The organism is Propionispora vibrioides (assembly GCF_900110485.1).
In the GTDB taxonomy this organism is placed as follows: Bacteria; Bacillota; Negativicutes; order Propionisporales; family Propionisporaceae; genus Propionispora; species Propionispora vibrioides.
In genome coordinates this window covers 1-57671 of record NZ_FODY01000025.1, presented here as the reverse complement: position 1 = coordinate 57671, position 57671 = coordinate 1, and the positions used below count along the sequence as shown (strand labels likewise).

Genomic DNA, 57671 nt, shown 5'->3' with positions numbered 1-57671 from the left:
GGTGGCGGTCAACCATTTGTCCGGCAGTTTGTCGCAGCAGATTGGCGCTATGCGTCATAAGTTGCTTGCTATGATCGCTCATTTGGAGGCGGCTATTGATTTTCCGGAGGAAGATATTGAAGAATTGGCGGCCAGCGAAGTGGCGGTCCAGGTAGCTGATTTATTGCAAGAAATCGGCAAGCTGTTGTCTACAGCCCACACGGGCCGGATTTTAAGAGACGGGCTGGAAACGGTAATTATTGGCAAACCCAATGTGGGAAAATCCAGTCTGCTTAATGCGCTGATCAAAGAAAACCGGGCTATTGTTACTGATATTCCGGGAACAACCCGCGATGTAATTGAGGAATATGTTAATATCCAGGGAATTCCGCTTAAAATTGTGGATACCGCCGGTATCCGGGAAACCGCCGATTTAGTGGAACAGCTAGGAGTGGAACGGGCCCTTTCCTTTGTAGAGCGGGCTGATCTGATTCTGCTGCTGCTGGACGCATCTCTGCCGTTAACGAAGGAAGATCATGAAGTGCTAGCGATGATGTCTGGCCGCAACGCATTGATTTTGCTGAATAAAACCGATTTACCGGTTTGCCTGGACAGTGAGGCTATCGAAGCCATGGTCAGCGGTGCCGCCGTTTATAAAATATCCGTCCACACCGGTGAAGGCATACCGGAGCTGGAGCAAGCCATTGTCGATGCTGTTTATGGCGGACAGGTAGCTATGGGCGAAGGTATTTTTGTTACCAATGTAAGGCATGAGGCCCTGTTAGATAAGGCTCGCCAAAGCCTGGAGGAAGTCCGCCATACCATTGAGGTCCAAATGCCGCCTGATTGCATTGTCGTTGATTTGCGGGAAGCCTGGGAACGGCTGGGGGAGATTACCGGCGATACCGTTCATGAGGATATCGTAGCGGAAATCTTTAGCCAATTTTGTATTGGCAAGTAAGTGTTAGTAGGAGATGATACTAGATGTATGTAGCAGGAAAATATGATGTAGTGGTCATCGGCGCCGGTCATGCCGGCTGCGAGGCGGCCTTGGCGGCGGCCCGTCTGGGTTGCAGCACGTTGCTGGCCACGTTGAATATGGATAATATCGCACTTATGCCCTGCAATCCGGCCGTTGGTGGTCCGGCTAAAGGTCATTTGGTCAGGGAGATTGACGCCTTAGGCGGCCAAATGGGGCTGAATACCGACCAGACCTGTATTCAGATGCGCATGCTCAATACCGGCAAGGGGCCGGCTGTTCACGCACTGCGGGCCCAGGCCGATAAGGTGTGGTATCAAAATAATATGAAACACACGGTGGAAAATCAAGCCGGTTTGGATGTAAAACAGGTACTGGTGGATAAAATTCTGACTGCCGGCGGCCGGATTAGCGGCATTCAGATTGAGACTGGCGAAGTATACGAGTGCCAGTGTGTTATCCTTGCCACAGGCACTTATCTGCGGGGGAAAATTATTTTGGGTGAGCTCAGCTATACCGGTGGTCCGAACGGCCAGCGGGCGGCCCAGCTGCTTAGTCAGTCGTTGCGTGAGCTTGGTATTGAGTTAATGCGGTTTAAAACAGGGACGCCGGCCCGGGTGGACCGGCGAACACTTGATTTTTCCAAAATGACTATTCAACCAGGTGACGAGCAGATCCATAATTTTTCATTCATGAGTGATGTTACCACCAGGGAGCAGATACCCTGCTGGCTTACTTATACGAATCAAAAAACCCATGAGATTATCCGGGCTAATTTGCACAGGGCCCCGCTATATACAGGCTTAATTGAGGGGACAGGCCCCCGTTATTGCCCTTCCATTGAGGATAAGGTAGTCCGTTTTGCCGAAAAGGAGGCTCATCAGTTATTCATTGAGCCGGAAGGTCTACATACCAATGAAATGTATGTCCAGGGGATGTCGACCAGCCTGCCGATTGATGTGCAATATGCCTTTTTGAGCACGATTGCCGGCTTGGAGAAGCTTAAAATCATGCGGCCTGGCTATGCCATCGAGTATGATTGTGTGGACCCCACTCAACTAAAACCCAGCCTGGAGTTTAAACAGCTGGCCGGATTGTTTTCGGCCGGGCAGGCGAACGGTACGTCCGGTTACGAGGAGGCGGCGGCCCAGGGCTTGATGGCCGGGATCAATGCAGCCCTTGTTGTAAAGAGGGAAGAGCCCTTTATTTTATCCCGTTCCGAAGCCTATATTGGTGTATTAATTGACGATTTGGTTACCAAGGGGACAAATGAGCCTTATCGTATTATGACTTCCCGGGCCGAATATCGCTTGATTTTACGTCAGGATAATGCCGATCTCCGGCTGACCGATAAGGGACGGGCCCTGGGCTTGGTTGGTGATGAACGTTATGCCCGCTTTGCGGCGAAACGCGATGCTATTGCCGACAGCCTGGCCAACTTGAAAGCAACGATGGTTACGCCCAGCAATGAAGTACAGGCTAAATTGAAAGCCATGAATTCCGCCGAATTGCGAACAGGCACTTCCCTGTTTGGTTTATTGCGCCGGACGGAGATTAATTATTCTATGTTATGTAAACATTTTGATTTACCGCCGTTGCCTGCCGCTGTTTGTGAACAGGTGGAGATTGCCGCAAAATATGAGGGATATATCAATAAGCAGATTGAACAGGTAGAGCGGGCTGCTAAACTGGAAGAGAAACGTCTGCCCTCAAACCTTGATTATGAAGCAATCAGCGGTCTGGCTCTGGAGGCCAGACAGAAATTAAATAAAATTAAACCGCTTTCCATTGGTCAGGCTGCCCGGATTTCCGGTGTCTCGCCGGCGGATATTTCGATTTTGATGATTTATTTGGAGCAGCAGCGGCGTAGGGAGGGAATCTGATTGTTTGTTCAGTTATTGCAGCAAGCGGCGGCTGAGTTTGGTATACCGTTGACCGATAAGCAGCTTGCCCACTATGATAGCTATTTTCAATTATTGCTTGTCTGGAATGAAAAAGTGAATCTGACAGCCATCACCGGGCCGCAGGAAGTGGCGGTAAAGCATATGATTGATTCGCTGTCCTGTTATGATGAGCGTTATTTTCCGGCCGGCGCCAGCGTGATTGATGTAGGGACCGGCGCCGGGTTTCCCGGCTTGCCGCTTAAGATATTCCGTCCTGATCTGGCGTTGACTCTGTTGGATTCGCTGCAGAAGCGCCTGGCTTTTTTGCGGGAAGTGGTAGTTGCGCTGGAGCTTCCCGATATAGAGCTGCTTCACTCCCGGGCTGAAGATGCCGGAAGGGGAGGGCAGCGGGAGCGGTATGATGTGGCTCTGTCACGGGCTGTAGCCCGGCTTAATATTTTGTGTGAATTATGCCTGCCTTTTGTAAAAGTCGGCGGTTACTTTATTGCTCTAAAAGGTGCTCAGTACAACCAGGAAGCAGCAGAGAGCAAGCAGGCCTTGCAGGTGCTTGGCGCTGAAATTGCTGAAATCCGGCCGGTGACCTTACCGGGGCTGGACGATGTACGGGCCGTACTTTATATCAAAAAGGTAAAGCCGACGCCGGCAGCGTACCCCCGGCGGGCTGGAACGCCGGAAAAAAAGCCCCTGTAGTCTCCGGCTTTTGAGAGGATTTACTAACAATATGGCGAATATTACCATATCGGATTTGTGCTAAGGCGGTGTATAGATGAAATTATCCAGATTTTTTGGATTGACTCCGGAGAAGGAAGCGGTCAATCCTCATGAGGATTTGCCGGCAGAAAGCGATGAACAGTTGGAAGAGACGGCTGCTGCTGTGGCGGTAGCGCTACCAGATAATAAAAAATCCCATGAAGTGCTTCAGGTGGATACGGCACTCATTGAACCTAATCCTTTTCAGCCACGGAAGACCTTTTATGATGAATCCCTGGCCGAGCTTTCTTCCTCAATTAAGGAGTTTGGTGTGATTCAGCCGTTGTTGGTGCGGCAAAAGACGGATCATAGCTTTGAACTGATTGCCGGTGAACGGCGGCTGCGGGCCTCTAAGCTTGCCGGGCTCGCTCTGGTTCCGGTTATTGTTAAGGAACTTACCGATCAGGAAATGGCTGAACTGGCAATGATTGAAAATCTGCAGCGGGAGGACCTGCACTATCTGGAGGAAGCAGAAGGATTTCAGCAGTTGATTGCCAATTTTGGTTTTACCCAGGAGGAATTGGCGGTCCGCGTTGGGAAGAAACAGTCGACGATTGCTAATAAGATGAGACTGTTAAAATTAGCGGAGGATATCCGGAATACCTTGCGCCAGGAAAACCTGACCGAACGCCATGCCCGGGCGCTACTCAAGCTGGATAATTATGCTTTGCAGCAGCAGGTGTTGACAGCGGTATGTCAAAAAAAGCTGAATGTCCGTGAGACGGAGGCTCTTATTGAGACGACAAATAGCAATATTTCCCGGGAAATGTCAAAAAAAGGACCCAAGCAGAATATTGTTAAAGTAATCAGGGATGTGCGGATTTTCCTAAATACCATTCATAATGTGATCGGTGAAATGAAGAAAACCGGTTTGGATATTAAGGTTGATCAGGAGCAGGATGATGATTCGATTACGATTCATCTGCGTGTTCCCAAAAGACGTTGATTCTCTGAACGGACGGAGTATAAGAAAAACCTTTAAGATGAACAGCATCTTAAAGGTTTTTTATTTGCGGCTAGCAGGCTAACAGTATGGGGTGTCTATATAGGTTTTACTATACGATAGCAGATTACGGTAGTCGAAGTAGTCGTTTGGCTAATTTTACCGCTTCAACGCCGTTCGGCGCATAGGCGTCGGCGCCGGCCTTGGCTGCATAATCGGCAGTCAACACAGCGCCGCCAACGATAGTAGAGGCCGTATTACCGGCTGCTTTTAAGGCCGCAATAGTATTGTCGATTTCCGGCATGGTGGTGGTCATTAAGGCGCAGAGTCCGACAATGTCAGCCTCATGGGCGTTGGCAGCTTCGAGAATGGCGTCCGCTGCGATATCTTTCCCCAGGTCAATTACTTTAAAACCGCTATTTTCTAGTAGGGCGGCCACAATATTTTTCCCCAGATCGTGAATGTCGCCTTTGACCGTAGCCAGTACAACTGTACCCAGGGTATTAATTTGTTGGGCCGGCAGTAACTCTTTAATCGTCTGGAAGGCAGCCCGCATGGTTTCGGCCGATAGCAGCACCTGCGGCAAAAAGCAGCGGCCGGCCCCGAAAGCTTCACCGACTTCGTTCATGGCGGCGGTCAGTCCCTGATCGGTAATTTGCGAGGAGGTGTAAGATTCTTTTAAAGCCTGTTCAACCAGGGGTACAATGGATTCTTTTTCACCGTTGACAACTGTTTGCCGGATAAGGCCCAGTGTATCTTTTGGCTCCTTCGGTGACGCTTGACGGGAGGCTGCTGATGCTGTGTTGACCAGCGCAGCATAGGCGCTGCTGAACTGGTGTCCGTTTGCGTCAAAACCTAGTAAGGCTTTGGCGGCGGCTATAGTTTCCTTCATCCGTTCATCCAGTGGATTCAAAATGGGAACATCCAGACCGCTGGCTAAGGCCATGGAACAAAAGGTTGCATTTAAGAGGTCCCGCTTAGGCAGTCCAAAGGATATATTGCTAAGTCCCATGGTCGCCGGATAGCCAAATTGTTCGCGGTATAGACGCAAGGTTTTAAAGGTTTCGGCCGCGGCTCCAGCATCAGTGGCAACCGTCAGCACCAGGGCATCCAGCACGAAGTCCTGGTGCCGCAGGCCGGCGGCCAGGCAGGCATTTACAATCTGCCGGACAACCGACACCCGCTCCGGTGCCGTAGTAGGAACGCCGGATGGCGCAATCGGCAGGCAGAGGACCGCGGCGCCATACTTCTTGGCTAGGGGGATAAAACTTTCCAGGCGCTCCGGCTCAGCGCTGATCGAATTGATTAACGCCCGGCCGGGATAAGCTTTCAGTCCGGCTTCCAGGGCGGCTGGATCGGTAGTATCAATAACCAGTGGTGCATCGACCAGCATGGATAGTTCCTGAATGGCGGTATGCATGGCGGCGGCCTGGTCGATACCGGGCACACCCATATTAACGTCCAGCAGAGTGGCGCCGTTTTGGATTTGCAGTAAGGCTTCCTTTTTTATGCCGGCGAAGTTTCCCTGGCGCAGATCAGCCTGCAGGGCCTTGCGGCCTGTGGGATTAATCCGTTCGCCAATGATGGCGGTCGGATAGCCGGGGCCAATGTAAACTGTCTTACTGCGGCTTGTTAAAGCTGTAACCGGTGCGATGATGGGCCGTGGTGCCGGGTTGACGGCAAGGGCTGCTTCTTTCATCGCCCGGATATGTGCCGGGGTTGTGCCGCAGCAGCCACCCAGATAGGCGACGCCGGCGGCAGCCAGTTTGGCTGCCCAACTGCCCATTTCTTCCGGACTCATGGGAAAAACAGTTTTTCCCTGGATAAGTTCAGGCATACCGGCATTTGGTTGAATGCTAACCGGCAGGTTGGTTGCCTGGGTCAGTGTTTCGACTACGGCCAGCAGTTGGGCTGGTCCCAGTGAACAATTGGCGCCAATGATGTCGGCTCCCAGGGCCTCCAAGATGATAGCGGCCGTGCGAGGGTCGGTTCCGGTTACCGTACGGCCGTCTGCTTCATAGGTTAGCTGGCAGATAACCGGCTTTTTGGTGACACTTTTGGCTGCCAGCAGGGCAGCGCGCATTTCCTGAATGTCAATAATGGTTTCAATCAAGATCATATCTACGCCGGCGGCATCGAGGGCGCTGATTTGTTCTTGGAAGACCTCATAAGCCTCGTCAAAAGAAAGCTCGCCCAAAGGGGCGATAAATTTTCCGGTTGGTCCTACGGAACCGGCGATTTTGGTATGGACCGTGCAAGCGGCGCGGGCTGCGGCTACGGCAGCCATATTTAACTCTGTTACCCGGCTGCTTAGTCCGTAATGGGACAGTTTAATTCGGTTGGCACCAAAGGAGTTGGTTTCAATAATATCTGCGCCATTCCTGATGTATTCCGCGTGAATGGCGGTGACTTTTTCCGGCTGCTCGATATTCCAGATTTCCGGACATTGTCCCGCTCCTAACCCCGCGTCCTGCAGCATAGTGCCCATGGCACCGTCAAATATGTATAGCATGGAAGAACTCCTTTCGCTGCTGCCGGTTATAAAACTGGCAGCAGTTTGTTATATATTATGGTAGTGTCTCATCCGGCAGAAATCTGCAGCAGACCACTGGCCTTTTTGCCGTCAGTCTTCGTTGTGTCGACTTGCATATAGGCGATATGCGCGCTCCTCCGTCTTGCCTGACGGTAAAAATTCTCGGTGCCATACTACATCTTTCCGCCGGATGAGACACTAGGCTTTTTATTCTTTACGGGACTGGCAGTTAAGCTGTGTGCAGGCGGCACAACTATTGTTTCGCTCTAAGGAGGGCAGGGCCAGCGCTGTTTGATGCGGTGTCAGGCCGATGACGGCTGTAACTGATTTACGCGGGACCAGCATGCAGGTGTCGGTTACCGTCAGGCCGATTCGCTGGGCACGGAGAATGGCGAGTATATCGGGCTGAACACGGATATCCCAGTCGCCGTAGCCGGGACTGAACCGAAAGGTGGTGTCAAGGCCCTGTTTGGCGGCGTGGCGGGCAATGAGAGCGGAAATTTGGTCGGCTGCCGCTTCAACGGCAGTGGTGCCGGCAGCGTCCAGCAATAGCCCTCTGGTATACTCACCTTGCGAGAAAAGATCGCTCACCGCTTTCTCCAAGCCTTCACCGATGGTTATGCCCAGCACGGCTACTTCCGTACAATGCTCCAGGTGTTTTATAATCTTCTCTCCCTTCAGAGAAAGGGGCGGATTTGACAGGATGGTAGCTGTGTCGGCGTCATAGGCGTACATCTCCCATAATCCTTTAGGGTCTGCCAAAATATGAGCCTCTGTGCAAGCCTGTATTAAAAGCTTGTCGGGGAAATCGGCTGCTTTGATTAGTCCGGCATATCGTTTGGTTTCTTTTATATCAATGTGAGTGAGGGTAGCATTATAAACAGGCATGATAAATACCTCCACAGGCTTTTGCATAAATTACCATACTTACGGGAAAGAGTCAAGGAGTTTTTTGGGGGCTGATCCAGCGCTATTGCCATTGTCTTGTAGATTTGATTTCAGTACCTGTTAGCCGGGTTTAGCCGGCCATCAAAAGAGGCTGCGCAAGGTCCGGCTAACTTATCGTGTTCAGCTGTTAATGGGAAGAAGTTTCTTACTTAGCGGATCTTTTCCGTCTGGCTGCGTCAGCAAAACCTTGAAATAGAGACCGCTAGGTTTTACTTCCTTGCCAGCCGAAGAAATCCTTCGCCAGGGCGGCAGGCTTATTAAATCAGCGGCTCCCTAGCTCGCAAGTTGTAGTATCTCCGTTTTAAAGGTGACAAATTTAAATGTTATGTTAATTACTAAATTTCTATCCTGCTTATTTTTGGCAGGAGAATGCCGGGAGGTTGTGGAATGAAATAATTTTAGTTCATGAATATGGGGTGAAGGATGTTGGTTAAGGTAATTGCAATTGCCAATCAAAAGGGCGGTGTCGGAAAAACTACGACCTCTGTCAATTTAAGTGCTTGTTTGGCTGAATTGGGAAAACGGGTATTATTAATTGATATTGATCCACAAGGAAATTCTACCAGCGGACTGGGAATAAATAAAGCTTCCATTAAACGCTGCACCTATGATGCGCTGGTTAATGACGTTCCCCTGGAAGATATTATTTTAGACACGGCAGTTCCCAATCTTAAACTGGTACCGGCCACGATCCAGCTAGCCGGGGCTGAGATTGAACTGGTTTCTATTATGTCCAGGGAGAATAAACTCAAACGGGTACTGGATAAGGTTAAATATTCCTTTGATTATGTGTTAATTGATTGCCCGCCGTCGCTGGGCCTCTTGACGATTAATTCCTTAACGGCGGCTAATTCGGTGCTGGTGCCGATTCAGTGCGAATTTTACGCTTTAGAAGGTTTATCGCAATTGATGAAGACCATATCGTTGGTACAGAAGAATTTGAATCCCGTTCTTGCCTTGGAGGGAGTCGTCCTTACCATGTTTGACGCCCGGACCAATCTCTCCATACAGGTGGTGGATGAGGTGAAAAATCATTTTAGAAGCAAGGTCTACCAAACAATTATCCCCCGCAATGTACGGTTAAGTGAAGCGCCAAGTCATGGTCAGCCTATTATTAAATATGATGCCAGGTCCAAGGGTGCGGAAGTATATATGGATTTGGCCAGAGAGGTGAGTGGCGATGATTAAACAGCAACGAGGCTTAGGCAGAGGGTTGGATGCACTTTTTAAGCAGGCACCGCCGGAGGAACTATCCAATGAAATACCGATTGAGCAGATTATGCCTAATAAGTTCCAGCCGCGCCGGGTTTTTGATGAAGAGGCCTTGAGTGAATTAGCCCAATCTATTCAATTATATGGTGTTCTGCAACCTGTGGTAGTACGGCGCACCTTGGAGGGCTACGAATTGGTAGCCGGAGAACGGCGCTGGCGGGCCTCTCAGAAGGCTGGCCGGCAAACTATTCCGGCCTTGGTCAGAGAATATAGTGACGCTGAAATGACAGAAATTGCCCTCATTGAAAACTTGCAGCGGGAAAATTTGAACCCTATTGAAGAGGCTATGGCTTTTCGTCGTTTAATGGAAGAGTTTGGTTTGACCCAGGAGGAAGTAGCCCGCAAAATTGGCCGAAGCCGTTCTTTAATAGCTAATACGATTCGTATGTTAAATTTACCTGCTGCTATTCAGGAATATGTTTCACGTGGAACATTATCAATGGGACAGGCCAGACCCTTGTTAGGACTGGAATGCGTGGATCTGCAACTGGAAGCGGCGGAAATTATTATTGGTGAAGATTTATCGGCCCGCGATGCAGAAGAACTGGTTAAAAAGCTGAATGCTGCGCCTAAGCAGGAAAAACAAAAAACAGTTGAGCCACCGAAAGAAATTTTTGTGGTAGAAGCGGAAGACCGTTTGAAATTATTATTAGGAACTCAGGTTAAAATAAAACCGGGAAAGATTAAAAGTAAGATTGAAATTGAGTTCTATTCCGCCGATGATCTGGACCGTATTATCGAAACCTTAATGCCGGCACCAGTTGCTGCCGGGACAAAAGTAAGGGGACCCTTTATTATTTGAATTGTTTCACGTGAAACAAGTGTAGAGACAGGTCCTATTTTACTCGGGAATACGGGCTGAATTTTCATCGGTAAGGCGGAAAACTGAGGCGTAGTGGTTCCTATGCCGATTGACAGCAATGCAGCAGGTGGAAATTTGGCTAAGTTATTGGGTGAAATATGAGTTTGCTACTACACTAGAGGAGGACTCCATGCGCTGGGAAAAAGATCTGCTAGGCAGTAAAGAGATTGCTGATGAAGCATACTATGGCATACATACGTTGCGGGCATTGGAAAATTTTCCGATCAGCGGTTATAAGGTTCACCCTAAACTGCTGGAAGCACTGGTGGTAATCAAGAAGGCAGCAGCCGAAGTTAACGGGGAACTGGGTCATATCCCGCAAGAGGTTGCTCAGGCGATTGCCGTTGCCGCTGAAGAAGTGCTGGCCGGTGGTTTGCGGGAAGCCTTTGTTGTAGATGCGCTGCAAGGGGGCGCCGGGACATCAACTAATATGAACGTCAATGAGGTTCTGGCCAATCGGGCCATTGAACTGCTGGGTGGAAAAAAAGGCGACTATGAGCGGGTACATCCGTTAAATCATGTAAATAAGCAACAATCGACCAATGATGTTTATCCTACAGCGCTGCGAATGGCAGCGGTATGGTTGTTAAAGCCTTTAAGCGAGGCCTGTGCCCGGTTGCAGCAGATTTTTCAGGATAAGGAAGCAGAGTTCGCTTCGGTCATTAAAGTCGGCAGAACTGAGCTGCAGGATGCTGTACCCATTATGTTAGGCCAGGAATTCAGCGCCTATGCCCAAGCGGTAGCGAGGGATCGTTGGCGCTTATATAAAGTGGAAGAACGGCTAAGACAGGTGAATCTGGGCGGCACGGCGGTCGGAACCGGCCTGGCGGCTGATTGGCAGTATATTTACCGGGTGAATGACCGGGTTCGTCAGTATGCGAAATTTGGCATGGCCCGGGCGGAGAATATGATAGATATAACGCAAAATGCCGACGTGTTTGTCGAAGTATCCGGACTTTTGAAGGCTTTAGCGGTTAATATCGGTAAAATCGCCAATGATTTACGATTGCTTGCCTCTGGCCCCAGAGCCGGTTTGGCCGAAATTTGTCTGCCCGAACGTCAGGCCGGTTCCTCCCTCATGCCGGGGAAAGTCAATCCGATCATCCCGGAGGCTGTCAATCAGGCATCTTTTCATGTGATTGCTTCCGATACGGCGATTACGCTGGCAGCTCAGGCCGGACAACTGGAACTGAATGCTTTTTTGCCGTTGATTGCCCATCATTTATTGTCAAGTATTGATATTCTGACCCAAAGTGTCACAATTTTTGGTTCGCTTTGTGTGGCCGGTATTAGGGCAAACCAGGCTGTTTGCCGCAATAATTTGGAAAACAGCCTGATTAGTGTCACGGCGCTGGTGCCTTATCTTGGTTATGACACGGCAACCGCCGTTGTCCGGCAAGCGACGGCCAGCGGTCGGCCAGTGGCTGCGGTGGTGCGGGATATGCAATTGTTGGAACCGGAGGAAGTAGATAGAATCCTTGATCCGCATAATATGACTATGCCGTTGCAGCGGCGCTGAGAAGTATTAATATTCAGTTACAGGGTGGAATGAGACATGCAGGATACACCAAAAGGAAATCGTTTGCACATTGCCATGTTTGGCCGGCGCAATGTGGGGAAATCCAGTTTGATCAATGCGCTGACCAGTCAGAGTATTGCTTTGGTATCAGCTGTACCAGGCACAACGGCCGATCCGGTTTATAAGGCGATGGAGATGCTGCCGCTGGGACCGGTGATGATGATTGATACGGCCGGCATTGATGATGAAGGAACCCTGGGCACACTGCGGGTAGAAAAGACGATGCAGGTGCTGACTAAAACGGATCTGGCTATTTTAGTCTTATCGGCAGAAACCGGTGTGTCCACTTATGAGCAGACCATTGCGGCTGCTATCCGGGAACGGGGGATTCCTTTAGTCGGCGTATTGAACAAAGTGGATACGGCGGCATTTAGCCAGAGCAAGCTGGAGGAATGGGGTAAAGCGCTGGCGCTTTACCTGGTTCCGGTAAGTGCTGTAGAGCACATGGGACTTGAACAGGTAAAGCAACAAATTATCAAGCAGGCTCCCGGTGATTGGGACAGCATGCCGGTTATCGGTGATTTACTAAATCCCGGCGACACGGTCGTCTTAGTTGTACCCATTGATCTGGCAGCCCCCAAGGGAAGGCTGATTTTGCCACAAGTTCAAACCATTCGCGATATTCTTGATCATGATGCTTATAGTCTGGTTGTTAAAGAGCGGGAATTAAAAGAGGCCCTGGAAAACTTACGTAAGCCACCCCGGCTTGTAGTAACCGACTCCCAGGAGTTTCTCAAGGTAGATGCCGATACGCCACCGGAGATTATGCTTACTTCTTTCTCCATTTTATTTGCCCGACATAAGGGGGATTTAGAGACCCTGGTGAGTGGCGCCAAGGCCATTGACAGGCTGCAGCCGGGAGATCGGGTAGTAATTGCCGAGGCTTGTACCCATCATCGTCAGGCCGATGATATTGGCAAGGTTAAAATTCCCCGCTGGTTGCGGCAGCGGATAGGCGGTGAGCTGGAATTTAGCTGGGTATCGGGTGGCGAATTTCCGCCGGATCTATCCTCCTATAAGCTGATTGTCCATTGTGGCTCCTGTATGCTGACGCGGCGGGAAATGCTATACCGGCTGTCTGTTGCCCGCCAGGCCAATGTGCCTATTGTCAATTACGGCGTTCTTATTGCCTGGGTTCATGGTATTTTGCCGCGGGCCTTGCGACCGTTTCCCGCAGCCCGGAGCATTTTGGACGACTAATCACTGACGTAGGGAGAGTCTTTAGATTAACCAGCCTGTTTAGCCGCAGGGTAAATGAATATAGGAAATAAGAAGAAATAATTCTTACCGGATAATAATTGCTGGGATAGAGTGGAGAAGAGGCGAAGTGTGTGAAAGGGACATTGGTAAACGTGGCGGCTGTAGTCGCTGGCTCGCTGGTCGGGATGGTCTTGAAAAAAGGCATTCCCGAGCGCTATCAATTGACTGTAACCCATGGTCTGGGGATGGCGGTGGGTCTAATTGGACTACAGATGGCTTTAAAGACGCAAAATATACTGATTGTTATTATTAGTCTGGGCCTCGGCGGCTTAGTGGGAGAAAAGATTGATATTGACCGGTGGCTGAACCGGCTGGGTGCTTGGATCAGCCGTCGGCTGGGCGATCAGTACGGTGATGCCGGGCAGGGCTTTGTTACAGCCAGCCTGGTATTTTGTGTAGGTGCTATGGCGGTTGTCGGCTCGATTCAGGACGGGCTGACGGGAGATGCTTCGACTCTTTATGCGAAATCCATGCTGGATGGTGTTTTTTCCATGGTATTTTCATCGACTATGGGGATTGGGGTGGCGTTATCGGGTGTGTCTATTTTATTGTATCAGGGGAGCATTACCCTACTGGCGGGAATCTGCAGTTCGATCTTGTCGGACGCCATTATTACCGAAATGACGGCGGTAGGCGGCGTGCTCATTGTTGGAATCAGCCTGTTGATGCTTAAGCTTAAGACCGTTAAAGTAGCTAATCTGTTGCCGGCTATTCCGGTAGCTGCCGTTGTTACGGCTTTGTGGTTAAAATAGAAAGAAACGAGAGAGGATTTGATGAGACATGGACTATATTGGAGAGCTTACAGCCTGGATTGCTGCGAATTTGCAGGGTGTGCTGCTGTTTATGACCGCAATGATCTGTTTGGCACTTATTGTTTTTATCAATATTAATATCAAGCTTTCCCGGATGAACAGACGGTATCGTAAATTGATGCAGGGCGTGGAAGGGGCCAATCTGGAAAAGCTTTTACTTACTCATATTGAAGAGGTCCGGGACGCTGTAAAGCGGGTGGACAGTCTGTCGGCTTCCTGCCGCAACCTGGAAGGCATAACCCGCAATTGTGTCCAAAAAGTCGGGATTGTCCGGTTTAACGCTTTTGAAGATACCGGCAGTGACCTTAGCTTTGCTATTGCCCTGCTGGATGCCCAGAATAATGGTGTTGTTATATCCAACATATTTGGGCGCAATGAGTCGCGAACTTATGCTAAACCCATTGCCAACTGCCAGTCTCAGTATTTTTTAACCGAGGAAGAAAAAGCGGCCTTGGAACAGGCATGGAAAAAATAACCTTAATTTTTATTTCTTTGCAGGAATTTGGGGTTTAAGAGAGAATACATTTTTACAATATAGCTTCGGATAGTAAAACCGGATAACCCCGGCTAACGCCACGGCGGCAGTAACGGAGCTAGCCGCCGGGTATATTTATGTCTGTCGGGTTGTTTCCTCTTCTTAACAGAAAAGAAAGGAGTGTGTTTATTGACAAAGCAAGTGAAGAAGCCTGATCGGCGAGAATACACGTTTATGCTTGTACCTCATCATGGACAGGCAGGCGTGCGCAGCATCCATGTGCCCATCCTGGCAATTAAGTGCCTGGCCGCTGCCTTATGCCTGCTGGTTGTTGTAGTGATCGGCGGTGTTGTCAGCTATCGCCACACGACGGTTACGGCCGGTATGGAAAAGGCCGAACTGGAACAGTTAAAGCAAGTGAATGGTTCCCAGGTCAAGCAGATTGAGGATTTAGCCAAGTCGACGGCTGCGTTGGAGCAAGACATGGAAAGACTCAATACGCTTGACGCGGAAATCCGCCATATCGTAAATGAAAATGATAACGGCAGCACTTCCCGCGCCGGCCTAACCCGTATGACACCCGGGTCGGCTCAATATACCGGCCAGGGCGGTCCCAATCCTCCTTCTTTGGAAGAGATGGGACAAACACTGGAAGATCTGAAGAAAAATATGGCGGCCCGGGAGCAAAGCTTGCTGGCACTGAAAGAAGAGCTGCTGGCGAAACAGGCCAGGGCAGCGGTGACGCCATCCATTTGGCCGGCCAACGGTCAGGTGACTTCCCGCTTTGGCTATCGTAGTTCACCCTGGGGCCGGGGCAGTGACTACCATCCGGGGATTGACATTGCCAGCGATTACGGGACGCCGATTGTGGCTACGGCTGACGGTACAGTGGTGCATAGTGATTGGTCAAGCGGCTATGGCAAGCTGGTTGAAGTCGATCACGGCAACGGAATTGTTACCTTGTACGGACATTGTTCACAGCTTCTGGTAAAAAGCGGGGATTACGTGAAAAAGGGCCAGGTGGTTGCCTATATGGGCAGCACCGGCTTAAGTACCGGGACCCATGTGCATTATGAAGTTCGTGTGAACGGCACGGCAGTAAACCCCGATAAATTTTTATAACAGGTGACGTCTTTTGTATACAGACTAAGGACAGGCACAGTGCGGGAGAGATGAACATGTTTGGTAGCAAAAAATCATTAGGAATCGAACAGCAGGTAGAGACAATTATTGGCAGAGAAACTTCGATCAAGGGAACGGTGACTGCTAATGCCGGCATACGGATTGACGGCAGGCTGGAGGGGGATGTGGTTTCCTTTGGCGATGTGGTGATCGGTGAAAACGGCTGCATCACAGGACAAATTAAGGCGCGCAATGCCGTGGTTGCCGGAGCCGTTCAGGGCAATATTGAGATACAGGAGAAGCTGGAGCTGCTGCCCACGGCTAAACTGAATGGTGATATAAAGGTAAGTGTGTTAATGATTGCCGAGGGAGCTACCTTTAAGGGAGCCTGCGAGATGCGCTATGAAAGCCTGCAGGCCCAGGGAGAAGCTGCCGCCACTAGCACTAAGAACGGTAAGAAATAAACAAAAGCACGGTAGCCGCTGAGGGTTACCGTGCTTTTATTTAGCTGTTCTCATATTCGGGCGGCATTTCCGGCGCCCCGGAGCCCGAAGGAAATGCCATAGGCAATCGTGTCGGCCATTTTCATCACCAGACTGAGACGTGTGCTTTGCAGTACCAAATGTTCCATGAAACCACCTACGTTGACGATGCCGGTAATATAGGCATGGCCGACCGGCGGCAGGTCCTTCTTTACGGCGGCGCCCGGTTTTACCGAGCCTTTGCCTAAGGACACATAGCCGACATTTTCGCTTTTACCCAGGCAGGCATCTACGGCAATGATATAGGGGTCGACAAAGCTTGTGGTGATCTGTTGAATGACGTCCTGCAGATTGGTGGCATGAACCGGTTGATCTAAGGTACCGAAAATATGGGGATGTAAATTGAGGGAACGCAGCTTGGTGCCTGTCAAGGGACCGAGCGAGTCACCGGTGGAACGGTCAGTGCCAATGCAAAGAACGATGACATTTTGGTGATTTTCCTGGCTTTCTTGCAACAGGTTGCGGATATTCATTGCAATCGTGTAGGTCGCGGTAGGGTCTTGAACATTGCACTTGCATTCAGTGGAAGGTTGCGGCAATCGAAAAACTTTATTTAGCATAGGCGCTCCTCATTAGGTAATTTGCTATCAGTATATGTATGGTATTTATTTCTTATACAGGAGAAAGGCAATTTATACTAAAATTTATATACATACAGTCTGAAGTAAGAGCGCCGCGTGTTTAAATTAAACTGTATACCGAAAAACAATTCAATACATTGTTAAACTTATTCATACAAAAGTTCATCCGGAAAGTACAAGAATACTATGAAACATGGATATGTGTAAAAGGTGCAAGGAATGACAAGGGATGACAAGGGATGAATAAATATTCATATAACATAAAGACAATAACTCTGCTAAGCCTGGAAACATAGGATTTATCAGAATAAACTTTATTTTAATATGCATATTGACAGTATAACATTTCGTTTTTATAATAAGGATAGCATTATATAGTACTGTGCTGATAATAGACACAGTTTTAAGGAGTGTGCCTAGGGTTCCGCGCGTTAGCGGTCTGGACCGAGCGGCACAGGTGCAGCGTGGCACCTTGCATAAGGGTTAGCGCTGTGCTACACCGTTGGTATAAAAAACCCGGCGGAAGGTCCTGGAAAACAAGTTCCGGTACTTTTCGCAGGGTTTATTTTTTTATGCTTTATTTTTATTTATGGGAGAGGTGGAATACCTATGTGCCGAATTGGTGCTATTAAAAGCAAAGTGCCGTTTCATCCTTCTGACGCATTGTATTTAATGCTGCCCCAACAGGAAGGACATGATAATTCCGGGTTTGCTATGGTGATGCAGGATCTGGACGGAATGTTTGCCAAGTACAAGGATAAGCCCTTATTATCACTGGCCTGTACACAAAAGGGAGCCAAGCTGGTGGAGGACTATATGGAAGCGCACGATTTCCAGCCTGTATTTGAATGGATTCCGCGGGGCAACCGTCAGCCGGGTCTGGATATTAAGGCCATGCCGTATTATATCTTCCGGGCTTATGATTATCCGGAACATTTCAGCGGCGCCAGCCAGAAGGAAAAGGAAGAGCTGCTCTTAGACGTGCGGCTGGCTTTACGCGCTATTTTAGAAAAAGACAATCAGGGCTATGCCTACTCTTTCTGGCCTGATGTATTGACCTTGAAAGAAATCGGCGATCCCCGTGATATTGCCACCTATTTTAAACTGTGGGACAAGAATGACAGCCTGCTGGCTAAGAACATTGTGGTGCAATGTAGACAGAACACCAACTATGATATTGTCCGTTACGCGGCGCATCCGTTCTTTCTGCAGGGCTATACCCTGTGCGCCAATGGTGAGAATACCTTCTATACCAAGAACAAGGAATATCAGAAATCACTGCACCGGGGCTATATCGGTTTTGAATCGGACTCGCAAAACTTCTTATATACGCTGCATTATGTGTTGCATGAACTGAAGTGGCCGATTAAGTACTATAAACATGTCATTACGCCGCTGCCCTTTGACGAAATCGAACAGCGCCCCGATAAAGCGGAGCTAACGGCCATTAGGCAATCATTGGGGCATTTGGAGATAAACGGACCGAATACGATTATTGCCCTGCTGCCAGACGGCAATATGATGACCTGCTGCGATTCCAAAAAATTGCGGCCTGTTGTTGTCGGCGGTGATGATACGACGATGGCGATTGCCTCGGAAGTCTGCGGCTTGAATGTGATTCTGCCCAACCGCAACAAAGAGGCCGATATTTACCCGAATGAACGCGAAGTCGTTGTCATTACGGAAGACTTGGAGGTGCAGCGATGGAAACAGTAAGAACCCAGGACGTAACTGTCAATGATTTGCCCTGGAAAATCGAATACTCCACCGAACGGTGTACCATGTGCGGCAGTTGCGTGGCTGCCTGCACATTTAAGGCGATTGAGGCTACAGTCGAACGCCGCTCGATGACCGTTTCCACGGCGCGGCAGCCGGAGCCGACCCAGCGTCACGCCGCTATTCCGGTGATTAAACAGAAAAACAGTGTGGCCCAGGCTTGCGTGGGTTGCGGCATGTGCGAAAAAGTCTGTCCCAACCGGGCGATCCGGCCGGTGCGCAATGTGGACAGCCGCTTCAACCTGCTGGCCCGCAGCGGCGGCAACTCCATTAAACGGGGTGGACGGACTAATCTGAATGCCGACCGTACGTTAGATAAAATCGTAATCGGCCGTATTTCTCAGATGACCGACCCGTCGCTGGATTCGGAACGTCATACCTTCGATATTCTGGCTCCCTTCGGCCGCGTTCTGCCGGCCAGCCAACTACCCTTTTCGGTAAACAACGGTGAGTTATCTTTTGCCGGTAAAACACCGCCGGTAAACTGGATATTCCCGGTTATCCTGAGTGATATGTCCATCGGAGCGCTGTCTACCCGTGCCTGGGAAGCGGTGTGCATGGCGACGGCTTATCTAAATGAAAAGCATCACCTGCCTGTGCGGATGTGTTCCGGCGAAGGCGGCATGCCTGTTAAGCTGATGGAATCGGAATATTTGAAATATGTGATTTTACAAATCGCGTCCGGTCACTTTGGCTGGAACCGTATTATCAAGGCTATGCCTAAAATGAAAGTCGACCCGGCCGGCATACTGATCAAGATCGGCCAGGGAGCAAAACCGGGCGACGGAGGCCTCTTGCCGGCTGCCAAGGTGGCGGAGCACATTCAGGCGATTCGCGGTGTGCCCAAGGCCGACCTGCTGTCACCGCCTAACCATCAAGGCCTGTATTCCATCGAGGAATCGGTGCAGAAGATGTTTATGTCGATGAACGCGGCCTTCAAATTCCGGGTGCCTGTGGCGATCAAGTGTGCTGCTTCGGCTACTTCGGTTTCGGTATATAACAATCTGCTGCGTGATCCATACCGCATTTGCGGCGGGTTCTTCCTGGACGGCATTCAGGGTGGCACCGGTGCGGCCAACGAAGTGTCGCTGGACCACACGGGCCATCATATTGTATCCAAGCTGCGTGACTGCTATTTGGCAGCTGTCAATCAGGGGCGGCAGGGACAAATTCCGTTGTGGGCCGGTGGCGGTATCGGTCTGACCGGCAATGCGGCGGCCGATGCCTTCAAGATGATCTGTTTGGGCGCCAATGGCGTATTTATGGGAAAAGTCCTGATCCAGCTGTGCGGCTGTATCGGCAATGAACAGGGCCGCTGCAACTCCTGCAGCACCGGTAAATGCCCGACCGGCATTTGTACGCAGGACCCGCGGCTGGTTAAGCGCCTGGATATTGATAAGGCGGCGCAGAATATTGTAGACTACATGCTGGCACTGGACAGCGAAATGAAAAAAATGATGGCGCCTATCGGCAACAGTTCATTACCGGTAGGACGTTCGGATGCTTTGGTGAGCAAAGATGATGCGGTAGCCGAAAAACTGGGCATCCAGTACGTATGCTAGGAGGGGGAGCATTATGTTTAAAATAAGCGCAATTAATGGGAATGACCGTATGTCTACCCAGGACCTCCTACAGGCCATTAACAATGCATTGGCTAACGGAGAAACGGATTTTCAGATAGAAGCGGCCGGTCAGCACGATATTGGCGGGCCCCTATGGCACCCGGAAGGCAAGACGCTGCGGTTTTATGTGACCAATCCGGGGCAGCGGGTAGGCTCAATGTGCCTGGAAGGCACTGAGATCATCGTCGAAGGTTCTGCCTCAGCCGATGTGGGTTGGCTGAACGCCGGCGGCAAGATTGTTGTTAAAGGTGACGGCGGCGACACTACGGCGCACTGTGCGGCAGCCGGCAAGATTTATGTGGGCGGCCGGGCCGGAACCCGTTCCGGCTCGCTAATGAAGCATGACCCCCTGTATGCACCGCCGGAATTTTGGGTTTTGAAAAACTGCGGCAGCTTCTCCTTTGAATTTATGGGCGGCGGTATTGCCGTGGTTTGCGGTTATGACAGCGAAGAGTTCGCTTCGGTGCTGGGCGACCGTTCCTGCATGGGTATGGTCGGCGGTACGTTGTATTTCCGGGGTACGGCCCTGGGCATTTCCCAAAAGGATGTAAAGGTACTGCCGCTGGAAGAAGAGGACATTGCTTACCTGAGCGGTAACATGCAGGACTTCTTAGGTTCCATCGACCGGCCGGAGCTGGAAGCCGAGCTGAGCGTCTGGGATCAGTGGAGCAAAGTAGTCCCCCTGACCTATGATGAGCGGCCGAAAAAAGCCGCCAGCGACACCTATTCCTTCCGCATGGACAAATGGGTGCCAGGCGGTATTTTCAGCGATGTATATAAAGACGATTTCAAAGTAGTCGGTTTGGTGACGACGTCAACCTACCGGCAGCGGGTTCCCGCCTGGGAAAATGGCCGCTATGCCGCGCCTTGCGAGTTCAACTGTCCGGCGTCTATCCCGTCACAGCAGCGGTTTAACCTGTTGCGGGAAGGCAGGATTGAGGAGGCTTACCGGTTGGTGCTGGAGTATACTCCCTTCCCCGGCTCGGTGTGCGGCGCGGTATGTCCCAATCTGTGTATGGATGAATGTACCCGCCGGAATATTGATATTTCGGCGCAAATCGGCAGGCTGGGAACTTACTCGGTCATGACCGACTTAGATAAAACGGCGGAAGAGACCGGCAAAACCATCGGTATTATCGGCGGCGGTGCCGCCGGTTTGACGGCGGCCTGGCAGCTTAGCCGCCTGGGGCATAAAGTGACCGTTTTTGAAGCCGACTCCCATATGGGCGGTAAGATGGAACAGGTTATTCCCCGCGGCCGTCTGCCCCATGAAACGCTGACCAGAGAATTAAAACGGATTGAAGCTATGGGTGTAACCTTTATCACCGACACCAAGGTGGATAAGGCAAAATTCGCCGAGATCAGGGCAAACCATGATGCCGTAGTCGTAGCAACTGGCGGTCATATCGGCAAGGTCGTTCCCTGGCCCGGTCATGAACGGATTATCAAGGGGATTGAATTCCTGAAAACCATTAATAAGGGAAAACATTATAAAGTGGGTAAACGGGTCGTGGTTATTGGCTGCGGTAACTCCGGCATGGACGCGGCTGTCGGCGCCTATCAGATGGGAGCCGAGCAGGTCACCTGTATCGACGTACAGCGGCCGGCCGCCGACGAGAAGGAAATCGCCCATGTGGAAGAAATGGGCGGCATGCTTTTGTGGCCGGTATACACCAAGGAAATCACGGCTGAAGGGATCATCACCCAGGCCGGCGAACTGATCAAGGCTGATACGGTCATCATCAATATCGGCGATGCGCCTGAGCTGGATTTTCTGCCGGAAGGCATCGCCATTGAGCGAGGATGCCTGAAAGTAGGTCCTGACTACAAAATCGCCGAAGGCATATTTACTGCCGGTGATACCGTGAAGCCCGGCCGTCTGGTCGATGCCATCGGCGCGGCGAACCAGGCTGTACAGGCAGTACATGCCTATTTGACGCAAGCTGAATTCAAGCCGCTGCAGAAAAAGGAAAAAGTGCCTGCCGCTAAATTGAGCACGGCTTACTTTGAAAAATGCCATTCCTGCGATTTGCCGGAAGCCAACGAGGACCATAACCGTTGTATTAGCTGCGGTACCTGCCGTGACTGTCATATGTGCGAAAAATCCTGTCCCGAGCGGGCCATCAAACGGGTGGCGCTTTCCGACGGTGGTTTCGAATATGTTTCCGATTCGAAAAAGTGCATCGGCTGTGGTATTTGCGCCGGTATCTGCCCCTGCGGTATTTGGAGCATGTACGAAAATAACGAACCGATTATTCTTTAATAGTGTGACTAGGGAACCGCTGATTTAATGAGTCGGCCAGGCAAGAAAAAGATCCGCCAGGATGGGCGGTGTGAATAAATCAGTGGTTCTTTAAACCGGACTCAGCTTGCTGAGTCCGGTTTTTTTCGTTAAAAAAGGTTTACAAGGCATGTAAAATAAAGGAAGATAGAGAAAAGGGAGGGAAAGTCATGCCTACCGTTAACCTGGGCATCTGCCAGATGCCGGTTGTGGAAGAAAAGAAGGAAAACCTGAAAACAGCGGCAGCCTATGTGGCGGCAGCCGCTGTCCGGGGCTGCCGGATTGTGATACTGCCGGAAATGTTTAACTGCCCTTATCAGACCGAACTGTTCGCCGCCTACGCCGAAAGCTATCCCCATGGTGAAACGCTTCAATTGTTGGGAGCTCTGGCGGCCCGGCACCGTGTTGTGCTGGTGGGCGGCTCGATTCCCGAACGGGACAGCGCGGGAAGGATTTATAACACCTGTTTTGTTTTTGACCGGAATGGCAGTTTACTGGGCAAGCACCGGAAAGTCCATTTGTTTGACATAGCGATTGCTCAGGGGACGCAATTTCAGGAGTCGGCGGTTATCACCGCCGGCAATGCCGGGACAGTCCTGACGGTTGACGGACTGCGCCTGGGGGTGGCTATTTGCTATGATTTACGGTTCCCGGAGTTGGCCCGTGCGATGGTACTGCAGGGAGCGGATATTCTGATATATCCTGCCGCCTTTAGTCCGGTTACCGGACCGGTTCACTGGGAACTGCTGCTCCGGGCACGGGCCGTGGACAATCAAGTGTTTACGGTAGGAGTGTCGCCAGCGGCCACACCGGGTGCCGCCTATCAGCCTTACGGCCACTCCCTGGTGGTGGACCCTTGGGGCGAACCGCTTGGTCAATGCGGCAGCCAGGAAGAGCTGCTTTGTGTTGCGGTTGATTTGACCAGGCTGCAGAAGGTTCGGCAAGAGCTGCCGCTTTTGCAGCACCGGCGGCCCGATTTGTATTAAGTTGCTTTCAATGGCAGTACAGACAATCAAAAAGGCCAGACCACTAGATGAATGTATTTTAAGAAAGGACAAATGTGTATAAATAAAACAAAAAATTGATTGACAGCCGCCTGATGGGGCGAATATAATAATTTTCATAAACAAAGGTTTGTTTAGAGAGTACTCGTTCTGAAAAAAGGCGGTAAATGTGTAAACATTGCTGTCGTCTGCTACATAGTGGAATGCATCGCAGCCGGTTGTTGTGTGCCGGAGGGGAGTGGCGGCAGCTCCATTACTGATATGTGAGTCCTGGTTCGGAGCGGTCCGGGACGGCAGTGAAAGCAGCGGAATGAGTTAGGCAGCGGGTTAGCCAATTTTAGGGGGAGATGAAAAGATGAGAAAAAAATGGATGGGGTTGCTGTTGAGTGCCGTCATGGTAACAGGTTTGGTAGCCGGCTGCGGTTCCTCAACGGGTTCCGATTCAAAGGAAATTAAAATCGGGGCCAATTTTGAGTTAACCGGCGGTGTTGCTAACTTCGGCAAACAGACGGTCAATGGTATTATGCTTGCTTTTAAAGAAGTTAATGAAGCCGGCGGTGTTAACGGTAAGAAATTAGTGCTGGTTCAGGCCGATAATAAATCGGAGCCTTCCGAAGCGGCCAATGCGGTAACCAAGCTGATCACCCAGGACAAAGTATCGGCCGTATTAGGTCCGGTAACCAGTTCTGACGTACTGGCCACGCTGCAAATCGGCCAGGATAACAAAGTGCCGATTATTACCCCGACCGGAACCAATCCTAACATTACGGTAGATAACGGCCAAGTTAGACCCTATGCTTTCCGCGGCTGCTTCATTGATCCTTTCCAGGGCCAGGTTATGGCAAACTTTGCGGCTAAAACACTGAAAGCCAAAACAGCGGTCATCTATATTGACAGCAGCTCCGACTATTCCAAGGGTTTGTCCGAATCTTTTGAAGCCGCTTTCACGAAAAACGGCGGACAGATTATCGGCAAGGAAGCTTTCTTGCAAAAGGACCAGGACTTTAAAGCTACTTTGACTAAAATTAAAGGGATGAATCCTGATGTTGTGTTCATTCCGGCCTATTATGAAGAGGTTGGCAAGATTAACAAACAGGCTCGTGAATTAGGTATTACTGTGCCGCTGCTCGGCACCGACGGTTGGGATGATTCCAAACTGGTGGAAATTGCCGGTGCAGCCGCTTTAAATAACGGTTTCTTCAGCAATCACTATTCACCGGAAGACAAAGATCCCCGTGTTGTGAAATTTGTGGAAGCCTATAAGAAAGAGTACAACGAAGCTCCCAGCGCTTTAGCAGCACTTGGCTATGACACGGCGCTCATGTTGATCGACGCGATCAAACGGGCCGGCAGTGATGATCCGGGCAAAATCAGAGACGCTCTGGAAAAGACCAAAGACCTGCAGGTTGTAACCGGTGTGTTGACGTTGGATGAAAACCATAATCCGGTTAAGAGCGCCGTAGTTATCGAAATGAAAGACGGCAAACAGGTATTTAGAGAAAAGGTAAATCCGTAAGTACTGATATATTAGGCAGCTCCGCTGGGTAAGATCAACCGGCGGGGCTGCTTTTATTTTCTGCTTTGAAATGTTTGTCCCAGGTGTTTACTTTACAGGTATAAGTAGAAAAAAATAAAAATTACAAATACCTTTGTCTTTTTAAGAAGGACAAAAGCCGCATATCTCCAGAAATAATCTATTGACAGCGGATATGGAGGGGCCTATAATAATTCTCATAGACAAACATGTTTGTGTTGTGTACTATCAGAAAACACGATCCGGACAATGTGTAAAGAAAGTTGACAGCGCAGCGGGAGTTATCCCGGCTTAATCAACTGGGGCCGACGCCCAGCAGGGATTTTTTAGAAACCTGTGATGGGGTTTTTTTATTGTTGGCGGCAGCCGGATCAAGACAGAGGAGATGACAGTTATGAAGAAAAAGTGGTTGGGAGTTATGACATCTGCTTTAGTGCTGATGTCGTTGGTAGCAGGTTGCGGAAATAGTGCTACCTCGAATGACAAGGAAATCCGTATCGGTGGCAACTTTGAGCTGACCGGCGGTGTAGCCGACTATGGCAAGCAGTCGTTAAACGGAATCATGCTGGCGATTAAAGAAGCTAATGACGCCGGCGGTGTGCTGGGCAAAAAGATTGTGCTTGTACAGGCTGACAACAAGTCGGAAGCTTCGGAAGCAGCCAATGCAGCAACAAAACTGATTACGCAGGATAAAGTTTCAGCTATGCTAGGACCGATTACCAGTTCGAACGCAATTGCCGCGTTGCAAATTTCTCAGGACAACAAAGTCCCGTTAGTTACTCCTACAGGCACTAATACAAAAATTACCGTAGATGATAATGGACAGGTAAGACCGTATGCTTTCCGTGGCTGCTTTATCGATCCGTTCCAGGGCATCGTAATGGCTAACTTTGCTACCAAGACGCTGCATGCTAAAACGGCAGTCATTTACATCGACAGCAGCTCCGATTATTCCAAGAATCTGGCTGAATCGTTTACGGAAAGCTTTACGAAAAATGGCGGACAGATCATCGGCAAAGAAGCCTTCCTGCAAAAAGATCAGGATTTCAAGGCTACTCTGACTAAAATCAAGAGCCTCAATGCCGATATTATTTTCATTCCGGCCTACTATGAAGAAGTTGGCAAGATTGTAAAACAGGCCCGCGAATTGGGCATCAATGTACCTTTATTGGGTACCGACGGCTGGGATAACGCCAAAATAACTGAAATTGCTGGCACCGGACCGCTGAACAACACGTTCTTCAGCAATCACTATTCAGCCGAAGACAAAGATCCCCGGGTAGTTAAATTTGTGGAAGACTATAAAAAAGAATACAATGAAGCACCCAGTGCTTTCTCCGCGCTCGGCTATGACACCGCGCTCATGTTGATTGACGCAATCAAACGGGCCGGCAGCGATGATCCGGAAAAAATCAGAGAAGCCCTGGAAAAGACCAAAGATTTGCAGGTCGTTACCGGCATACTGACCTTGGATGCTAACCATAATCCGATCAAGAGTGCCGTTGTAGTGGAAATGAAAGACGGCAAGCAAGTGTTTAAAGAAAAAGTTAATCCCTAATTCATCACAGTAAAAAAAGACGGATTCCCGCATTGTTTTCCAGAAAAAAACACAATGTCTACCACACAAGGACTTTTGCTTTAAAGTCCTTGTGTGAAGTATTGACAGCCACCAAGCGCAACCATATAATATACACTGTAAATGATACGAAATCGTGTTATATTCATCCTGGAAAGATACGAAACGGATGGACGGCAGTATCATAGGGATGGATACGGATCTATCAGTAATAAAATAGGGGGAGAAATATGGTTGCGAAAAAGATGGTAAAAGCATTGTTCGGACTTGCCATGTCTGCCGTTTTACTGGCGGGTTGTGGCGGACAGCAAAGCGCAGACGTCATTAAGCTCGGTGCCAATTTGGAAATGACCGGCGGAAATGCTACCTTTGGCGGATCGGCAAGCAATGGCGCCAAACTGGCTATCAAGCAGGTGAATGAAAAGGGCGGCGTGCTGGGCAAAAAACTGGATTTAGTGGTGGCCGATAACAAGAGTGAGGCCGCGGAAGCCGCTAATGCCATGCAAAAACTGATTACTCAGGATAAGGTAGTGGCGGTAATCGCTCCTATCGCATCCTCCAGCGTGATTGCCGGCGCTCAGGTAAACACCGACAACCAGGTTTTGGCGATCAGTCCGACGGCATCCAATCCCAAGGTTACGGTTGATCCGGCCACCGGCAAGGTAAGAGACTTCCTGTTCAGAGCAGCGTTTATTGATCCTTTCCAGGGTTCGGTTATGGCCAATTTTGCCACCAAATCGCTGAAAGGCAAAACAGCGGCTCTGTACATCGACAACTCCAGTGACTATGCCAAAGGGCTGGGCCAGTTCTTTAAGGAAACCTTTGAGAAAAACGGCGGCAAGATTGTAGCCGATGAGGCCTATTTAGCTAAAGACACCGATTTTAAGGCAACGCTTACCAAAATAAAAGCAGCCAATCCGGATGTGCTTTTCGTACCGGGATATTATCAGGAAGTGGGTATGATTATCAAGCAGGCCCGCGAACTTGGTTTAATGATGCCGGTGCTGGGCGGCGACGGCTGGGATTCGGCTAAACTGCCGGAAATTGCCGGCGCCGATGCGCTGAACAATACCTTTTTTGCCAACCATTATTCTCCTGACGACAACAGTCCGGCGATCAAAGACTTTGTTGAGGCTTATAAGAAAGAGTACGGCCAGGTACCGGACGCTTTTGCCGCCTTGTCCTACGATGCTACGATGATGGTCATCGAAGCGATCAAACGGGCTAATTCAACCGATCCGGTTGCGATTAAGGACGCACTGGCTAAGACCAGGGATTATCAGGCTGTATCCGGTCTGATTACCTTGAATGAAACCCATGATGCCGTGAAGAGTGCCGTTATCATTGAGATGAAAGACGGCAAGCAAACTTTTAAGGAGAAAATTAATCCTTAAAGACTGTCCACCGCTGAAATTCGGTGTATAATTAAGTAACTTAGCATAGAGTTGATGCGAAACAGCCGGGTGTGTGCGGTCTGAAAGAGCAGTCTAACAACAGCATAGATAGATCTGCCGCAATCGCTTTGGCAGATCTTCATGGTGGGGCGCCGCAGAAGGGCCAGTACAGACTTCGGGTTACGTGTGTCCAAAAGGGGATAAGGCATCTTAGTCTTATCCCCTTCCTGTTGCAATTGTTTGGCAAGGATTTCCGGCAGGGATCGTTGTAATGAAAAAGAAAGAGTTATGGAGGGAAAATCAACATGGAGGCATCATCCTTTTTTCAACAGTTTATCCAACAGTTGATTAATGGTGTATCCCTGGGCAGTATTTATTCCTTGATTGCCCTTGGTTATACCATGGTTTACGGCATTATCAAACTTATCAATTTTGCTCATGGCGATATTTATATGCTGGGAGCCTATCTTGGCTTTTTTGCCACCACGACACTGAAGATGCCCTTTTTGCCGGCGTTGGTGCTGGCCATGGTGGGAGCCGCTCTGGCAGGTATGATTATTGAACGGCTAGCTTACCGGCCGTTGCGGTCGGCGCCGAAGATTGCCGTATTGATTACGGCAATCGGCGTATCGCTGCTCTTAGAGTATGGCGGGATGCTGATTGTAACGCCGCAGCCGCGGACCTTCCCGAAGGTGTTTGCCGCGGAGCTTTATAATATTGGCGGCATTGTTATCAACAGCCAACAGATTGTCATTCTGGTCGTTGCCTTGCTGCTCATGGTGCTGTTGACTTATGTCGTGCAGAAGACAAAAATCGGTAAAGCCATGCGGGCTGTTTCGTTTGATACCGATGCTGCCCGTTTAATGGGCATCAATGTGGACCGGGTTATTTCCTTTACCTTCGGTATTGGCTCCGGGCTGGCCGCCGCGGCCGGCGTGCTGGTTGGTGTTTACTACAATTCCATTGATCCGCTGATGGGCATTATGCCCGGTCTGAAGGCTTTTGTGGCGGCGGTATTGGGCGGGATCGGCGTAATTCCGGGAGCCATGCTCGGCGGCATTATCATGGGTGTGGTGGAAGCCCTGGTCAGCGGCTTCATTTCCTCGACTTTCCGCGATGCCGCAGCTTTTGGCATATTAATCCTCATTTTGCTGTTCAGGCCGGCCGGCTTGCTTGGCAAAAATGTACGTGAGAAAGTGTAGGTGACCAAGATGAGAGAGGCTACGAAAAAAGATATACTGTCTTTGGGCGCCTGCCTGGTTGTATACGGTATTCTACAAGCGCTCATTATGACGAATATGATTGGTCCTTTCTGGCAGCTGAATCTGGTGCTGATCTGTATTAACATTATCTTGGTAAGCAGCTTGAATTTGATTAACGGTTTTGCCGGACAGTTTTCCATCGGCCATGCCGGCTTTATGGCGGTCGGTGCCTATCTGGGAGCGGTACTGACGGTAAAAATGCACCTTCCTTTTATTGTAGCTATTTTTGGCGGTGCTGTGGCAGCCGGTATGCTTGGCTTTTTGATCGGTCTGCCGACGCTGCGGCTAAACGGTGACTATCTGGCCATTGCTACGTTGGGACTGGGTGAGATTATCCGTATTACCATCCTGAACATTCCTTATGTGGGCGGTGCGTCCGGCTTTATGGGCATCCCCCGCTATACCACCTTCACGTGGGTCTTCTTTTTGACAGTGTTTACTATCTTTTTTATCAAGAACCTAATTAATTCTTCTCATGGACGGGCGATTATTTCCATCAGGGAAAATGAAATCGCTGCCGAGGCCATGGGTGTTGATACAACCAGGTATAAAGTACTGGCCTTTACCATCGGCGCGGCTTTCGCCGGCGTGGCCGGGACGCTGTTTTCCCACTATTTTTACATTGCCCATCCGGCGTCCTTTACCTTTATGAAGTCCTTCGATATTCTGACCATGGTGGTGTTGGGCGGTCTGGGCAGTATTACCGGTTCGATCACTTCTGCCGTCCTCTTAACCTTTGTGTCGGCTGCCTTGGCCAGCTATCCCGAATGGCGCATGGTGATTTACTCGCTAGTGCTGATTGTACTGATGATCTACCGTCCGCAAGGATTATTCGGCAATAAAGAACTTAGCCTGCAGGTATTCAAAAACTGGGGCCGGTTATTTGGAGGTGACAAGCATGACGCTGTTAAAGGCAAGTAATTTATCCAAAGTATTCGGCGGCTTGCGTGCCGTATCGAATTTTGATGTAGAAATCAATGACGGCGAATTGATTGGCTTAATCGGGCCGAACGGCGCGGGCAAGACGACGGCGTTTAACCTCTTAACCGGTGTATATGAACCGACCGATGGCGAAATTACCTTTGACGGGAAAAGTGTAGTCGGTTTGAAACCATTTCAGATCACACAACGCGGAATTGCCCGGACCTTCCAGAATATTCGTCTCTTTTCCAATCTGTCGGTGCTGGATAATGTAAAAATCGCCTATCATTTTCATGTTAAGTATGGCTTGGTCGAGTCGGTGCTCCGGTTTGGCCGCTATCACAATGAAGAGAAGGAAATTGAGGAAAAGGCCACCCGCTTTCTGGAAATCTTTAAACTGGCCGACAAGAAGGATGAAATCGCCAAAAATCTTCCTTATGGTGAACAGCGCCGTCTGGAAATTGCCCGTGCGCTGGCCGCTCAGCCCAAGCTGCTGCTGCTGGACGAACCGGCCGCCGGGATGAATCCGCAGGAAACACATCAATTGATGGAGATGATCCGTTGGATTCGCAAAGAGTTCAATTTGACCATTTTGCTGATTGAGCATGACATGAGTCTGGTCATGAATGTCTGTGAACGGATTTATGTACTGGATTACGGCAGCATTATTGCGCACGGCGTGCCGCAGGAGATCAAGAACAATCCGAAGGTTATTGAAGCTTATCTTGGGGAGGAAGTGCACTAATGCTGACAGTTGATAATATTAATGTATATTATGGTGCCATTCACGCCCTCAAGGGAATCAGCGTGGAAGTAACGGAAGGCGAGATTGTCACCCTGATCGGCGCTAATGGCGCCGGCAAAAGTACCATTTTGCGTACCATTTCCGGTTTGCTCAAGCCCAAAAGCGGCAAAATTGTGTTTGAAGGCAAGGAAATCGGTGGTATGGCAGCGCAAAACATCGTTTCGTTGGGCATTTCCCAGGTACCGGAAGGCCGCCGGGTATTTGCCAATATGAGTGTTATGGAAAATCTGGAGCTGGGTGCCTATATCCGCAGCGATAAGAAGGAAATCCAGCAGGATTTGAATAAAATTTTTGAACGTTTTCCCCGTTTGGCTGAACGCCGTTCGCAGTTGGCCGGTACGCTGAGCGGCGGCGAACAGCAGATGCTGGCCATGGGGCGTGCCCTGATGAGCCGGCCGCGGCTTTTACTTTTGGATGAGCCTTCCATGGGGCTGGCGCCGCTTCTGGTAAAAGAGATATTTTCTATTGTCCAGGAGATCAACTCTACAGGAACTACAGTGCTGCTTGTCGAACAGAATGCACATATGGCATTATCCATTGCCCACAAAGCATATGTATTGGAAACGGGCCGTATTACTTTATCGGGATCAGCCAAGGAACTGGCAGCCAGTGAGGATGTCAGAAAGGCTTATCTCGGCGGGTAATTAACGTCTCCTCTTGCGTCTTAGCCTGCCCGGAAGCCGGCAGTAGACCGGAGTCGCTGCCGGCCCTGATGCGTATGACAGCAGTACCTGGATAGTGTATGATGTTTGGAAGTAAAAACCTGTGTATGGGAGATGAGCTGTATGTTTGTATCAAATCATATGACCCCGAATCCTGTAACAATCACTTCGGGCACGAATATCGCCGATGCCGCGCATGTCATGCGGAAAAACAAGTTCCGTCGCTTGCCGGTGGTGGACGACGGAAAACTGGTAGGGATTATTACCGACCGTGATTTACGGGAAGTTTCCCCGTCTGCCGCTACTTCCTTATCGATTTATGAGATCAATTATCTGCTGGCAAAAATGAAAGTAAAAGATGTCATGAAAAAAGAGTTGATTACCGTACGGGCCGACGCTACCGTGGAAGAGGCCGCGCTTTTAATGTACAACAACAAGATCGGCGGTATTATTGTGGTAGATGAGGCCGGTGCCCCAGTCGGGATTATTACGGAAACAGACATCTTTAAATGCTTTGTTGATGTCATGGGCCTGCCGCAGGGCAAGACCAGAATTACGCTGGATATGGCCGACAAGGTGGGCGCCGTCCATGAGATTACGGCCGTATTTGCCGATTTGGGGATTAATATCGGCAGTATGATTAGCCATAGTCTAGTGGAAGGCAAGGCTGAGATGGTCATTCGGGCGGACATTCCGGATATTGCCGTGCTGTCGGCGCGGCTGCAGGAGAAAGGTTATCCTGTCCGTCATGTAGTCCAGATTGGCTGAGTTTTAACTGAGTCTGGCAAGTCTTTACACCTTTTTAGAGGTATGCTAATATTATAGAACAGGATCAAGTGGCCGGTTAACGGCGACTGGGCAGACATGACGCAGCAGGATATATTGCCTGCGGGATCTAACGATTCCGCAGGCTTTTTTAATAAGTTCACGGGCGTATCTGTCATATTATTTTTCAGGGAGGTCTATGCGGTGCAGGAGAGTCACCCGGAGGGAAATCTAAAAAAAAGGACGGCGTTGTTATCCATTCTGTCCAACTCGCTGCTAGTGGTTTTAAAACTGGCGGTAGGTTTGATTACCGGTACGGTGAGCATCATTTCCGAGGCTGCCCATTCTGCGGTGGATTTAATCGCTTCCCTGGTTGCCTATGTGGCGGTCAGAAAATCCGATCAGCCGCCGGATAAAAATCATGCCTACGGCCACGGCAAGTTCGAAAACCTGTCCGGTGCCGTGGAAGCACTGCTAATCATCGGCGCCGCTTTATGGATTGTTTATGAGGCAGTGGATAAGTTTTACTCCCATAACAAACCGGAGCATCTGGAATACGGCATTCTGCTTATGGTTATTTCTATCGCGCTTAACTATGGGGTTTCCAGCCGTCTGCTGGCCGTAGCCCATCAGACCGAATCCCAGGCGCTGGAGGCCGACGCCTTGCATTTGCGGGCCGATATCTGGACCTCGGTCGGTGTACTGATCGGTCTGGTTTTGATCAAAGTGACGGGTCTGAGCTGGCTGGACCCGCTGATTGCTCTTTCGGTGGCCGGCATTGTTTTTAAAGCCGGTTACGATATGACCAAAAAAAGTGTCCATGAGCTTACTGATATTGCGCTGCCACCGGAAGAGGAAGCGATTATCAGTGAAATTGTCAATCGCCATGTGGAGGTTATTTCTTTTCACCGGCTCCGGACGCGGCGGTCAGGCAGTTACCGGCTGATTGACATGCACCTGATTTTATACAAGGAGATGCATCTGGATAAGGCCCATGCCGTATGCGACCAATTGGAACGGGAAATCGAGGAACGGCTGGGCCTCTGTGATGTGGTCATTCATATTGAACCCTGCGATTATCATGACGGCTTTGGCAGTTGTCCTTTGCCGCCGGCAGACGAAGAAAACGGGCATTGACGGTGACGTCAATGCCCGTTTGGTTGATAAGCTTACAACGAGTCCGGAGCGCTTGGACTCTCGTCCTGTTTGTCCCGGCTGCGGCGTCCGCGCCAGGACGGAATATCGCCGGGTTTAAAGCCGGAGGGGGTACCGCGGCATTTATCCAGAGCCCGCCGCAGCACTTCAAGCTGCAGAATTTGGTCGCCCGTACGGTAAGGAGTATCGGTGACGTCCGTCCGGTTGGTTAGCAGCCGGAATAGATCAATCGGAGCGCAGGTAATGCCGAGGAAGTCACTGCTGTAGCTTATTTTGCAGCAGAGCAGTTCCAGCAGAATATCAATCAGTGTCCCGGTATGGTCGAACCGCTCTACCGAGCGAAAGAAAATGTCTTCCGGTACACCGGGGATACGGTGGATTTCTTCGGCGGAGCCCACAAGCAGACGGTAGGAACTGACCAGCGAAGAAAAATTCGGAATGATGGCATTGACATCGGCAAGAATAGTATTAACAATGGGTTGCGGTGTTGTCGCCATAGCGATCGCCCCTTCGCACGGATTTGTCATACATTATATGAGGCACTGAGTGAACGTGTTACTGACGGCTGGAAAAGAGGAATTTTTCCTGGAAAGTCTAATTATTATACAATTGATGCTTTAAGGAGGTCGCTCTGTGACAGAGTTTTTTGTAAATCCTGATTTTTTGCTGGAGACGGCGCATAAGCTGCTGCGGATTCTGGCCATTTTAGTGGGAGCGGCAGTGGTTTTGAAAATATCCCATACACTGATCGGCCGGTTTTTTATTCCACCCCAAGGTGTAAAAACCTTCTATTTGGAAGAGAAACGGGCCCGGACCTTATATGCCCTGACTGCCAACATTCTCCGCTATATCATATATTTCATCGCAGTCATTATGCTGCTCCAGGAATGCAGCATCGACACCACCTCGCTGATTGCCGGCGCCGGTGTGATCGGGTTGGCCCTTGGCGTAGGCGCCCAGAGTCTGATCAAGGATTTTATCAGCGGCTTCTTTATTATTCTGGAGGACCAGTATTCGGTTGGCGACTATATTGTCAGTGACAATATGGCCGGGACAGTGGAGGAGATCGGTTTCCGTTCCACCAAGCTGCGGGATGCCAATGGCGTGCTGCATTTTATCCCTAACGGCGCTATTACCCGGATCAGTAATTATACCCGGGGTCATATGCAGGCAGTAGTGAATATTCCTGTTGCTTACGAAGCCGACCTGAATCAGGTCGTGGCTTTGCTGGAGGAGGCTTGTGCCGCCGTTGGCGCTGCTATGCCGGAAGTGGTAAGTGGCCCCAAGGTGGTAGGTATTGTAGAATTTCGCAGCACCGATATGCTGCTGCGGCTAGTGGCCGAGACGGTGCCGCTTAAGCAGGGGGCGGTGGAAACCGCTATCCGCCATAAAGTGGCCACTTTGTTTCAGTCGGCAGGCATTGTCATGCCGCCGGCGCTGTTAATAAAAAGCTAGGGGGAAAGTAAGATGGAGCGGATACAGTATAAGATCGGCGACATTGTTAAAATGAAAAAACAGCATCCCTGCGGTTCGGACCGCTGGGAAATTACCCGGACAGGCATCGACTTCGGCATCAAATGCCTGGGCTGCGGCCGCTGGGTGATGGTTCCCCGGCCGAAATTTGAGAAAGCCGTCAAAACCATTGTGGGCCGGACCGACGAGCCGGCGGAGCATTAGTGCTTCATCCGGCAGAAAGCTGTGGCAGATCCCCGGTCTTTTTGCCATCAGCCTTCGTTGTCGTCGGTTTACATATACCCGGTATGCGCACCTCCTCCGTCTTGCCTGATGGCAAAAATCCTCGATGCCATACTACGGCTTCCCGCCGGATGAGGCACTAGTGCCTATTGAATTTCTGGCAGTGATACTCTACAATAGACAAAGATATAAGGAACCGCTAATGTATTCACACTGTGCGTCCTGACGGATCTTTTTCCGTCTGCCTGCGTCAGCCAAACCTTGAAATAGCCCAACTATTCCTGGTTTTAACCTCCTTGCCAGGCGGAAAAATCTCTCGCCAGGCCGACAGGTTCATTACATCAGCGGTTCCTAAGGCAACGAAATTTAAAGTAAGGTGGAAGATACATGAGCACAAATTTAGAAGTAGGCATCGTCGGTTTGCCCAATGTCGGCAAGAGCACCCTGTTTAATGCCATTACCAAGGCGGGCGCTGAAGCGGCCAACTATCCGTTTTGCACCATTGAACCCAATGTAGGGGTGGTGGATGTCCCGGATGAACGCTTGCAGAAGCTGGTCGATATGTATAAATCGAAACGGGTTATTCCGGCGGCTGTCCGCTTTGTCGATATTGCCGGCTTGGTCAAGGGGGCGGCGCAGGGAGAAGGGTTGGGCAATAAATTTCTGGCCCACATTCGCCAGGTTGACGCTATTGCCCAGGTGGTGCGCTGCTTTGCCGATGAGAATATTACCCATGTCGAAGGCGCTCTGGACCCGTTGCGGGATATTGAGATTATCAATACCGAGTTGTGCCTGGCCGACCTGGAAACGGTGGAGAAAAGAATGGAGCGCACCCAGAAGCTGGTGAAGAGCGGCGATAAGAAGGCCCAGACCGAGCTGACTATCCTCAAGCGAATTCAGGAAGCTTTGGGTAATGCCGAACCGGCCCGCCGGGTAGACTTGGAAGCCGATGAAGCGGCGATGATCGCTGACCTCAATCTCCTGACGCTTAAACCGGTCCTGTTTGTCGCCAATGTCAGCGAAGAAGAAGTGACCAGCCCGGAAGACAATCGGTATGTGCAGGCTGTGCTCCAATACGCGCAGCAGGAAAAAGCCGGCGTCGTCGCCGTCTCGGCCAAGGTGGAAGCGGAAATCGCCGAGTTGCCGGAAGCAGACGCCAGGGAGTTCCTGGCCGAACTGGGTTTGAACGAATCAGGTCTGGACAAGCTGATCCGGGCGTCGCATAAACTTTTGGGTTTGATGACTTTTTTGACGGCCGGCGAGCAGGAAGTCAGGGCCTGGACCATTTGCCGGGGCACTAAAGCGCCGCAGGCTGGCGGCAAGATTCATAGTGACATTGAACGCGGCTTTATCCGGGCGGAAATCGTATCCTTTGCCGATCTGATGGCGGCCGGCAGTCAGGCGGCCGCCAGAGAAAAGGGACTGGTCCGGCTGGAAGGCAAAGACTATGTAATGCAGGACGGCGATGTGACCTATTTCCGCTTTAATGTTTAGGGAACCACTGATTTATTCACACCGCACAGCCTGGCGGATCTTTTTCCATCTGGCTGCTTCAGCAAAACTTGAAATAGGAACCGCTATTCCTGCGGTCTTACTTCCTTGCCAGTTGAAAAATCTCTCGCCAGGCTGGCAGGCTCATTAAATCAGCGGTTCCCTTCTTGTGTAAATTTCTTGCAATTGGATATTTTTAATGCTATAATAATTTAGTCTAGGACATTGTCCTGGTTTGTTGGTTTGCAAATTTTATTTGTTAACCTCCCTGCTCCCCATGCGGGAGCCACTAGTCCACAGGAGGAGGTGATTTCGTGAGAAAGTACGAAGTCATATTCATTGTTAAGCCGTTGGAAGAAGAGGCAACAAACGCGGTGCTTGCCAAGTTTGAAAACCTTGTGACTGCAAATGGCGGAAACATTGAGAAGATTGATCGTTGGGGTAAAAAACGCTTGGCCTATGAAGTGAAAGACTTCACCGAGGGTTATTACTGCATCTTCTACTTCACTGGTGAACCGGCTGTTGTTGCCGAGCTTGACCGTGTGATGAAGATTACCGATGAGATCTTGAAACATATGGTTATTAAAGAAGACGAATAAACAGCAGTGCGTAAAAACGCTAAATATTACAGAGGCTGCTCATAAGCAGCAGTCTTTCGGAGGGAATAAACCATGAATAAGGTTATCTTAGTCGGTCGCTTGGCTCGTGATCCTGAGGTGCGCTACACGCAGAACGGTAAAGCGGTGGCTTCCTTTTCTATCGCGGTAAACCGCTTCGGCGGCGGACAAGGCCAAGAACAGACTGACTTTATTCCCATCGTTGCATGGGAAAAACTGGCCGAAATTTGTGGCAATAATCTTACCAAAGGACGCCGTGTGCTGGTAGAGGGACGACTCCAAATCCGCTCCTATGACGGAAACGACGGACAGAAGCGGCGGGTAGCCGAAGTCATTGCCCAGAACATTGAGTTTCTGGACAGCCGTCAGACCGGCGGCAATAGCGGTGGCGGCGGCAGCACCAATTCCTTCAATGATGCCAGCTCTTTTGGTAGTGATGTCTTCCCTGAAGAGGAAATACCATTTTAAAGGGAGGTTCATACGGTGAAACGTGAAAGAGGCAGAAAACCTAAGAAAAAAGTTTGCAGCTTCTGCGTAGATAAAGTGGAAGCCATTGACTATAAAGACGTTCCGAAGTTACGCCGTTATACGACTGAACGCGGTAAAATCCTGCCGCGCCGTATTTCGGGCAACTGCGCCAAACATCAGCGTCAATTGACTATATCCATCAAACGGGCAAGAAACATTGCTTTGTTGCCGTTTACAGCAGAATAAAAAACGAGAGAACCCGCGGGGTTCTCTTTTTTTCTTTTTACAGGTACAAGCAACAGGCACACCGATTCTTTTCGCCTGATTCATGTCTTATTTTGTAGTGCCATAAATAAAATATAAGTAGAGCTTGTTTGTAAAGTAACGAAATGATCTTAAGCGCGGGATAGTTACGTTAGACGCAGCAACATTTTGCCGGAATAGCGGCCCCTATCTCAAAAAATATTAATGAACTATGGCACAAAAATCAGCGTCAACTAGTGGTCTGTAAACTCTAAGCCTATAGAATGAATTGCGAGAGATTTTTCGTCCTGCGAGGCGGAGGAGGCGTGCATATCGGGAATATGTAAGTCGACGACAACAAAACAGGGCGGAAAAGATCTCGTAAGAACACGATAGAACCAGGGTTTACAAAGCACTGACTGTTTCGGATATTTTACAAACAAGCCCTAATAAGCTTTGGGAGGTTCTCCATGAACAGATTGCGCCAAACCCTGCTGGCATCCCTGACGGACAGCGAGTTCCCAGTAAAAAAAATTGCCTTGTGCTATCAGGGAAACAGGGAACTGGCAGAAGCTATCGCCGGTCTTTTACCCTATCCCTGCCTGCTCGTTCATAGCCCTAGCCAGCTATTAACCGGACCGGAGCTGGCTGAAGTCGGCCATGCCCTGGAACTCTATCAGCCGGCCGGACCGGGCTATGAGGGATGTCTGGCGCAGCGTGCCTTGCTGCGGGCTCAGGGCTGCCGGATTTTGACCCTCTACGATTGGAATGAAAGCTATCTGGCCGATGCGTTTTGGGGTGATGTGGAATATCCGGCGTTAGCGGCTCTGCTGGCGCAGACCAGGGCGGAAATAGAGCGGGTGGAGGAGTTTTCAATTACATCCGAGCTGGGTACCGATATCCGCTTTTCAGTCAAGGGTCGGCGTTGGCTGGCCGAGGACGGTATGTGCCGTGGTACGGCCCTGACCCAGTTGCCGGATGGAGAGATCTACACCTGCCCGGTGGAGGAAACCTTTACTGGTGTGCTGGTGGTCGACGGGACGGTAAGCCGTTCCTGGCTGCCTGACGAGCCGCAGCGCCTTGAGTTTGTACAAGGCAGACTGGTGAATTGCTCATCCGCTATGGCGGCTTACCTTGCGCCCAAGGCACCTGATATTTATCAGATCGGCGAATTTGCGCTGGGTTTTAATACCGCCTGCCGGCAGGTGGTTCGTAATATTTCGGTTGATGAAAAAGCGGCAGGGACAGTACATTTCGCCTTGGGAGACAGCTACGGGCTGGGTCAAAGCAAGTCCAGGTATCATGTGGATATGGTCATTCGCCGGCCCAAGGTCCGGACCTGGCCGGCTATACAACTGCCTTATTTTGATTAAGTAACTAATCCTCATCCAGCGGGGTTATGAAGTATGTCACCGGTCTTTTTGCCGCCAGGCTTTGTTATCGTCGCTTTACATATGTCCGATATGCGCAGCTCCTCCATCGCGCCTGACGGCAAAAACTTTCAGCGCTATGCTCTATAACCCCGTCGGACGTACTGCTTCCTTGCTTTTATCGGCTATTTTTCGCACCGGCGGCAGGAAACCGGGCCAAGCTTTCCGAATATATTTACGATCTGTCTGTTTTGCACATCATAAGGAGGGAAACGCCTTGTTTTCTCATGAAACGGAAATCCTGCGCAAAATGCGGTTTATAGAGTGGTTAAAAGCGGAAATCATCGCCAATGTGGGCTATTTATACCAGGCGATGGCCAAGAACAGTGAGCAGGCGATCAAGGAGGGGCTGGCATCCCTGATTATATTGTGCTATATCCTGGCCAGGCGGCTGGGTATTTCCTTCGGGGAACTGGATGAGATTATTATGGGAAAAATTGGGGATAATATACGGCAGGAACATGAGGCGGAACGCTTATTCGGCGATTTTACCGCCTGTCAGCGTTATCTGCAGCAGAGGAGATGAACGGATGCAGCAGACGCGAATTCGGCCGATGACGGAAAGCGGCATTTTATCAGCCGTAGCGATTGTGATGATTATTATGAGTGTATACCTGCCGGTTTTGGGGGTTGTGACCGGAATTATCTGGCCTGTACCGCTTACGCTGCTGGGAGTGCGCCATGGTTATACCTGGAGTTTGCTGGCAGTGGTGATAACCGGCCTAGTGACGGCTATGGTACTGCAGCCACTGACGGCACTGCAGGCGGTGTTGGCTTTTGGCGGCATGGGCGTCGTGCTGGGGCACGCGATTAGGCAAAAATATCACCCGCTGAAAACGTTGCTGGTGACGACCGCCGCCTCGCTGACCGGTGTGCTGGCCGTTCTGGCCCTGGGTTTTCTGGTTATGGGTATCAACCCGTTATCTGATCAACTGGATATGATGACAGAAGCCTTCGGTGAGGTGCAGACGATGTATCGCACCACCGGGCTGTTCAATGAAGAGCAGCTAACCAGTATGGCAGCCATGTCGGCGGCTACGTTGGAGCTTTTAAAACTCCTGCTGCCGGGATTGCTGGTGCTTACGTCGGTGGTGTATGCCTGGGTCAACCTGCTGGCGGCCCGCGTCCTGCTGCGGCGACTGGGGACGGAGGTCCCGACTTTTCCGCCATTTACCGAATGGCATTTGCCGCGTGGCATATTATATGCCGGTGCTGTTGTGGCGGTTATGTTCTATTGGGGTCACTACCGGGATGTACAGCCGCTGGATACGATCAGTGCCAATCTGGGTATGCTGCTCTTAGTGCTCTTCTTTTTACAGGGATTGTCTTTATTTTACTACCTTGCCGATAAATACAATTTGTCAAGGTTGGTAAAGGGTATTATACTGTTCTTAACCTTCACTAACGGCTTTTGTATGGAGCTAACCTTTTTTGCCGGACTGTGGGATGTGGTTTTTGATTACCGGCGGCTGCGGTCCCGCAGTTTGAAGTAGCGTGGTTTAGGCGTGTTTGCAAACTAACGGAATAGTTTACAAGCATGTTCTAAGGCTGACGCTGTGATATGGAGGCGAAATTATGCCACAAGGTCCTTCTTTTTGGTTCGATACACGGGTTTATCTGGCTGTGTCGGCTGCGTTACTTATGATTATCGTTTTTTATAACCGTTATTTTGCCATATTGGGAGTCATCCTGCTATTTGTGCTGTACATGTATGGCAAAGAGCGCTATGCTCAGCAGCAGCGGGCGTTAAACGTGTATTTGAATTCCATGTCCCAGACTATTGACCAGGCGACCTGCTATGCGCTGCAAAATCTGCCGGTAGCTATCGCCATCGTAGACGCCGAAGGACGTCTGCACTGGTTTAATTCCGTCCTGACCGACTGGGGCAAGGGGGAAGTTGAACAGGGGCAAGAACTGACTGACCTATGGCCGGAGCTGACTGTTACGAAAATCTGGGGCAAATCGGGCCATTTTATAAAATCGGTCGGTGACAGGCATTTTCAGGTCATCCATAAAATGCTCAAGGAAGATAAAGCTGAGCAGGAATTTATGATTCTTTACATTTCGGACATTTCCGCCAGCGAGCGGGAACGGGCCCAGTGCAGCATGTCCCTGCCGGTGCTGGCTCATATTCAGATTGATAATTATGATGATGTCCTGTTTGGGTTGAATGAGAAACAGCGCAGCGTCATTTTGGCGGAAGTCAATAACTTACTGGTCGAATGGGTGACCGAGCTGGACGGTTTTTTGAAAAAATACGCCGAGGACATGTACTTCGCTGTCTTTGACCGACAGGCGCTGACGAGAGCTATGCAGGACAAATTCGATATTCTTGACCGCGTCCGGGCAGTTCAGGCCGGCAACCGGATTCCGGTAACCCTAAGTATCGGCGTGGCGGCCGACGAAGCCACCGTAGGCGAACTGGGCCAGCGGGCGCAGAGCGGTCTGGACTTGGCGCTCGGGCGCGGCGGCGATCAGGTTACCGTCCATATTGACGGCAAGGTTCAGTTTTACGGCGGCAAAACCAAGGCGGCCGAGAAAAACACGCGGGTTAAGGCCAGGGTGGTGGCGCAGGCCATCAAGGAAATTTTAGGCGACGCCCAGCGGGTGTTGATCATGGGCCATGCGAACGAGGACTTTGACAGTCTGGGGGCGGCGATTGGTGTTGCCAGGATGTCCCGCTATCTGGAACGGGAAACGCATGTCGTGGTCAGTCAGCCCGGTGTAGCGGTCAATAAGCTGCAGGTGTTGCTGGAGGAATACGACGAGTACCAGAATTTCTTCATTACACCGGAAGAGGCGGCGGAGCAGGGGACGGAAGATACGCTGCTGGTGGTGGTCGACACCCACCGGCCGGAACTGACGGCCGCGCCGGCTTTGTTGGAACGGATTGAGCGGATTATTGTGATTGATCATCACCGGCGCTCCGAGTCGTTTATAGCCAATCCCTTTTTGGTATACCTCGAACCGTCGGCGTCGTCCACCTCGGAATTGATTACCGAGCTGCTCATGTATTTTGACAACAAACTGGACCTGACCCGGATGGAGGCGACGGCTCTGTATGCCGGGATTGTGGTGGATACTAAGAACTTCGCCGTGCAGACCGGGGTAAGAACCTTTGAGGCCGCCTCGTTCCTGCGGCGGGCCGGCGCTGATCCGCGCCTGGTGAAGCATTTGTTCCGCGTCGATTTCGACATTGTCAAGGCGCGAGCTGAGATTATCCGCAATATTGAAATGCTGCCGGGCGGCGTGGTCATTGCCACCTGCCCCTATCATATAAAAAATGCTCAAATGGTTTCGGCCCAGGCCGCCGATGCCATGCTGCGCATCGAGGGAGCCCGGATGAGTTTCGTGCTGTTCCCGCTGGAGGACGGTGTGGGCATCAGTGCCCGTTCCAGCGATGACGTCAATGTCCAGGTCATCATGGAGGAATTTGGCGGCGGTGGCCATCAAACCATGGCCGGGGCGCAGCTTAAACGGGCGGACATCGATGATGTGAAGCAGCGGGTCATTGAACTCAGCGCTAACTATATAAGGGAGAGTGACGAGAATGAAAGTAATCCTACAACAAGAAGTTAAAAAACTCGGCAAAAAAGGGGAAATTCTTGAGGTATCGGAAGGGTACGCCCGCAACTACCTACTGCCGCAAAAATTGGCTATCATAGCTAACAATAGCACCATTAACGAAACCAAGCAGAAAAAAGCCTCGGAAGAACGCAAGCACCAGCAGCAGGTGGATGAGGCCACGGTGCTGGCGGCACAAATTTCCAAGGTGGAAGTGTCGATTGCCGTGAAAACCGGTGAAGGCGGTAAGCTGTTCGGTTCAGTTACCGGTAAGGATGTGGCTGAAGCGTTGGCCGCCCAGCATGGCATTGAGGTTGACAAACGCAAAATCGAGCTGAAGGAGGCCATCAAGGCTTTGGGCACTTATCCGGCGATTATCCGGGTTCATCCGGAAATTACGGCTAAAATCCAGGTCCATATCCGGGCACAATAGCGCGCGAACGGACAATAGATAAAATAGTAGTGGTTCGTTCGGAACATAGAAAGGAAATAACAGCATGAAAGACTTTTTAAATAAGTTTCTGCGAACCGAGTCAATGGAACAAAAAACGTCGTCAGACGAACAATTAAAACGCCAGGTGGCTTCCCTGTACGGCCTTTTCTCCGGCATTATGGGAGCCGAGAAGGTGGTGCTGCGGGCCGGCAAGCTGGACGCGCTGGAATTAATGCGTTCCGAAAGCCTGCCGGAGCGGGTATTGGCCTTGCAAAAAGTCGTATTTGAGGACCCGACGGTGGATAAACTGCCGTTGCCGGAGGAGATTCCTGATATTCTGGAAGAAATCGAGGATGAACTGGCCGATCTGATGGCCCGCCGCACAGTGGAAGAAAAGCTGGAGAAAAAGATTGCTGAAAAGATGGAAGAACGCCATCAGGAATATGTGAAAGAAATCAAGATGCAGGTGCTGAAGGAAGAGCAAAACAGCGTGGAAAATCCGCAGACCCTGAAAAAATACGCCATGCTGGAAGTGCTGGAGCAAAAAGGACTGACCAAGTCAGCCATGGAACTGCTTCGTCCGGCGGCTTTGGGAGAAATCGTGGGTCAGGAACGGGCGATTGAAGCCCTGCGGGCCAAGCTGGCTTCACCTTATCCGCAGCATCTGATCCTGTACGGACCACCCGGTGTCGGCAAGACTACGGCGGCCCGGCTGGTGCTGGAAGAAGCCAAGAAGATGAAAATTACGCCCTTTGCACCGGATGCGCCGTTTATTGAAGTTGACGGCACCAGCCTGCGCTGGGATTCCCGTGATATGACCAATCCACTGCTAGGATCGGTCCACGATCCTATTTATCAGGGGGCGCGGCGAGATCTGGCCGAGACCGGTATCCCCGAACCCAAACCGGGGTTGGTAACCGATGCGCACGCCGGGATTTTGTTTATTGATGAAATCGGCGAAATGGACCCTTTATTGCAGAATAAGCTGCTCAAGGTACTGGAGGATAAGAGGGTGTCGTTTGAGTCGGCCTATTATGATCCGACCGATAGCAATATCCCTAAGTATATTAAAAAACTGTTTGAGGAAGGGGCACCGGCTGATTTTATCCTGATTGGGGCTACCACCCGTGATACGGAGGACATCAATCCGGCCATTCGTTCCCGTTGCGCCGAAATTTACTTTGAACCGCTGACGCCGAAGCACATTGAAGAGATTATCTATAACGCGGCGCAAAAGCTGGGCGTCGACATGGATGCCGACGTGCCGCGTCTGATCAGTGAATATACTATTGAAGGCCGGAAAGCCATCAATATTCTGTCCGATGCTTACGGGCTGGCCTTGTATCGTGCCGATAGCGATCCAACCGCGCTGAGCATTGCCAAGGAGGATGTCTACCGGGTAGCCCAGGTGAGCCGCCTGACGCCTTATGTAACCCGCAAGGCCGCGGCAGTCGCTGAGGTGGGTAAGGTATTCGGTCTCGGCGTAGCCGGCTATCTAGGCTCAGTACTGGAAATTGAGGCGGTTGCCTTCCCGCTGACGGAAGCCGGCAAAGGCAGCATCCGGTTTAACGATACCGCCGGCAGCATGGCCAAGGATTCGGTTTTTAACGCTGCTGCGGTAGTCCGTAAGATTACCGGCAAAGACTTGAACAATTACGACATTCACATCAATATTATCGGCGGCGGCCGGATTGACGGTCCGTCGGCCGGCACAGCCATTACGGCGGCCATTATTTCCGCCATTACTGGACAGGCTATCCGGCAAAATGTAGCCATTACTGGCGAAATTTCGATTCAGGGTAAGGTCAAGGCGGTCGGCGGCGTCTTTGAGAAAGCCTACGGTGCCAAGCAAGCCGGTATTACCACGATGATTATTCCGAAGGAAAATGAGCAGGATATTCCGCAGTCCCATCTAGGACTGGAAATTTGTCCGGTGGATACGGTGGAAGAAGCCTTGCAAATTTTATTTGCTGAGATCGAACAAATCAGTGCCTGACAGGTTGGTATAGGGATGGTCCCATCCCTATACCTCTTGTTTTAGTCTGCGATCACCGTAAGGTACGAGTGGGTGAGGGGGAATTTGCTTGATAGATAGAGTACCACCGCAAAATGTGGAAGCCGAGCAGTCGGTGCTGGGCGCCATGCTGATCGAACGGGAGGCCATCTCCAAAGTGGCCGAGTTTTTGCGCAAAGAGGATTTTTACCGTGAGGCGCACCGGCTGATTTTCAATGCCATGTTGCAGCTTTTTAACAAAAACGACGCGGTAGATTTGATTACCGTAACTGAATATTTACGCAAGGAAGAAAAACTGGAGGGTGCCGGTGGTATCTCCTACATCACTTCGCTGGCCAATGCCGTACCAACGGCGGCCAATGTGCTGTATCACGCCCGGATTATTGAGGAAAAGGCGCTGCTGCGGCAACTCATTAATTCGGCCACTGAGATTGCCGGCATGGGCTATGAGGCAACCGAGGAAGTGGCCACCATCCTGGATGAGGCCGAGAAGAAAATCCTGGGTGTTTCCAACCGCAAGGTCGGCCAGGATTTTACCCCGATCAAAAGCATTATCTTTGGTGCCATCGACAAAATTGAACAGCTCTATGAATCCAAGGGCGGCATCACCGGACTGGCCACAGGCTTTAAGGATTTGGATCAACTGACCTCGGGGCTGCAGCCTTCGGATCTGATCCTGATTGCGGCCCGCCCCAGTATGGGGAAAACTGCCTTTGTGTTGAATATCGCCCAGCATATTGCGATTCGGGAAAAACAGCCGGTGGCCTTTTTCAGTCTGGAAATGTCCAAGGAGCAGCTGGTGCAGCGTATGCTGTGCGCCGAGGCTCCCATCGACTCGCAGCGGGTGCGTATTGGCCAGTTGGAGGATAAGGACTGGCCCAAGCTGATCAAGGCGGCAGACCGGCTGTCGTCTTCACCTGTCTTCATTGACGATACGCCGGGCATCAGTGTAGTGGAGTTGCGCGCCAAAGCCCGGCGGCTGAAAATTGAACATGGACTGAAGCTGATCATCATCGACTATCTGCAGCTCATGCAAGGTGGCAACAGCGGTCGCAGCGGTGAGAATCGCCAGCAGGAAATCTCGGAAATTTCCCGCTCGCTGAAATCGCTGGCCCGTGAACTCAATGTGCCGGTTATCGCGCTCTCGCAGCTTAGCCGCAGCGTCGAGTCCCGTCAGGTGAAAAAACCGATGCTAAGCGATCTGCGGGAATCGGGCTCGCTGGAGCAGGATGCCGATATCGTCTCCTTCCTGTACCGGGAAGACTATTATAATCCCGATACGGAGAAGAAGAATATTACCGAAGTCATCATTGCCAAGCACCGCAACGGTCCGGTGGATACAGTCCAGCTCTTTTTCCATAAGCAATTTACTAAATTTGATAATCTGACCCGCATGGAAGGACCACCATAAAGTCCGGACGTAAGGTATGCCAAAGGCGCCAAACAGGTGCTTTTGGCTTTTTATTTTTTTGACGAGCAGGTATTGCTTCCGGCGCTTGGTTTGATTATAATGAGTATGTGATTATATGAGCGTATATTCATATACACATAGAAGCGGGGTGTTCATTGATGAAAGGAAAAGTGGCTGACTGCGGTGATAATCTGTGCGTGGAAGAGCGGCGGTTAGCGGTGATAAAAGATAGCATGCTGGATGAAGAAATCTTCTTGGATGTGGCCGATACCTTTCAGGTGCTGAGCGAACCAACCCGGGTCAAAATTGTCTTTGTTTTGGCCGAAGCCGGAGAACTCTGTGTGCACCATATTGCCACACTGCTCAATATGTCCCCGTCGGCCGTATCCCATCAGTTGCGGCTGCTGCGGAATATGCGCCTGGTAAAAACCCGCAAGGAGGCGCAGCACGTATATTATTCCCTGAGCGACGGCCATATTGTGCAACTGTTTCGTCAATGCCTTGAACATATTGAAGAGTGAGGTGGTTCTTGTGGAGAAAACAACTATATTAGAAAAAAATGAGACCCAGTCATGCTGTGGTCATGGCCACGACCATGCTCATGGCGGCCATACTAAGGATTATATGATTATAACCGTGACGGCGCTGCTGACCGGCGGTTACTGGTCCGGGCTGCTGCCCAGCATCGCGGGTGTAGATACGGCCCTGATAGCCGCCATACTCTGCGGCTATCCGATCGTCAGGGAAGCCATCCGGGCCATCTGCCAGCGGGGTGATACCAAGGTGGGGCTGTTGGTCAGCATTGCCATCCTTGCTTCGCTTGCTATCGGTGAATATTTTGCCGCCGCCGAAGTAGCGCTGATTATGACGATCGGCGAGCTGCTGGAGCATATGACGTTGGAGAAAGCCAATTTGGCGCTCCAGAAGCTGGCCGGACTGGCGCCGCTTAAGGCGCGCCTGTTAAAAGACGGTGTGGAGCAGGAGATTGCCGCCGAAGCCGTGCAGGTTGGCGATCAGCTGCTGGTTAAACCGGGGGATAAAATTCCCGTTGACGGTCTGGTTACTGCCGGTTATGCCTCGGTGGATCAATCGGCGATCACCGGCGAATCCATTCCACTGGAGCGGCGGGAGGGAGATACAGTTTTTGGCGGTACCCTGGCAACGTCAGGCAGTATCGAACTGGTGGCTACCAAGGTCGGGCAGGATACGGCGCTGGGGCATATTATCAATATGGTCAGGGAAGCCCAGGAAAGCAAGGCGCCGATTGCCCGGATGATTGACCGCTGGGCCAACTGGTTTGTGCCGCTTAGTTTGACGATTGCCTTATTGGTCTATCTGGTGACAGGCGACATTGTCCGGGGTGTTACCATTCTGATTGTTTTTTGTCCCTGCGCCATGCTGCTCAGTACGCCTACCGCTGTTGCCGCCGCTATTGGCGCGGCTGCCCGGCGGGGGATTTTGATCAAGGGTGGCGAGGTCCTGGAATCGGCCGGACGGATTGATACCATTTTGTTTGACAAAACCGGCACGATTACGATCGGCAAGCCTCAGGTAAAGGCGGTCCGCTGTTTCGGTAGCCGCGACCGGGCCTTTATATTGGGGATAGCGGCCGGTATTGAAAAACGCTCGGAGCACCATTTGGCCAAGGCCATCCTGCAGGCAGCCGCAGAGGAAGACATTCTGCCGGTCGAGCCGGATAACTGGCGCCCGGTTATTGGGCAGGGAATTATCGCCGGTTATGAAGGGATTGGCTATCTATTAGGTAATAAGGCTTTGTTAACTGGCCGTGATATCGGACTAACCGCCGAACAGGCTGCCTATTGCGACGCGGAACAGGCCTTGGGAGGTACGGTGGTTTTCCTGGTGGAAGGTGACGCGGTGGTGGGCATGCTGGTCATTGAAGACCCTATTCGCCAGGAGGCGGCCGAGGTGCTTAGTGCCTTGTATCCTAAGCAGGTTGCCGGTTTGGTCATGCTGACAGGCGATGCTGCCGCCGCCGGCCATGCTATTGGCAGCCGCCTGAACATTCCGGTCATTCACGGTGACTTGCTGCCGGGAGATAAAGTGAATTTTATCAAGGAATATCAGGCTGCCGGCGGCAAAGTGGCGATGATTGGCGACGGTATCAATGACGCGCCGGCTCTGGTCAAGGCCGACATTGGGATTGCCATGGGCTGCACCGGCACCGATATTGCCATCGAAGCGGCCGATATTGCGCTCTTGTCGGATGACTTGCGGAAAATACCGGAAGCCATTCAGGTAAGCCGGCGTGCCTATAAAACGATTGGGCAGAATATTATAGTGGCCAATCTGATCAATATAGTCGCTATCGGTTTTGCCGCCGTGGGCATATTGGGACCGGTGGCCGCCGCCATTGTCCATAATGCCGGTTCTATTCTGGTGGTGTTAAACTCGGCCCGCTTGCTGCGCTCGGCTGAAACGGCAAATGTAGCTTAAGAAAATATTAATTTGTTATGCTGCGTGTTTTCGTCCTTGCCATGCAGCCCCCATTAAATCAGTGGCTTCATAGCTAGACCCTCCGTTGTCAGCAGCGGAGGGTTTAGCTGGGTGGTACCCTGGACATACTGTGGTTGATATGATAAAAGGGGGTCTGGTGGATGGTCAGGGTCTGTCCAAGCTGTTCCCATGTGGATGTGGAAAAATTACAGGACATGCTGCAGGAGTTGGATTTACAGGTTGAGTGCATCGGTGAATGCGGTCAGCATGAAGATCAGAGCTTTGGGTATATCAATGATGAACTGGTCATCAAAGACAGCGAGGAAGAATTTCTTGACGAGGTACGTCGCAATTTGTAGACAAAAAGTCTGGCGCACGACTAAGAGCCCCAAATCCGGTAACTCGTTCCGGCTTTGGGGCTCTTAGTCGTAAAACGGCGCTGGTTCTGCTGCGGGTGGGCTACTCCAGATAAGACCGGAGCCGTTCCCGCATGCTTTCCAGGCGGGCGGCGGTTTTTTTTGCCTGCTGGATGGATTGGCGCATTTGATTCAGCAATGCGGTGTACTGCTGACGTTCGGCAAAGCGATTTGGCTGGCCGTGGAGTGTCGTTCGGCCGATGTTGGAAGGGGGGCGGGGCGTACAGGTATCGGTTACCTTTTTCACTCCTGTAAGGTCGGCCGTAAGCGAATCCAAGGCGACTAGATCGTCGGGAGTAAGCTGGTTTAACGAGGACTTGCCCAAAGCTCGCATGGCCTCTTCCATTTCCAGTACCATGGAAGTAAATACATTGGTTACACTGGTGGCCCCCTGGCAGAGGTCGAACTTATCCTTGGTTTGTGAATTGTAGTAGACCAGTGCGGTGGGCGGTTCCCAGGGAATCGCCTTGGTAGCCTGATTGTGTACCAGGGCAAAGAGTGGAACAGTACCTAATACCACCGCATCGGCCCCCAGTGCCAGCGCTTTGAGGCAGTGACCGGGGGTATACAGTCCGCCGCCGACCATGAGGCTGATTTTGGTTCCCGCTAAATACCGTTTGGCCCGCACCAGCGCGTATAGGATAGGAATAGAAAAATTGTCCTGCTTGATAGGTGCTACGGCGTGTGATCCCCCGCCGGCTCCGTCCAGGCAGATTACATCAACTCCCAAGGAAATGGCAACGGCCAGTTCTTCCTCCAGGCGATCGGTGGCCATCAGTTTTAAGGCAATAGGCTTTCCCTCGGCGCGCTGGCGTAGTTTCTTTATAAAAGCAGGCCAGTCGGCCGGAGAGTGTACACCCGGCGGTGCCGGCAGGGAAATGGCTGTTTCGTCGGGGGCCAGCCCACCGAGTTCCCGGGCCCGTCCTTCAATATCAGCGGAGATGATTGGTGCGGTACCGACATCGGCCCCTTGCCCCATGGCTATTTCCAGCATGTCGGCGGCGGCAATTTGTTCATTTGTCCGCAGTCCCCAGGACCAGCGGCAAATTTGCAGGATAAATTTGCCGGCGGCGTCAGCTTCTTCAGGTAGGAAGGGACCTTCGCCAGATCCAAGTGCAGTCCCTAATCGTTTGCTGGCGGTAGCTAATGCTACTTTTGCTTCTTCGCTTAGAGCAAGACCGTAGGCCATGGAGCCAATTATCAAAGGAATTTTTAGTTTAAGCGGTTTCTTTGCGTTACAACCCAGTGTTACGGCCATATCGATGTTGGTGCTTACCGGCAGAGTGAAGCGGGTCATTTGCTGTGGTGAAAATAGAAGGTTGTCAAACTCGGGGTAATGTTTTGGTGTTCCTAGCGGCCTGGTTATAACCTTGCCGGTTTCGGCCCGTAAACTTAGTTCGATGATATTGATTACAGAAAAACGTTTTAATGAGGGAAGCAGTTCGGCAACATTTTCGTCATACTCGTCGGAGAGTATCTTTGCGCTGGCATCGTCGACAACCCGGTTTATGACATAGCGCATGACCGGTTTTCCCAGCAAAAGGCCAAGAACCGCTATGAGAAGGAGTGCCAGTAGCAATTGGATAAACCAGGAGACCGGCGGAAGAAAGGTTTGAACATAGGCCAAAATACTTTGCATAGTGTCGTCCTCGTAATCATCGTGTGCTGTAGGTAGTATGCCTCATTGCCGGATTTTAAAACCTGGTGCTCCAGCGAATTGAAAGTGCAAATTAAATTTGCGGGGATTTTTTTGCAAGGCAGGACAAAGAAGCACACCTATCGAGTTTAGGTAAGCCGGTGATAACGAAGCCTTACGGAAAAAGGTCCGTGAAGAAATTGTACTTTCAGAGTTGATGGGGCACTAGTGCCTTGCATCACTTAAAACAGAGGAAAGGCTGATAGAGATTTTTTTCGTCTCCCCAGGCGGAGGAGCCGCATATATTGGACATAGGTAAGACTGATAAGGTACTAGCGGTAAAAATAGCTAAAAAGGGGGAAAGAAAAATATATTTTCCGGGAAAATAAAGTGAATTTTGACGAATATCCGAACATTTATCCTTTAATCTAAAGTAATATTCGAAAAGTTTATTGACAGAGGAAAGGGCGAAGTGCTATGATTAACGAGGGAAAATCGGATACCTTCCTCAGCAACTCAAATAACGGCGTGGATACGTCATGTTTGAGTTATTTTTGTGGGTTTGGTTAAAATATTCAAGATGATATAGCCGCAGACTGAACGGGTTGCCGGGTGCTGTCGTTGCCCCTCAGCTGCAATCGGACGAGTAAACTGGAGCAGTGCTGGATACGCGGTCAGTGAACGGAAGGGGATATTCCGTCGCCGTGCCGTTACTATGGTCAGATAAGACCGTCAAGAAGGGTGAGGATGGATATGTCAGCAACAGTTGTAATTGGAACGCAATGGGGAGACGAAGGGAAAGGAAAAATCGTCGACTATTTAGCCGAAAGAGCGGATGTGGTTGTTCGCTATCAGGGGGGCAATAATGCCGGACACACCGTTGTGGTAGGGGATCAGGAGTTTAAGCTGCATTTACTGCCGTCAGGCATACTATATAATGGTAAAACTTGTGTCATTGGCAATGGCGTGGTGGTTGACCCCAAGGTTATGCTGGAAGAAATAAAAAGCATGCAGGCCAAAGGAATTGATACCAGCAGCCTAAAGCTGTCCAACCGGGCTCATTTAATCATGCCTTATCATCGCCTGCTGGATGAAGTGGAGGAAACTTCCCGCGGCGACTTTAAAATCGGCACAACCAAGCGCGGTATTGGTCCCTGCTATATGGATAAAAATGCCCGCAGTGGCATCCGGGTTTGCGATTTGCTGGAGCCGGAGGAATTCAAAGAAAAGCTGGCCCGCAATCTGGAGGCCAAGAATCATTTACTGAAAGCAGTATATAATACGGACGGATTTGACTTTGCCGAGGTGCTTAAGGAATACCAGGAGTATGCCGAACAATTGCGTCCGTATGTCGCCGATACGTCGGCTATTTTGCATGAATCCATTAAAGCCGGCCAGAAAGTGCTGTTTGAAGGCGCCCAGGCTACCTTGCTTGATCTGGACCATGGCACCTTTCCTTATGTGACTTCATCGCATCCGATTGCCGGCGGTGCCTGCATCGGAGCCGGCGTAGGCCCGAGCAAAATCAGCAAGGTTGTCGGTGTGGTGAAAGCCTATACCACCCGAGTTGGCGAAGGGCCGTTCCCGACCGAGCTGCATGATGCAACAGGTGATCTGATCCGGGAGGAAGGCCATGAATACGGCACTACTACCGGTCGCCCCCGTCGCTGCGGCTGGCTGGATGCCTGCATCATCCGCTATGCGGGCTATGTCAGCGGCATTGACTATATGGCGATTACCCGCCTGGATATCCTGGATAAACTGCCTATGGTTAAAGTTTGTGTAGCCTATAAATATAACGGGAAAATTATTAATGAGTTTCCGGCTAGTCTGAACGTGCTGTCCCGGGTGGAACCGGTTTATGAGGAATTGCCTGGCTGGCAGCAGCCAACGTCCCATATTCGCTCGTATGAAGACCTGCCGCTTAATGCCCGTCGCTATGTAGAACGGCTGAGTGAGGTTAGCGGTATTGCCATCGGTTTGGTTTCGGTCGGTCCCGGCCGGGAACAGACGATGATATTGGCAGATATGTTTTAATTATTAGCAGGGAGGTCCTGGGGCGTGACAAGAAAATGTGTGGAGATTATAAGACGCAATACTCTTTATCCACGCCATGCGGCAGCGTTTGCCAGAGCGGCAGGACGCTTTGTCTGCGAAGTGACAGCGATCAGCGGCGATTACAGGGTTGACGGAAAAAGCATCTTAGGGCTGATATCACTGGAACCTCAGATTGGTATGACCATTATTATCGAGGCCGACGGCGAGGATGAGCAGGTCGCCGTGGAAATTCTGGCTAAAATACTGGAAGGATATTACTGATGAAGAAGGAATTGCTTGTCAAAGACATAATTGAACCTTGCGGGCTGGAGATAATCAGCGGTACCGATTATCTGGACCGTCCGGTACGGGTGCCGGACATCAACCGGCCCGGACTGATGCTGGCCGGATATTTAAAGTATTTTGAGCACCAGCGGATTCAGGTCATTGGCATGGCTGAAATGGCCTTCCTGGAATCATTGGGTGAGACGCTGGCCACCGAATGCTGGAAGACGCTTACCGGTCTGGAGATTCCCTGTGTGATTATTACGCGGGGCAAGTCGCTGCCGGAGCATTGGCTTAAACTGGCGGAAGAGGCTCACCTGGCCGTGTTGCGCACGTTGCAGCCGACCACCCGGTTTATTGGCCGGTTGACCGATTATCTGGAACGTCGCCTGGCGCCCAGCATTACCATTCACGGTGTGTTTGTCGATGTTCATGGTATTGGTACGCTCATTACCGGCGACAGCGGCATTGGTAAGAGCGAAACGGCGCTGGAGCTGATTAAGCGCGGTCATCGGCTGGTGGCCGATGATGCCGTGGTGGTGACCCGCGTGGCGGAGAATAATCTGGTCGGCCGGGCGCCGGAGATGATCCGTCATCTTATGGAAATTCGCGGCTTGGGAATTTTGGACATCAAGACGCTGTTCGGCATCCGGGCGGTTCGCCTGTTCCAGGATATCAATCTGACTATTCATCTGGAAGAGTGGCAGCACGGCAAGTATTATGATCGCCTGGGGATCGACGATGAACGGACGGAAATTTTGGGCGTGTCCATACCGAAAACCATTATCCCCGTTCGGCCCGGGCGAAATCTGGCCGGTATTGTGGAAGTGGCGGCGATGAACTACCGGCTGAAAACACTCGGCTTTCACTCGGCCCAAGATTTTGTCAATCGCCAGGCCGAACTGCAGGAACAGGGACTGGTTGATACCGATGAGGTAAATGATTTTACCCATGGGTTATGGTAGTTCCCTAACCGGCCCCAAAGAACTATAAATAAAGAGGACTGCCTGACAGGTGAAAAACCTGTGGGCAGTCCTTTTTTATTTAAAAATAGTTAAAAATAGCGGAGCCAGATGTAGAGATGAGAAAGCAGAATAGATACCAGCATGAGCGGAAAAGCCACCTTGAAATACGTTCGGAAGGAAAGAAGCACGCCGTTCTTTTCGGCTATGCCGGCCACGATGACATTAGCCGAGGCGCCAATCAGTGTACCGTTGCCACCCAGGCAAGCGCCCAGGGCCAGTGACCACCACACCGGGTCGAGGGCAAGGCCGCCTAGTTGGCCCATTTCTTTCAGCAGAGGGATCATGGTAGCGACAAAAGGGATATTGTCAATAAAGGCTGAGGCGATGGCTGAGACCCAGAGGACCAGCAGGGAGGTTTGCAGAATGTCCCCCTGGGTCAGGGTTAGGCTCCACTTAGCCAGCGCACTGATCACACCGGTGGCTTTCAAGCCGCCAACCAGCACAAATAGGCCAATAAAGAAAAATATAGTAGGCCACTCTACGTGTAACAGGACATCTTCCGGTTCTTCCCGGCTGATGAGCAGCAGGACGACGGCACCGGTCAGGGCAACGGTGGCCGATTCCAGGTGCAGTGTACCGTGCAGCATAAAGGCAAGAATGGTCAGGCTGAGGACAGCCAGGGATTTTCGGAGCAGGGCCTGGTCCTTAATTTCATCCCGGTAATTAAGCGCCAGCAGGGCAAGGCGGTTCTCTTCCGTCGTCTGCAGTTCCTGACGATAGATCAACAGCAGCAGCCCGATCGTGACGAGTAAAATGAGCAGGCTGATAGGCGCCAGCTGCAGCAGAAACGAGTTGAAATCAAGGCCGGCTGCACTGCCGATCATAATGTTGGGCGGATCCCCGATGAGGGTTGCCGTTCCGCCAATATTGGAAGCGATAATCTCGGAAATCAGAAAGGGCAGCGGGTTGATCTCCAGTTTGTCGGTCAGGGTCAATGTAATCGGAACAGTAAGCAGCACGGTAGTGACATTATCTAAAAAAGCGGAGGCCAGCGCCGTGATCAGCGACAACAGAGCCAGCAGACGGAGCGGATAGCCGCCGGTGATGTGGGCTGCCCAAATGGCAATGGCCTCAAACACGCCTGTCCGGCGGGTAATGGTGACCAATAGCATCATACCGATCAACAGGCCCAGTGTGTTAAAATCAATTGCTTCCTTGAGCGCCGTTTCCTGGCTTATAAATCCTGTCAGCAGCATAAGCAGGCCGCCGGTCAGCGCCACGGTCATGCGGTGAAACTGTTCCCCGATAATCAAGGCATAGACAATTATAAAAATAGCAATGGAGCTCCAGAAAGAAAACTCAGACAACAGATGATTCCTCCTTTGGCGGCAATAAGCGGCCATTGTTCAAATCATACGTTATTTTGCCGGGACAGTCAACTTTCGCCAGGCTGGAATGATCCAAATGGAGAAACCGCCAGAGTGACTTGCCAAAACAGAATATTTTAGTTATACTAGTCAGAGAATTGAATAAAAATTTGTTTTTTGGAGGAGCCTGTCACCACAGGCTCTTTTTGTCTATTTTCAGAATTATGGAGGTACTTACTGACCGATGGAAAACCAGGCAATGCTCGCTTTGGGCGTATTCTTAGTAACCTATGCTTTGATAATTTCGGAAAAAATCCACCGTACGGTGGTTGCCATGCTTGGCGGACTGGCGATGGTGCTATTAGGTATTGTCGATTATGAGACGGCCGTTCATCATATAGATTTTAATACATTAGGTTTACTGGTGGGGATGATGATTATGGTGGCCATTACCGGGCAAACGGGAATCTTCCGTTATATTGCCATATATGCCGCGAAAAGGGTAAAATGCCGGCCGGTACCGATTCTAATCGTTTTAGCGGTGATTACAGCACTCTTTTCCGCGCTGCTGGACAATGTGACGACGGTACTGCTCATGGTCCCGGTGACACTGACACTGACCCAGCGGCTGAACATCAAGCCTGAACCGTACTTGATTACCCTGATTATAAGCTCCAATATCGGCGGGACGGCGACTCTTATCGGTGATCCGCCCAATATCATGATCGGCAGTGCCGTAAGGGAACTGACCTTTTTGGCTTTTATCCATAATCTGGCCCCGGTTGCTCTGGCCATTTTATTTGTCACGATCATTCTCTTGATATTGTTTTATCGTAAGCAGTTGGTAACTGACGAACGGCATAAACTGGCCTTGCTGCAACTAAATGAGAAGGAAGAATTGGTTGATCCGGCACTGCTTGTCAAATGTTTGTCTGTATTAGGTGTTACATTGGCCGGTTTTCTGGGCCATCAGGCATTGCATCTGGAATCATCGACCGTGGCGCTAAGTGGTGCCTTTGTCTTGCTGTTGCTTACCGCCAAAACCGAGCATGCTGTTGAAGTGGCGCTGGAGAAAATTGAATGGCCAACTATTTTTTTCTTCTTAGGTCTCTTTGTGTTGGTTTCCGGGTTGATGGAAACAGGCATTATTGACGGCGTGGCCCGGTATGCCATCGAGGTGACTGGTGGCAGCCCGGCATTGTCAGCTATGCTGATTCTATGGCTGAGTGCCATTGCTTCGGCTTTCGTGGACAATATTCCTTTTGTGGCGACTATGATTCCCTTGATTCAGAATATGGGGCAACTGGGCATTGCCAATATGGAGCCGTTGTGGTGGAGTTTGGCTCTGGGGGCCTGCCTGGGTGGCAACGGCAGTTTAATTGGGGCAAGCGCCAATCTGATCGTTGCCGGTCTGGCGGCGCAGCAGGGCTATCCGCTTTCCTTCCGGCGGTTTTTAACGATCGGCTTTCCGCTGATGCTTTTATCTATCGTTATAGCAAATGGCTATATCTACCTGCGGTATTTGTCGCACCTGTAATTTTTTTAGAAAATGTAGTTGACAATAATATAATGTTGCTATATAATCATATCTTGTGAGACGGCATGATCCACTAGCTCAGTCGGTAGAGCACCTGACTTTTAATCAGGGTGTCCCGCGTTCGAGTCGCGGGTGGATCACCATTGTGGCCCGTTGGTCAAGCGGTTAAGACACCGCCCTTTCACGGCGGTATCGGGGGTTCGATTCCCCCACGGGTCACCATTTTATACGGGCGATTAGCTCAGCTGGGAGAGCGCCTGCCTTACAAGCAGGATGTCGGCAGTTCGATCCTGTCATCGCCCACCAA

Annotated in this window: 51 protein-coding genes and 3 tRNA genes (1 of these 54 running past the window's edge); 48 read left to right on the top strand and 6 right to left on the bottom strand. The window is 50.8% G+C overall.

Going from position 1 to position 57671, the window contains the following annotated elements:
• The 4 genes from mnmE to noc all read left to right on the top strand — a co-directional run.
• Nucleotides 1-940 carry the 3' portion of a tRNA uridine-5-carboxymethylaminomethyl(34) synthesis GTPase MnmE gene (gene mnmE / locus BMW43_RS16730; RefSeq protein WP_091750310.1) on the top strand. The gene continues 446 nt to the left of window position 1, outside the view, so the window shows 940 of its 1386 coding nt (coding positions 447-1386); its start codon lies off the left edge, out of view; its stop codon occupies nucleotides 938-940.
• Nucleotides 941-963: 23 nt separating this feature from the next.
• Nucleotides 964-2841: a tRNA uridine-5-carboxymethylaminomethyl(34) synthesis enzyme MnmG gene (gene mnmG / locus BMW43_RS16725; RefSeq protein ID WP_091750307.1), complete on the top strand. Its 1878-nt coding sequence runs from the start codon at nucleotides 964-966 to the stop codon at nucleotides 2839-2841.
• A complete protein-coding gene (rsmG, locus tag BMW43_RS16720; protein WP_091750302.1) occupies nucleotides 2842-3552 on the top strand; it encodes a 16S rRNA (guanine(527)-N(7))-methyltransferase RsmG in 711 nt (236 codons plus the stop codon). It abuts the gene before it with no gap.
• Between the two features lie 76 nt (nucleotides 3553-3628).
• Entirely contained in the window at nucleotides 3629-4558 is a 930-nt protein-coding gene (noc, locus tag BMW43_RS16715) for a nucleoid occlusion protein (RefSeq protein WP_091750300.1), read from the top strand.
• 124 nt (nucleotides 4559-4682) lie between these two features.
• Here the strand turns inward: noc and BMW43_RS16710 are convergent, their stop codons facing one another.
• Both BMW43_RS16710 and BMW43_RS16705 read right to left on the bottom strand, forming a co-directional pair.
• Nucleotides 4683-7067: a homocysteine S-methyltransferase family protein gene (locus BMW43_RS16710; protein WP_091750298.1), complete on the bottom strand. Its 2385-nt coding sequence runs from the start codon at nucleotides 7065-7067 to the stop codon at nucleotides 4683-4685.
• Nucleotides 7068-7295: 228 nt separating this feature from the next.
• On the bottom strand, nucleotides 7296-7976 hold the full coding sequence (locus BMW43_RS16705) for a vitamin B12 dependent-methionine synthase activation domain-containing protein (protein WP_091750295.1): 681 nt from the start codon (nucleotides 7974-7976) through the stop codon (nucleotides 7296-7298).
• A gap of 483 nt (nucleotides 7977-8459) precedes the next feature.
• Between BMW43_RS16705 and BMW43_RS16700 the strand changes: the two genes are divergently transcribed.
• The 8 genes from BMW43_RS16700 to BMW43_RS16665 all read left to right on the top strand — a co-directional run bounded on the left by BMW43_RS16700 (nucleotide 8460) and on the right by BMW43_RS16665 (nucleotide 15882).
• A complete protein-coding gene (locus tag BMW43_RS16700) occupies nucleotides 8460-9224 on the top strand; it encodes a ParA family protein (RefSeq protein ID WP_091750292.1) in 765 nt (254 codons plus the stop codon).
• On the top strand, nucleotides 9217-10110 hold the full coding sequence (locus BMW43_RS16695; protein WP_091750289.1) for a ParB/RepB/Spo0J family partition protein: 894 nt from the start codon (nucleotides 9217-9219) through the stop codon (nucleotides 10108-10110). The genes BMW43_RS16700 and BMW43_RS16695 overlap by 8 nt, the downstream gene beginning before the upstream one ends.
• A gap of 190 nt (nucleotides 10111-10300) precedes the next feature.
• Complete coding sequence (locus BMW43_RS16690) at nucleotides 10301-11689, top strand: aspartate ammonia-lyase (protein ID WP_091750286.1); 1389 nt, start codon at nucleotides 10301-10303, stop codon at nucleotides 11687-11689.
• A 36-nt stretch (nucleotides 11690-11725) separates the two neighbouring features.
• Nucleotides 11726-12949, top strand: coding sequence for a [FeFe] hydrogenase H-cluster maturation GTPase HydF (hydF, locus tag BMW43_RS16685; RefSeq protein ID WP_091750283.1), 1224 nt, complete (start codon nucleotides 11726-11728; stop codon nucleotides 12947-12949).
• A 131-nt stretch (nucleotides 12950-13080) separates the two neighbouring features.
• Nucleotides 13081-13761 (top strand): DUF554 domain-containing protein, encoded by a 681-nt coding sequence (locus tag BMW43_RS16680; protein ID WP_091750280.1) that lies wholly within the window; start codon nucleotides 13081-13083, stop codon nucleotides 13759-13761.
• A gap of 28 nt (nucleotides 13762-13789) precedes the next feature.
• Nucleotides 13790-14296 (top strand): DUF4446 family protein, encoded by a 507-nt coding sequence (locus BMW43_RS16675; RefSeq protein ID WP_091750277.1) that lies wholly within the window; start codon nucleotides 13790-13792, stop codon nucleotides 14294-14296.
• A gap of 180 nt (nucleotides 14297-14476) precedes the next feature.
• Nucleotides 14477-15418, top strand: coding sequence for a M23 family metallopeptidase (locus tag BMW43_RS16670; RefSeq protein ID WP_245732560.1), 942 nt, complete (start codon nucleotides 14477-14479; stop codon nucleotides 15416-15418).
• Nucleotides 15419-15474: 56 nt separating this feature from the next.
• On the top strand, nucleotides 15475-15882 hold the full coding sequence (locus BMW43_RS16665; protein WP_091750272.1) for a bactofilin family protein: 408 nt from the start codon (nucleotides 15475-15477) through the stop codon (nucleotides 15880-15882).
• Between the two features lie 50 nt (nucleotides 15883-15932).
• Here BMW43_RS16665 and yyaC read toward each other — a convergent pair whose 3' ends face one another.
• Nucleotides 15933-16520 carry a spore protease YyaC gene (gene yyaC, locus BMW43_RS16660; protein WP_091750269.1) on the bottom strand — a complete coding sequence of 196 codons (588 nt, stop codon included), beginning with the start codon at nucleotides 16518-16520 and terminating at the stop codon, nucleotides 15933-15935.
• Between the two features lie 630 nt (nucleotides 16521-17150).
• Here yyaC and BMW43_RS16655 point away from each other — a divergent pair.
• The 13 genes from BMW43_RS16655 to BMW43_RS16595 all read left to right on the top strand — a co-directional run bounded on the left by BMW43_RS16655 (nucleotide 17151) and on the right by BMW43_RS16595 (nucleotide 33280).
• Nucleotides 17151-18257 carry a class II glutamine amidotransferase domain-containing protein gene (locus tag BMW43_RS16655; RefSeq protein ID WP_091750266.1) on the top strand — a complete coding sequence of 369 codons (1107 nt, stop codon included), beginning with the start codon at nucleotides 17151-17153 and terminating at the stop codon, nucleotides 18255-18257.
• Nucleotides 18245-19879 (top strand): glutamate synthase-related protein, encoded by a 1635-nt coding sequence (locus BMW43_RS16650; RefSeq protein ID WP_091750263.1) that lies wholly within the window; start codon nucleotides 18245-18247, stop codon nucleotides 19877-19879. The genes BMW43_RS16655 and BMW43_RS16650 overlap by 13 nt, the downstream gene beginning before the upstream one ends.
• 13 nt (nucleotides 19880-19892) lie before the next feature.
• Nucleotides 19893-22202: an FAD-dependent oxidoreductase gene (locus BMW43_RS16645; RefSeq protein WP_091750260.1), complete on the top strand. Its 2310-nt coding sequence runs from the start codon at nucleotides 19893-19895 to the stop codon at nucleotides 22200-22202.
• A 188-nt stretch (nucleotides 22203-22390) separates the two neighbouring features.
• Nucleotides 22391-23206 carry a carbon-nitrogen hydrolase family protein gene (locus tag BMW43_RS16640; protein ID WP_091750257.1) on the top strand — a complete coding sequence of 272 codons (816 nt, stop codon included), beginning with the start codon at nucleotides 22391-22393 and terminating at the stop codon, nucleotides 23204-23206.
• A gap of 373 nt (nucleotides 23207-23579) precedes the next feature.
• A complete protein-coding gene (locus tag BMW43_RS16635) occupies nucleotides 23580-24740 on the top strand; it encodes an ABC transporter substrate-binding protein (RefSeq protein ID WP_091750253.1) in 1161 nt (386 codons plus the stop codon).
• Nucleotides 24741-25152: 412 nt separating this feature from the next.
• On the top strand, nucleotides 25153-26316 hold the full coding sequence (locus BMW43_RS16630) for an ABC transporter substrate-binding protein (RefSeq protein WP_091750250.1): 1164 nt from the start codon (nucleotides 25153-25155) through the stop codon (nucleotides 26314-26316).
• A 248-nt stretch (nucleotides 26317-26564) separates the two neighbouring features.
• Nucleotides 26565-27728, top strand: a complete 1164-nt coding sequence (locus BMW43_RS16625) for an ABC transporter substrate-binding protein (protein WP_091750248.1) — start codon at nucleotides 26565-26567, stop codon at nucleotides 27726-27728.
• Between the two features lie 305 nt (nucleotides 27729-28033).
• Complete coding sequence (locus BMW43_RS16620; protein ID WP_091750244.1) at nucleotides 28034-28930, top strand: branched-chain amino acid ABC transporter permease; 897 nt, start codon at nucleotides 28034-28036, stop codon at nucleotides 28928-28930.
• 9 nt (nucleotides 28931-28939) lie between these two features.
• Nucleotides 28940-29911 (top strand): branched-chain amino acid ABC transporter permease, encoded by a 972-nt coding sequence (locus BMW43_RS16615; RefSeq protein WP_091750241.1) that lies wholly within the window; start codon nucleotides 28940-28942, stop codon nucleotides 29909-29911.
• The gene (locus tag BMW43_RS16610) at nucleotides 29889-30656 is read left to right on the top strand and encodes an ABC transporter ATP-binding protein (RefSeq protein ID WP_091750238.1); all 768 of its coding nucleotides are present in this window, start codon (nucleotides 29889-29891) and stop codon (nucleotides 30654-30656) included. Before BMW43_RS16615 ends, BMW43_RS16610 begins: the two co-directional genes overlap by 23 nt.
• Nucleotides 30656-31360 carry an ABC transporter ATP-binding protein gene (locus BMW43_RS16605; protein ID WP_091750235.1) on the top strand — a complete coding sequence of 235 codons (705 nt, stop codon included), beginning with the start codon at nucleotides 30656-30658 and terminating at the stop codon, nucleotides 31358-31360. Before BMW43_RS16610 ends, BMW43_RS16605 begins: the two co-directional genes overlap by 1 nt.
• A gap of 141 nt (nucleotides 31361-31501) precedes the next feature.
• Nucleotides 31502-32146: a CBS domain-containing protein gene (locus BMW43_RS16600; protein WP_091750231.1), complete on the top strand. Its 645-nt coding sequence runs from the start codon at nucleotides 31502-31504 to the stop codon at nucleotides 32144-32146.
• 201 nt (nucleotides 32147-32347) lie between these two features.
• Nucleotides 32348-33280, top strand: a complete 933-nt coding sequence (locus BMW43_RS16595) for a cation diffusion facilitator family transporter (protein ID WP_245732558.1) — start codon at nucleotides 32348-32350, stop codon at nucleotides 33278-33280.
• Nucleotides 33281-33312: 32 nt separating this feature from the next.
• On the opposite strand, the gene BMW43_RS16590 is transcribed toward BMW43_RS16595, so the two are convergent.
• On the bottom strand, nucleotides 33313-33795 hold the full coding sequence (locus BMW43_RS16590; protein ID WP_091750223.1) for a hypothetical protein: 483 nt from the start codon (nucleotides 33793-33795) through the stop codon (nucleotides 33313-33315).
• A 136-nt stretch (nucleotides 33796-33931) separates the two neighbouring features.
• Between BMW43_RS16590 and BMW43_RS16585 the strand changes: the two genes are divergently transcribed.
• The 16 genes from BMW43_RS16585 (at nucleotide 33932) to BMW43_RS16510 (ending at nucleotide 49480) form a co-directional block, all read left to right on the top strand.
• The gene (locus tag BMW43_RS16585; protein ID WP_091750220.1) at nucleotides 33932-34753 is read left to right on the top strand and encodes a mechanosensitive ion channel family protein; all 822 of its coding nucleotides are present in this window, start codon (nucleotides 33932-33934) and stop codon (nucleotides 34751-34753) included.
• A gap of 12 nt (nucleotides 34754-34765) precedes the next feature.
• Complete coding sequence (locus BMW43_RS16580; RefSeq protein ID WP_091750217.1) at nucleotides 34766-34975, top strand: DUF951 domain-containing protein; 210 nt, start codon at nucleotides 34766-34768, stop codon at nucleotides 34973-34975.
• 405 nt (nucleotides 34976-35380) lie between these two features.
• Entirely contained in the window at nucleotides 35381-36487 is a 1107-nt protein-coding gene (ychF, locus tag BMW43_RS16575) for a redox-regulated ATPase YchF (RefSeq protein WP_091750214.1), read from the top strand.
• A gap of 311 nt (nucleotides 36488-36798) precedes the next feature.
• On the top strand, nucleotides 36799-37083 hold the full coding sequence (gene rpsF / locus BMW43_RS16570; protein ID WP_091750211.1) for a 30S ribosomal protein S6: 285 nt from the start codon (nucleotides 36799-36801) through the stop codon (nucleotides 37081-37083).
• 72 nt (nucleotides 37084-37155) lie between these two features.
• On the top strand, nucleotides 37156-37569 hold the full coding sequence (locus tag BMW43_RS16565) for a single-stranded DNA-binding protein (RefSeq protein ID WP_091750208.1): 414 nt from the start codon (nucleotides 37156-37158) through the stop codon (nucleotides 37567-37569).
• 15 nt (nucleotides 37570-37584) lie between these two features.
• Nucleotides 37585-37815, top strand: coding sequence for a 30S ribosomal protein S18 (gene rpsR, locus BMW43_RS16560; protein ID WP_091750205.1), 231 nt, complete (start codon nucleotides 37585-37587; stop codon nucleotides 37813-37815).
• A 467-nt stretch (nucleotides 37816-38282) separates the two neighbouring features.
• Nucleotides 38283-39185 (top strand): aminopeptidase, encoded by a 903-nt coding sequence (locus BMW43_RS16555; protein ID WP_091750202.1) that lies wholly within the window; start codon nucleotides 38283-38285, stop codon nucleotides 39183-39185.
• A gap of 274 nt (nucleotides 39186-39459) precedes the next feature.
• Nucleotides 39460-39768: a MazG-like family protein gene (locus BMW43_RS16550; protein ID WP_091750199.1), complete on the top strand. Its 309-nt coding sequence runs from the start codon at nucleotides 39460-39462 to the stop codon at nucleotides 39766-39768.
• Between the two features lie 4 nt (nucleotides 39769-39772).
• Nucleotides 39773-40735, top strand: coding sequence for a YybS family protein (locus BMW43_RS16545; RefSeq protein WP_177173642.1), 963 nt, complete (start codon nucleotides 39773-39775; stop codon nucleotides 40733-40735).
• Nucleotides 40736-40817: 82 nt separating this feature from the next.
• Nucleotides 40818-42821, top strand: coding sequence for a DHH family phosphoesterase (locus BMW43_RS16540; protein ID WP_091750193.1), 2004 nt, complete (start codon nucleotides 40818-40820; stop codon nucleotides 42819-42821).
• On the top strand, nucleotides 42793-43239 hold the full coding sequence (rplI, locus tag BMW43_RS16535; protein ID WP_091750190.1) for a 50S ribosomal protein L9: 447 nt from the start codon (nucleotides 42793-42795) through the stop codon (nucleotides 43237-43239). The genes BMW43_RS16540 and rplI overlap by 29 nt, the downstream gene beginning before the upstream one ends.
• Before the next feature lie 64 nt (nucleotides 43240-43303).
• Nucleotides 43304-45235, top strand: a complete 1932-nt coding sequence (gene lonC, locus BMW43_RS16530) for a Lon family ATP-dependent protease (RefSeq protein WP_091750187.1) — start codon at nucleotides 43304-43306, stop codon at nucleotides 45233-45235.
• An 88-nt stretch (nucleotides 45236-45323) separates the two neighbouring features.
• On the top strand, nucleotides 45324-46664 hold the full coding sequence (gene dnaB, locus BMW43_RS16525; RefSeq protein WP_091750183.1) for a replicative DNA helicase: 1341 nt from the start codon (nucleotides 45324-45326) through the stop codon (nucleotides 46662-46664).
• A gap of 158 nt (nucleotides 46665-46822) precedes the next feature.
• The gene (locus tag BMW43_RS16520; RefSeq protein WP_091750180.1) at nucleotides 46823-47185 is read left to right on the top strand and encodes an ArsR/SmtB family transcription factor; all 363 of its coding nucleotides are present in this window, start codon (nucleotides 46823-46825) and stop codon (nucleotides 47183-47185) included.
• 10 nt (nucleotides 47186-47195) lie between these two features.
• Nucleotides 47196-49121 (top strand): heavy metal translocating P-type ATPase, encoded by a 1926-nt coding sequence (locus BMW43_RS16515; protein WP_245732556.1) that lies wholly within the window; start codon nucleotides 47196-47198, stop codon nucleotides 49119-49121.
• Between the two features lie 161 nt (nucleotides 49122-49282).
• On the top strand, nucleotides 49283-49480 hold the full coding sequence (locus BMW43_RS16510; RefSeq protein ID WP_091750177.1) for a hypothetical protein: 198 nt from the start codon (nucleotides 49283-49285) through the stop codon (nucleotides 49478-49480).
• A gap of 100 nt (nucleotides 49481-49580) precedes the next feature.
• On the opposite strand, the gene BMW43_RS16505 is transcribed toward BMW43_RS16510, so the two are convergent.
• Nucleotides 49581-51176 (bottom strand): FMN-binding glutamate synthase family protein, encoded by a 1596-nt coding sequence (locus BMW43_RS16505; RefSeq protein ID WP_091750174.1) that lies wholly within the window; start codon nucleotides 51174-51176, stop codon nucleotides 49581-49583.
• 750 nt (nucleotides 51177-51926) lie between these two features.
• On the opposite strand from BMW43_RS16505, the gene BMW43_RS16500 reads away from it, so the two are divergent.
• The 3 genes from BMW43_RS16500 to hprK are packed head-to-tail and all read left to right on the top strand — an operon-like array spanning nucleotide 51927 to nucleotide 54460.
• On the top strand, nucleotides 51927-53210 hold the full coding sequence (locus BMW43_RS16500) for an adenylosuccinate synthase (protein WP_091750365.1): 1284 nt from the start codon (nucleotides 51927-51929) through the stop codon (nucleotides 53208-53210).
• Between the two features lie 24 nt (nucleotides 53211-53234).
• Nucleotides 53235-53492 (top strand): HPr family phosphocarrier protein, encoded by a 258-nt coding sequence (locus BMW43_RS16495; RefSeq protein WP_091750171.1) that lies wholly within the window; start codon nucleotides 53235-53237, stop codon nucleotides 53490-53492.
• On the top strand, nucleotides 53492-54460 hold the full coding sequence (gene hprK / locus BMW43_RS16490) for an HPr(Ser) kinase/phosphatase (protein ID WP_091750168.1): 969 nt from the start codon (nucleotides 53492-53494) through the stop codon (nucleotides 54458-54460). The genes BMW43_RS16495 and hprK overlap by 1 nt, the downstream gene beginning before the upstream one ends.
• Before the next feature lie 89 nt (nucleotides 54461-54549).
• Here hprK and BMW43_RS16485 read toward each other — a convergent pair whose 3' ends face one another.
• Nucleotides 54550-55863, bottom strand: coding sequence for an ArsB/NhaD family transporter (locus BMW43_RS16485; protein ID WP_091750165.1), 1314 nt, complete (start codon nucleotides 55861-55863; stop codon nucleotides 54550-54552).
• 208 nt (nucleotides 55864-56071) lie between these two features.
• Between BMW43_RS16485 and BMW43_RS16480 the strand changes: the two genes are divergently transcribed.
• The 4 genes from BMW43_RS16480 to BMW43_RS16465 all read left to right on the top strand — a co-directional run bounded on the left by BMW43_RS16480 (nucleotide 56072) and on the right by BMW43_RS16465 (nucleotide 57670).
• Nucleotides 56072-57364, top strand: a complete 1293-nt coding sequence (locus tag BMW43_RS16480) for an ArsB/NhaD family transporter (RefSeq protein ID WP_091750162.1) — start codon at nucleotides 56072-56074, stop codon at nucleotides 57362-57364.
• A gap of 67 nt (nucleotides 57365-57431) precedes the next feature.
• Nucleotides 57432-57507 (top strand) — tRNA-Lys (locus BMW43_RS16475).
• Nucleotides 57508-57511: 4 nt separating this feature from the next.
• Nucleotides 57512-57586 (top strand) — tRNA-Glu (locus BMW43_RS16470).
• Between the two features lie 8 nt (nucleotides 57587-57594).
• A tRNA-Val gene (locus tag BMW43_RS16465) sits at nucleotides 57595-57670 on the top strand.
• Nucleotide 57671 lies beyond the last annotated feature (1 nt).

What these genes read in the sequence shown, in the direction of transcription:
- BMW43_RS16555 (WP_091750202.1), top strand. Translation starts at nt 38,283, where the DNA reads ATGAACAGATTGCGCCAAACCCTGCTGGCATCCCTGACGGACAGCGAG.
- BMW43_RS16505 (WP_091750174.1), bottom strand. Translation starts at nt 51,176, where the DNA reads ATGCAAAGTATTTTGGCCTATGTTCAAACCTTTCTTCCGCCGGTCTCC.
- BMW43_RS16640 (WP_091750257.1), top strand. Translation starts at nt 22,391, where the DNA reads ATGCCTACCGTTAACCTGGGCATCTGCCAGATGCCGGTTGTGGAAGAA.
- BMW43_RS16650 (WP_091750263.1), top strand. Translation starts at nt 18,245, where the DNA reads ATGGAAACAGTAAGAACCCAGGACGTAACTGTCAATGATTTGCCCTGG.
- BMW43_RS16520 (WP_091750180.1), top strand. Translation starts at nt 46,823, where the DNA reads ATGAAAGGAAAAGTGGCTGACTGCGGTGATAATCTGTGCGTGGAAGAG.
- BMW43_RS16615 (WP_091750241.1), top strand. Translation starts at nt 28,940, where the DNA reads ATGAGAGAGGCTACGAAAAAAGATATACTGTCTTTGGGCGCCTGCCTG.
- BMW43_RS16690 (WP_091750286.1), top strand. Translation starts at nt 10,301, where the DNA reads ATGCGCTGGGAAAAAGATCTGCTAGGCAGTAAAGAGATTGCTGATGAA.
- BMW43_RS16610 (WP_091750238.1), top strand. Translation starts at nt 29,889, where the DNA reads ATGACGCTGTTAAAGGCAAGTAATTTATCCAAAGTATTCGGCGGCTTG.
- BMW43_RS16545 (WP_177173642.1), top strand. Translation starts at nt 39,773, where the DNA reads ATGCAGCAGACGCGAATTCGGCCGATGACGGAAAGCGGCATTTTATCA.
- BMW43_RS16590 (WP_091750223.1), bottom strand. Translation starts at nt 33,795, where the DNA reads ATGGCGACAACACCGCAACCCATTGTTAATACTATTCTTGCCGATGTC.
- BMW43_RS16485 (WP_091750165.1), bottom strand. Translation starts at nt 55,863, where the DNA reads ATGGCCGCTTATTGCCGCCAAAGGAGGAATCATCTGTTGTCTGAGTTT.
- BMW43_RS16665 (WP_091750272.1), top strand. Translation starts at nt 15,475, where the DNA reads ATGTTTGGTAGCAAAAAATCATTAGGAATCGAACAGCAGGTAGAGACA.
- BMW43_RS16700 (WP_091750292.1), top strand. Translation starts at nt 8,460, where the DNA reads ATGTTGGTTAAGGTAATTGCAATTGCCAATCAAAAGGGCGGTGTCGGA.
- ychF (WP_091750214.1), top strand. Translation starts at nt 35,381, where the DNA reads ATGAGCACAAATTTAGAAGTAGGCATCGTCGGTTTGCCCAATGTCGGC.
- BMW43_RS16620 (WP_091750244.1), top strand. Translation starts at nt 28,034, where the DNA reads ATGGAGGCATCATCCTTTTTTCAACAGTTTATCCAACAGTTGATTAAT.
- BMW43_RS16480 (WP_091750162.1), top strand. Translation starts at nt 56,072, where the DNA reads ATGGAAAACCAGGCAATGCTCGCTTTGGGCGTATTCTTAGTAACCTAT.
- BMW43_RS16675 (WP_091750277.1), top strand. Translation starts at nt 13,790, where the DNA reads ATGGACTATATTGGAGAGCTTACAGCCTGGATTGCTGCGAATTTGCAG.
- hprK (WP_091750168.1), top strand. Translation starts at nt 53,492, where the DNA reads ATGAAGAAGGAATTGCTTGTCAAAGACATAATTGAACCTTGCGGGCTG.
- yyaC (WP_091750269.1), bottom strand. Translation starts at nt 16,520, where the DNA reads ATGCTAAATAAAGTTTTTCGATTGCCGCAACCTTCCACTGAATGCAAG.
- BMW43_RS16565 (WP_091750208.1), top strand. Translation starts at nt 37,156, where the DNA reads ATGAATAAGGTTATCTTAGTCGGTCGCTTGGCTCGTGATCCTGAGGTG.
- rplI (WP_091750190.1), top strand. Translation starts at nt 42,793, where the DNA reads ATGAAAGTAATCCTACAACAAGAAGTTAAAAAACTCGGCAAAAAAGGG.
- BMW43_RS16635 (WP_091750253.1), top strand. Translation starts at nt 23,580, where the DNA reads ATGAGAAAAAAATGGATGGGGTTGCTGTTGAGTGCCGTCATGGTAACA.
- BMW43_RS16710 (WP_091750298.1), bottom strand. Translation starts at nt 7,067, where the DNA reads ATGCTATACATATTTGACGGTGCCATGGGCACTATGCTGCAGGACGCG.
- BMW43_RS16540 (WP_091750193.1), top strand. Translation starts at nt 40,818, where the DNA reads ATGCCACAAGGTCCTTCTTTTTGGTTCGATACACGGGTTTATCTGGCT.
- BMW43_RS16655 (WP_091750266.1), top strand. Translation starts at nt 17,151, where the DNA reads ATGTGCCGAATTGGTGCTATTAAAAGCAAAGTGCCGTTTCATCCTTCT.
- mnmG (WP_091750307.1), top strand. Translation starts at nt 964, where the DNA reads ATGTATGTAGCAGGAAAATATGATGTAGTGGTCATCGGCGCCGGTCAT.
- BMW43_RS16625 (WP_091750248.1), top strand. Translation starts at nt 26,565, where the DNA reads ATGGTTGCGAAAAAGATGGTAAAAGCATTGTTCGGACTTGCCATGTCT.
- lonC (WP_091750187.1), top strand. Translation starts at nt 43,304, where the DNA reads ATGAAAGACTTTTTAAATAAGTTTCTGCGAACCGAGTCAATGGAACAA.
- BMW43_RS16500 (WP_091750365.1), top strand. Translation starts at nt 51,927, where the DNA reads ATGTCAGCAACAGTTGTAATTGGAACGCAATGGGGAGACGAAGGGAAA.
- BMW43_RS16605 (WP_091750235.1), top strand. Translation starts at nt 30,656, where the DNA reads ATGCTGACAGTTGATAATATTAATGTATATTATGGTGCCATTCACGCC.
- BMW43_RS16630 (WP_091750250.1), top strand. Translation starts at nt 25,153, where the DNA reads ATGAAGAAAAAGTGGTTGGGAGTTATGACATCTGCTTTAGTGCTGATG.
- hydF (WP_091750283.1), top strand. Translation starts at nt 11,726, where the DNA reads ATGCAGGATACACCAAAAGGAAATCGTTTGCACATTGCCATGTTTGGC.
- BMW43_RS16645 (WP_091750260.1), top strand. Translation starts at nt 19,893, where the DNA reads ATGTTTAAAATAAGCGCAATTAATGGGAATGACCGTATGTCTACCCAG.
- BMW43_RS16510 (WP_091750177.1), top strand. Translation starts at nt 49,283, where the DNA reads ATGGTCAGGGTCTGTCCAAGCTGTTCCCATGTGGATGTGGAAAAATTA.
- BMW43_RS16580 (WP_091750217.1), top strand. Translation starts at nt 34,766, where the DNA reads ATGGAGCGGATACAGTATAAGATCGGCGACATTGTTAAAATGAAAAAA.
- BMW43_RS16600 (WP_091750231.1), top strand. Translation starts at nt 31,502, where the DNA reads ATGTTTGTATCAAATCATATGACCCCGAATCCTGTAACAATCACTTCG.
- BMW43_RS16695 (WP_091750289.1), top strand. Translation starts at nt 9,217, where the DNA reads ATGATTAAACAGCAACGAGGCTTAGGCAGAGGGTTGGATGCACTTTTT.
- BMW43_RS16705 (WP_091750295.1), bottom strand. Translation starts at nt 7,976, where the DNA reads ATGCCTGTTTATAATGCTACCCTCACTCACATTGATATAAAAGAAACC.
- noc (WP_091750300.1), top strand. Translation starts at nt 3,629, where the DNA reads ATGAAATTATCCAGATTTTTTGGATTGACTCCGGAGAAGGAAGCGGTC.